Source organism: Bacteroides sp. AF34-31BH (genome assembly GCF_003602795.1).
GTDB lineage: Bacteria > Bacteroidota > Bacteroidia > Bacteroidales > Bacteroidaceae > Bacteroides > Bacteroides uniformis.
In genome coordinates, this window is the sequence record NZ_QTLV01000009.1 from 115,616 (window position 1) to 173,286 (window position 57,671).

The 57,671-nt window shown below is 46.9% G+C and carries 42 protein-coding genes (2 of these 42 running past the window's edge); 25 read left to right on the forward strand and 17 right to left on the reverse strand.

All coding sequences use genetic code 11. The features are described from left to right. Both DWZ67_RS14050 and gap read right to left on the reverse strand, forming a co-directional pair. Positions 1–607 carry the 5' end (the start) of a M3 family metallopeptidase gene (locus tag DWZ67_RS14050; protein WP_057282052.1) on the reverse strand. It extends 1,451 nt beyond the left edge of the window, so 607 of the gene's 2,058 nt are visible here — the first part of the coding sequence; its start codon is at positions 605–607; its stop codon lies beyond the left edge, outside the window. A gap of 140 nt (positions 608–747) precedes the next feature. Beyond that, the gene (gap, locus tag DWZ67_RS14055) at positions 748–1,758 is read right to left on the reverse strand and encodes a type I glyceraldehyde-3-phosphate dehydrogenase (protein WP_005835458.1); all 1,011 of its coding nucleotides are present in this window, start codon (positions 1,756–1,758) and stop codon (positions 748–750) included. A 141-nt stretch (positions 1,759–1,899) separates the two neighbouring features. On the opposite strand from gap, the gene mscL reads away from it, so the two are divergent. From mscL to DWZ67_RS14080, 4 genes are all read left to right on the forward strand, one after another. Then, positions 1,900–2,334, forward strand: a complete 435-nt coding sequence (gene mscL / locus DWZ67_RS14060; RefSeq protein WP_016272618.1) for a large-conductance mechanosensitive channel protein MscL — start codon at positions 1,900–1,902, stop codon at positions 2,332–2,334. Between the two features lie 461 nt (positions 2,335–2,795). Beyond that, positions 2,796–4,349 carry a glutamine-hydrolyzing GMP synthase gene (gene guaA, locus DWZ67_RS14070; RefSeq protein ID WP_120139108.1) on the forward strand — a complete coding sequence of 518 codons (1,554 nt, stop codon included), beginning with the start codon at positions 2,796–2,798 and terminating at the stop codon, positions 4,347–4,349. 40 nt (positions 4,350–4,389) lie between these two features. Further along, positions 4,390–5,697 carry a glutamine-hydrolyzing GMP synthase gene (gene guaA, locus DWZ67_RS14075; RefSeq protein ID WP_120139110.1) on the forward strand — a complete coding sequence of 436 codons (1,308 nt, stop codon included), beginning with the start codon at positions 4,390–4,392 and terminating at the stop codon, positions 5,695–5,697. Positions 5,698–5,778: 81 nt separating this feature from the next. Beyond that, on the forward strand, positions 5,779–6,465 hold the full coding sequence (locus DWZ67_RS14080) for an SGNH/GDSL hydrolase family protein (protein ID WP_005823589.1): 687 nt from the start codon (positions 5,779–5,781) through the stop codon (positions 6,463–6,465). Positions 6,466–6,485: 20 nt separating this feature from the next. Here the strand turns inward: DWZ67_RS14080 and DWZ67_RS14085 are convergent, their stop codons facing one another. After that, entirely contained in the window at positions 6,486–7,148 is a 663-nt protein-coding gene (locus tag DWZ67_RS14085) for a Crp/Fnr family transcriptional regulator (protein WP_005823588.1), read from the reverse strand. A 101-nt stretch (positions 7,149–7,249) separates the two neighbouring features. Further along, on the reverse strand, positions 7,250–7,939 hold the full coding sequence (locus tag DWZ67_RS14090; RefSeq protein ID WP_044467538.1) for a rhomboid family intramembrane serine protease: 690 nt from the start codon (positions 7,937–7,939) through the stop codon (positions 7,250–7,252). A gap of 170 nt (positions 7,940–8,109) precedes the next feature. On the opposite strand from DWZ67_RS14090, the gene DWZ67_RS14095 reads away from it, so the two are divergent. From DWZ67_RS14095 to DWZ67_RS14105, 3 genes are read left to right on the forward strand one after another with little or no spacing between them, the layout of a single operon-like run. Then, positions 8,110–10,050, forward strand: a complete 1,941-nt coding sequence (locus DWZ67_RS14095) for a glycogen debranching enzyme N-terminal domain-containing protein (RefSeq protein ID WP_016272624.1) — start codon at positions 8,110–8,112, stop codon at positions 10,048–10,050. Between the two features lie 14 nt (positions 10,051–10,064). After that, positions 10,065–11,333: a glycosyltransferase family 4 protein gene (locus DWZ67_RS14100; protein WP_008666090.1), complete on the forward strand. Its 1,269-nt coding sequence runs from the start codon at positions 10,065–10,067 to the stop codon at positions 11,331–11,333. Positions 11,334–11,350: 17 nt separating this feature from the next. Then, on the forward strand, positions 11,351–12,766 hold the full coding sequence (locus DWZ67_RS14105; RefSeq protein WP_057088348.1) for a glycoside hydrolase family 57 protein: 1,416 nt from the start codon (positions 11,351–11,353) through the stop codon (positions 12,764–12,766). 80 nt (positions 12,767–12,846) lie between these two features. Here the strand turns inward: DWZ67_RS14105 and DWZ67_RS14110 are convergent, their stop codons facing one another. Next, positions 12,847–14,430 carry a DUF4270 domain-containing protein gene (locus DWZ67_RS14110; protein WP_120139112.1) on the reverse strand — a complete coding sequence of 528 codons (1,584 nt, stop codon included), beginning with the start codon at positions 14,428–14,430 and terminating at the stop codon, positions 12,847–12,849. A gap of 23 nt (positions 14,431–14,453) precedes the next feature. Next, positions 14,454–15,278: a glycogen/starch synthase gene (locus DWZ67_RS14115; protein ID WP_005823572.1), complete on the reverse strand. Its 825-nt coding sequence runs from the start codon at positions 15,276–15,278 to the stop codon at positions 14,454–14,456. A 246-nt stretch (positions 15,279–15,524) separates the two neighbouring features. Between DWZ67_RS14115 and panC the strand changes: the two genes are divergently transcribed. Together panC and panD are read left to right on the forward strand one after the other, a co-directional pair. After that, a complete protein-coding gene (gene panC / locus DWZ67_RS14120) occupies positions 15,525–16,382 on the forward strand; it encodes a pantoate--beta-alanine ligase (protein WP_120139114.1) in 858 nt (285 codons plus the stop codon). A 32-nt stretch (positions 16,383–16,414) separates the two neighbouring features. Then, entirely contained in the window at positions 16,415–16,768 is a 354-nt protein-coding gene (gene panD, locus DWZ67_RS14125; RefSeq protein WP_005823568.1) for an aspartate 1-decarboxylase, read from the forward strand. Between the two features lie 63 nt (positions 16,769–16,831). Here panD and DWZ67_RS14130 read toward each other — a convergent pair whose 3' ends face one another. Beyond that, on the reverse strand, positions 16,832–18,478 hold the full coding sequence (locus DWZ67_RS14130; protein ID WP_120139116.1) for a S41 family peptidase: 1,647 nt from the start codon (positions 18,476–18,478) through the stop codon (positions 16,832–16,834). 107 nt (positions 18,479–18,585) lie between these two features. Beyond that, the gene (locus DWZ67_RS14135; protein WP_120139118.1) at positions 18,586–20,892 is read right to left on the reverse strand and encodes a bifunctional dihydroorotate dehydrogenase B NAD binding subunit/NADPH-dependent glutamate synthase; all 2,307 of its coding nucleotides are present in this window, start codon (positions 20,890–20,892) and stop codon (positions 18,586–18,588) included. 196 nt (positions 20,893–21,088) lie between these two features. Between DWZ67_RS14135 and DWZ67_RS14140 the strand changes: the two genes are divergently transcribed. From DWZ67_RS14140 to DWZ67_RS14150, 3 genes are read left to right on the forward strand one after another with little or no spacing between them, the layout of a single operon-like run. Next, positions 21,089–23,224, forward strand: coding sequence for a TonB-dependent receptor domain-containing protein (locus DWZ67_RS14140; protein ID WP_243635170.1), 2,136 nt, complete (start codon positions 21,089–21,091; stop codon positions 23,222–23,224). Between the two features lie 5 nt (positions 23,225–23,229). Then, positions 23,230–24,243 (forward strand): sensor histidine kinase, encoded by a 1,014-nt coding sequence (locus DWZ67_RS14145; RefSeq protein WP_009037054.1) that lies wholly within the window; start codon positions 23,230–23,232, stop codon positions 24,241–24,243. Position 24,244: 1 nt separating this feature from the next. Next, a complete protein-coding gene (locus DWZ67_RS14150) occupies positions 24,245–24,946 on the forward strand; it encodes a LytR/AlgR family response regulator transcription factor (protein WP_005828898.1) in 702 nt (233 codons plus the stop codon). A gap of 147 nt (positions 24,947–25,093) precedes the next feature. On the opposite strand, the gene serS is transcribed toward DWZ67_RS14150, so the two are convergent. From serS to DWZ67_RS14175, 4 genes are all read right to left on the reverse strand, one after another. Next, positions 25,094–26,368 (reverse strand): serine--tRNA ligase, encoded by a 1,275-nt coding sequence (serS, locus tag DWZ67_RS14155; protein ID WP_005828896.1) that lies wholly within the window; start codon positions 26,366–26,368, stop codon positions 25,094–25,096. 141 nt (positions 26,369–26,509) lie between these two features. After that, on the reverse strand, positions 26,510–26,779 hold the full coding sequence (gene rpmA / locus DWZ67_RS14160; protein WP_005828893.1) for a 50S ribosomal protein L27: 270 nt from the start codon (positions 26,777–26,779) through the stop codon (positions 26,510–26,512). Between the two features lie 22 nt (positions 26,780–26,801). Next, the gene (rplU, locus tag DWZ67_RS14165; RefSeq protein ID WP_005828892.1) at positions 26,802–27,119 is read right to left on the reverse strand and encodes a 50S ribosomal protein L21; all 318 of its coding nucleotides are present in this window, start codon (positions 27,117–27,119) and stop codon (positions 26,802–26,804) included. A 226-nt stretch (positions 27,120–27,345) separates the two neighbouring features. Beyond that, positions 27,346–29,358, reverse strand: a complete 2,013-nt coding sequence (locus DWZ67_RS14175) for an HAD-IA family hydrolase (RefSeq protein WP_005828889.1) — start codon at positions 29,356–29,358, stop codon at positions 27,346–27,348. A gap of 173 nt (positions 29,359–29,531) precedes the next feature. On the opposite strand from DWZ67_RS14175, the gene DWZ67_RS14180 reads away from it, so the two are divergent. The 13 genes from DWZ67_RS14180 to DWZ67_RS14240 all read left to right on the forward strand — a co-directional run bounded on the left by DWZ67_RS14180 (position 29,532) and on the right by DWZ67_RS14240 (position 52,526). Continuing rightward, positions 29,532–31,763: a GH92 family glycosyl hydrolase gene (locus tag DWZ67_RS14180; protein ID WP_016272631.1), complete on the forward strand. Its 2,232-nt coding sequence runs from the start codon at positions 29,532–29,534 to the stop codon at positions 31,761–31,763. An 11-nt stretch (positions 31,764–31,774) separates the two neighbouring features. Then, complete coding sequence (locus tag DWZ67_RS14185; RefSeq protein WP_005828885.1) at positions 31,775–32,368, forward strand: RNA polymerase sigma-70 factor; 594 nt, start codon at positions 31,775–31,777, stop codon at positions 32,366–32,368. A gap of 11 nt (positions 32,369–32,379) precedes the next feature. Continuing rightward, positions 32,380–33,369 (forward strand): FecR family protein, encoded by a 990-nt coding sequence (locus tag DWZ67_RS14190; protein ID WP_005835480.1) that lies wholly within the window; start codon positions 32,380–32,382, stop codon positions 33,367–33,369. A 65-nt stretch (positions 33,370–33,434) separates the two neighbouring features. Further along, a complete protein-coding gene (locus DWZ67_RS14195; RefSeq protein ID WP_005828880.1) occupies positions 33,435–35,711 on the forward strand; it encodes a GH92 family glycosyl hydrolase in 2,277 nt (758 codons plus the stop codon). Positions 35,712–36,014: 303 nt separating this feature from the next. Further along, positions 36,015–39,401 carry a TonB-dependent receptor gene (locus DWZ67_RS14200; protein ID WP_120139122.1) on the forward strand — a complete coding sequence of 1,129 codons (3,387 nt, stop codon included), beginning with the start codon at positions 36,015–36,017 and terminating at the stop codon, positions 39,399–39,401. Positions 39,402–39,412: 11 nt separating this feature from the next. Further along, the gene (locus DWZ67_RS14205) at positions 39,413–41,002 is read left to right on the forward strand and encodes a RagB/SusD family nutrient uptake outer membrane protein (RefSeq protein WP_120139124.1); all 1,590 of its coding nucleotides are present in this window, start codon (positions 39,413–39,415) and stop codon (positions 41,000–41,002) included. Positions 41,003–41,024: 22 nt separating this feature from the next. After that, on the forward strand, positions 41,025–42,038 hold the full coding sequence (locus tag DWZ67_RS14210) for a glycoside hydrolase family 18 (protein ID WP_120139126.1): 1,014 nt from the start codon (positions 41,025–41,027) through the stop codon (positions 42,036–42,038). Positions 42,039–42,047: 9 nt separating this feature from the next. Beyond that, positions 42,048–43,202 (forward strand): DUF1735 and LamG domain-containing protein, encoded by a 1,155-nt coding sequence (locus DWZ67_RS14215; protein WP_120139128.1) that lies wholly within the window; start codon positions 42,048–42,050, stop codon positions 43,200–43,202. Positions 43,203–43,240: 38 nt separating this feature from the next. After that, complete coding sequence (locus DWZ67_RS14220) at positions 43,241–45,223, forward strand: BT_3987 domain-containing protein (RefSeq protein WP_005828869.1); 1,983 nt, start codon at positions 43,241–43,243, stop codon at positions 45,221–45,223. Positions 45,224–45,389: 166 nt separating this feature from the next. Beyond that, a complete protein-coding gene (locus tag DWZ67_RS14225) occupies positions 45,390–47,660 on the forward strand; it encodes a GH92 family glycosyl hydrolase (protein WP_117703438.1) in 2,271 nt (756 codons plus the stop codon). Positions 47,661–47,681: 21 nt separating this feature from the next. Further along, positions 47,682–48,992, forward strand: coding sequence for an MFS transporter (locus tag DWZ67_RS14230; protein ID WP_120139130.1), 1,311 nt, complete (start codon positions 47,682–47,684; stop codon positions 48,990–48,992). Positions 48,993–49,015: 23 nt separating this feature from the next. Next, positions 49,016–49,987, forward strand: a complete 972-nt coding sequence (locus DWZ67_RS14235) for a glycoside hydrolase family 130 protein (protein ID WP_005828866.1) — start codon at positions 49,016–49,018, stop codon at positions 49,985–49,987. A gap of 295 nt (positions 49,988–50,282) precedes the next feature. After that, positions 50,283–52,526 carry a GH92 family glycosyl hydrolase gene (locus DWZ67_RS14240; RefSeq protein ID WP_087332990.1) on the forward strand — a complete coding sequence of 748 codons (2,244 nt, stop codon included), beginning with the start codon at positions 50,283–50,285 and terminating at the stop codon, positions 52,524–52,526. Positions 52,527–52,604: 78 nt separating this feature from the next. Here the strand turns inward: DWZ67_RS14240 and DWZ67_RS14245 are convergent, their stop codons facing one another. The 5 genes from DWZ67_RS14245 to DWZ67_RS14265 all read right to left on the reverse strand — a co-directional run. Beyond that, positions 52,605–54,131, reverse strand: a complete 1,527-nt coding sequence (locus DWZ67_RS14245; RefSeq protein ID WP_120139132.1) for a PAS domain-containing protein — start codon at positions 54,129–54,131, stop codon at positions 52,605–52,607. A gap of 439 nt (positions 54,132–54,570) precedes the next feature. Then, positions 54,571–55,455, reverse strand: a complete 885-nt coding sequence (locus DWZ67_RS14250) for a TraB/GumN family protein (protein ID WP_005835496.1) — start codon at positions 55,453–55,455, stop codon at positions 54,571–54,573. Between the two features lie 78 nt (positions 55,456–55,533). Continuing rightward, positions 55,534–56,046 carry a C40 family peptidase gene (locus DWZ67_RS14255; RefSeq protein ID WP_005828855.1) on the reverse strand — a complete coding sequence of 171 codons (513 nt, stop codon included), beginning with the start codon at positions 56,044–56,046 and terminating at the stop codon, positions 55,534–55,536. Next, entirely contained in the window at positions 56,043–56,846 is an 804-nt protein-coding gene (locus DWZ67_RS14260) for an ABC transporter ATP-binding protein (protein WP_005828854.1), read from the reverse strand. The genes DWZ67_RS14255 and DWZ67_RS14260 overlap by 4 nt, the downstream gene beginning before the upstream one ends. Positions 56,847–56,871: 25 nt before the next feature. Further along, positions 56,872–57,671, reverse strand: the 3' portion of a protein-coding gene (locus tag DWZ67_RS14265) for a DUF5687 family protein (protein ID WP_005828852.1). 688 nt of this gene lie beyond the right edge of the window; 800 of the gene's 1,488 nt are visible here — the last part of the coding sequence; its start codon lies beyond the right edge, outside the window; its stop codon occupies positions 56,872–56,874.

The window sequence follows — 57,671 nt, forward strand, 5'->3', positions numbered from 1 at the left end:
CGCTCTCGGGTAGCCCGGCCAGTTGTGACTTGTCGGTGATGACAAGCTTGTAGTCGTTCGTTTCTTTCAGGTTGTTTTCACTGAACTGCAGCGTCAGCAGGCTGAGCTCTTTGCATAAAGCCCGGTATTTCTCCTTGGCTTCTCCCTGGAGGTTGGCGCCGTTGCGTACAAAACCATTGTAAATATCTTCCAGCAGCTTGTGCTGTTCCGGGTTCAGCGTCTCTTTGTCTTGCTGCTCGTAAACCGCTTTGATGCGTGCAAACAGCTCTTCGTTCAGGCTGATGTTGTTTTCATGCTCGCTCATCATCGGCATGATTTCCTTGGCCAGTTCCTGCAGGTCATCGTTCGTTTCTGCGCTGAGCAGATTGCCGAATACGGTACCGACACGGTGGAGCATTTCGCCGGACTTCTCATAGGCCAGCACAGTGTTGGCAAATGTCGGGACTTCCGGATTGCGGATGATGGCATCTATTTCCGCATTCTGGCGGCGGATGCCTTCGCGGACGGCGGGTACATAGTCTCCGGTCTTGATTTTGTCGAACGGGACAGTGCCGTGCAGCGTGGAGTATGTTTCAAAAAAAGGATTTTGAGACGATATAGTGTTCATAAAGCAAAGCAATATTAGAGTTAGTATAATCTTCATCATTTTTAAAGGTGCTGATAAAAAACGAACTAGCTGCAAAATTGCAAAAAAAATAGGCGACTTCCGCAGAAGTCACCTATTTTTTATTATTTTCTAACTGTATATTAGCAGTTAACTGATGCCATGTGAGCAATCAGGTCAAGAACCTTGTTAGAATAACCGATTTCGTTATCATACCAAGATACAACCTTAACGAAAGTATCAGTCAAAGCGATACCAGCCTTAGCGTCGAAGATAGAAGTGCGAGTGTCACCCAAGAAGTCAGAAGAAACAACTGCATCTTCTGTGTAACCCAGAACACCCTTCAATTCGCCTTCAGAAGCTTCCTTCATGGCAGCGCAGATTTCAGCGTAAGTAGCGGGTTTAGCCAAGTTAACTGTCAAGTCAACTACAGATACGTCCAAAGTCGGAACACGCATAGACATACCAGTCAGTTTGCCGTTCAATGCCGGGATAACTTTACCTACAGCCTTAGCAGCACCGGTAGAAGACGGGATAATGTTGCCAGAAGCAGCACGACCACCTCTCCAGTCTTTCATAGAAGGACCGTCAACTGTCTTCTGAGTAGCAGTTGTAGAGTGAACAGTAGTCATCAAACCGTCAGTGATACCCCATTTGTCGTTCAATACCTTAGCGATAGGAGCCAAGCAGTTGGTAGTACAAGAAGCGTTAGATACGAATTGAGTACCCTTAACGTAAGTCTTTTCGTTAACACCGCAAACGAACATCGGAGTGTCGTCCTTAGAAGGAGCAGACATTACAACATATTTTGCGCCAGCTTCGATGTGAGCTTGAGCTTTGTCCTTGCTCAGGAACAAGCCAGTAGACTCAACAACGTATTCAGCTTCTACTTCGTTCCATTTCAAGTCAGCCGGGTTTCTTTCTGCAGTGATGCGGATAGCCTGACCGTTAACGATCAATTTGCTGTTTTCAACATCAGCTTCGATAGTACCGTCGAACTGGCCGTGCATAGTGTCATACTTCAGCATGTAAGCCAAGTAATCTACCGGGCAAAGGTCGTTGATACCTACGATCTGAATATCGTTTCTCTTCATTGCAGCGCGGAATACGAAACGTCCGATACGTCCGAATCCATTAATACCTACTTTAATCATTTTGTTTAAACTTTTAAGGGTTTTATAATGTTTAAAAATAAACTTTCGCCTATAAATTGCATTTCTTTATCGAATTGCGGTGCAAAAGTAAGAAAATGTTTTTATATTCGTAGCCAAAATCATAATTAAATAATTGAAAAGATGGGAAAAAGTTCATTTTTACAGGAATTTAAGGCTTTTGCCATGAAAGGCAACGTGATAGACATGGCTGTCGGTGTGATTATCGGCGGTGCGTTTGGAAAAATTGTCTCTTCCATCGTGGCAGATGTGATTATGCCTCCTATCGGGCTACTGGTGGGCGGTGTCAACTTTACAGACTTGAAGTGGGTGCTGAAACCTGCCGAAATGGTGGACGGAAAAGAAATTGCTGCCGTGACCCTGAATTACGGTAATTTCTTGCAGGTCACCTTCGACTTCCTGATTATAGCATTCTCTATCTTCATGTTCATAAAGTTGTTGACCAAGCTGACTGAAAAGAAGAAAGAAGAGGCGCCTGCCGCTCCTCCGGCTCCCCCTACCCCGAGCAAGGAAGAGGTGCTGCTGACCGAAATCCGTGATTTGCTGAAAGAAAAGTAATATCGAAGCGGAACTTCATAGGGGATGTCAAAACCCTCTTGACGCTTTTTTTAGGCGCGGATTACGTGGATTTCACGGATTTATTTTACTGAATCCGCGTTATTCCGCGTAATCCGCGCCTAATATTATAACATGATGAAAGCGTTCATGGCTTTTGATACATCCCCTAATGCATTTAACTCTCCCCGGTACCGCCGGAAACTGTCCCTTTTTATACTAAGCAGTAATCTTACCACAGCTGTGGTAAGAAAATAACATTGCTGTGGTAAGCAAGTTGCATAGCTGTGGTAAGAAAACAGCACGGTTGTGGTAAGAATAGCTTTTAGTATCCTTGTGGATAGTTCTAGCCTGAATTTAAAGCTGTTTTTTGAAAAAAAACGTTTTTCTGTCACATTATCCCTGATAATTCCTTTACTTTTTCTACTTTTGCAAATCATTTATTAAAGTCTATACGGATTTATATGCAAGAGAAGATTATTATTCTTGATTTCGGTTCGCAAACCACGCAGCTCATCGGCCGCCGGCTGCGCGAACTGAATGTCTATTGCGAGATTGTACCTTACAACAAATTTCCACACGGAGATGAGAGTGTAAAAGGAGTTATCCTTTCGGGTAGCCCCTTTTCTGTTTATGATAAGAGTGCATTCAAGGTAGATTTGAGCGGGATTCGTGGAAAATACCCCATTCTGGGTATCTGCTACGGTGCGCAGTTTATCTCCTACAGCAACGGTGGACGGGTGGACCCCGCCGGTACTCGCGAGTACGGACGTGCCCATCTCGGTTCCTTCGATTCGGAGAACGTCCTTTTCAAGGGGGTAAGGGAAAATAGCCAGGTGTGGATGAGCCACGGAGACACGATTACCGCCATTCCCGATAACTTCAAGACTATAGCTTCTACGGACAAGGTGGCGATTGCCGCTTACCAGGTGACGGGTGAGAAGATGTGGGGTGTGCAGTTCCATCCGGAAGTGTTCCACAGCGAGGACGGTACGCAGATGCTGCGCAACTTCGTGGTAGACGTTTGCGGTTGCAGCCAGAGCTGGAGCGCCGCCTCGTTTGTAGATACTACTGTGGCCGAACTGAAGGAGCAGCTTGGCAACGACCGCGTTATCCTGGGACTGAGTGGCGGTGTGGATTCTTCGGTAGCCGCCGTGCTGCTGCATCGTGCCATCGGCAAGAACCTGACCTGTATCTTTGTGGACCACGGGCTGCTTCGTAAGAATGAGTTCAGGAATGTGATGCACGACTACGAGTGTCTGGGGCTGAACGTGATTGGCGTGGATGCCAGTGAGAAGTTCTTCAAGGATTTGGAGGGAGTGACCGAGCCTGAGCAGAAACGTAAAATCATCGGCCGCGATTTTATCGAGGTCTTCGATGCCGAAGCGCACAAGATAACCGATGCCCGCTGGTTGGCGCAAGGCACCATTTATCCCGACCGCATCGAGAGCCTGAACATTACGGGCAAGACCATCAAGAGCCATCACAATGTGGGCGGTCTGCCCGAGGAGATGAACCTCCGTCTGTGCGAGCCGTTGCAGTGGCTGTTCAAGGACGAAGTCCGCCGCGTGGGACGCGAATTGGGAATGCCCGAACATCTGATTACCCGTCATCCTTTCCCCGGTCCGGGACTGGCTGTCCGCATCCTGGGGGATATAACACGGGAGAAAGTACAGACCCTGCAGGAAGCCGACGATATTTTCATCCGGGGCTTGCGCGACTGGAAAGTGCAGGATGCCGACGGCAACGAGACATCGCTCTACCATCAGGTCTGGCAGGCGGGTGTCATTCTTCTGCCCGTACAGAGTGTGGGCGTGATGGGCGACGAGCGTACCTATGAACGTGCCGTTGCCTTGCGTGCCGTTACTTCCACCGATGCCATGACCGCCGACTGGGCGCATCTGCCCTACGAATTTCTAGGCAAGGTGTCGAACGACATTATCAATAAGGTGAAAGGTGTGAACCGCGTAACCTATGACATCTCTTCAAAACCACCCAGCACAATAGAATGGGAATAAGACCGACTGAAATTATTAACTTAAAAAACAATATAGAAGAATGAAGCAGGATATGATTGTGATTCTGGATTTGGGAAGTCACGAAAACACAGTGCTTGCCAGAGCGATTCGTGCGTTGGGAGTATATAGTGAAATCTACCCGCACGACATTACCGCTGCCGAACTGAAGGCTTTGCCGAATGTGAAAGGTATCATCATCAACGGTGGCCCCAACAATGTGGTTGACGGGGGGGCCATCGACGTGTTGCCCGAGATTTATGAAGCAGGATTCCCCGTAATGGCTGCCGGACACGACAAGGCGCTGTGCGAAGTGAAGCTGCCGCAGTTTACGGATGATGTGGAAGCCATCAAGGAGGCTGTGAAATCTTTCGTGTTCGATACTTGCAAGGCTGAGGCGAACTGGAACATGACGAATTTCGTCAACGACCAGGTGGAGTTGATACGTCGTCAGGTGGGCGACCGTAAGGTGCTGCTGGCACTGTCCGGTGGTGTGGATAGCTCCGTAGTGGCCGCTTTGCTGCTGAAAGCCATCGGAGACAAGCTGGTTTGCGTACACGTGAACCACGGACTGATGCGTAAGGGCGAATCGGAAGCCGTGGTGGAAATCTTTGGCAAGGAGCTGAAAGCTAACTTGATATACGTGGATGCTACAGACCGTTTCCTCTCCAAGCTGGAAAACGTGGCTGACCCGGAAGAAAAGCGCAAGATTATCGGCGGAGAGTTTATCCGTGTCTTTGAGGAAGAAGCCCGCAAGCTGGACGGTATCGACTTCCTGGGACAAGGTACCATCTATCCCGATATTGTAGAGAGTGGCACAAAAACAGCCAAGATGGTGAAGTCTCATCACAACGTAGGCGGTCTGCCCGAGGATTTGCAGTTTGAATTGGTGGAGCCGTTGCGCCAGCTGTTCAAGGACGAAGTACGTGCATGCGGTGTAGAGCTTGGATTGCCGTACGAGATGGTTTACCGTCAGCCGTTCCCCGGTCCCGGATTGGGAGTACGTTGTCTGGGAGCCATTACCCGCGACCGCTTGGAGGCTGTACGCGAGTCGGATGCCATTCTGCGTGAGGAATTCCAACTGGCAGGCCTGGATAAGAAGGTATGGCAGTATTTCACTGTGGTGCCCGATTTCAAATCTGTGGGTGTACGCGACAATGCACGTTCGTTCGACTGGCCCGTCATTATCCGTGCCGTCAACACAGTGGATGCCATGACCGCTACCATTGAGCCGGTGGACTGGCCCATCCTAATGAAGATTACCGACCGTATTCTCAAGGAAGTGAAAACCGTCAATCGCGTTTGTTATGATATGTCTCCGAAACCCAATGCGACTATCGAGTGGGAGTGAGATTGACCGATGATAATGATAGCCTCACCTTAAAAACGGTGGGGCTGTTTTTTTTATAACAAAACAACAAAGAATAGAACAATGAAACTTTTATGTATGATTGCTGTCTTTTTGTGCATCCCCTGGGTAGCCTCTGACGCACAGAAGCAGGACTGGGGAAATTTGAAACGCTATGCAGAGGCAAACAAGGAACTGGTACGGAAGGGAAAACAGAAGGACCGGGTGGTTTTTATGGGCAACTCCATCACGGAAGGATGGGTGGCAAACGATGCCGCTTTCTTTGAAGACAACGGTTATGTGGGCCGTGGTATAGGCGGGCAGACTTCTTCCCATTTCCTGCTCCGTTTTCGCGAAGATGTCATCAAGCTTGCTCCGGCGCTGGTCGTGATAAATGCAGGTACCAATGACATTGCGGAAAATGCAGGCGCTTATAATGAAGAATACACTTTTGGAAATATAGTGTCTATGGTAGAGCTGGCACGGGCCAATAAGATAAAGGTGATTTTGACGTCTGTGTTGCCTGCCGCTGCCTTTGGCTGGAATCCTTCGGTGAAGGATGCTCCGCAAAAGATAATGCAGCTGAATGCCAGAATCCGGAAGTATGCCCAGGAAAACAAGATTCCTTATGTCGACTATTACAGTGAGATGGTGGAAGGCGACAATAAGGCTCTGAACTCCTCGTATACCCGGGATGGGGTACACCCCACTCTAGAAGGGTATAAAGTGATGGAAGCCTTGATAAAGAAAGCGATAGACAAGGTGTTGTAGGAAATCCCGGTTCAGGTGGCCTATAAGAGCTTTTCTGCGTCGGGAATCATCATCTCGCCTCTGTGCAGTTCGAGCAGGCCTTTCTCCTGCATGCTGTTCAACGCTCTTGATACTCCCATACGGGTATCATTGACCACCTGAGCCAATTCTTCCATTTTTATTTTCAGTATTTTCCTGCCTGACGGACGTTCGATATGTGTCAGGATAAAGTTGCCGATACGTTTCTCAAGGTTGTCGGTGCTTTCTGCCCAAAGACGGCTGTTTAGGCTTTGGGCGCGGTTGCTGATGATATTCATGTAATTCAGGCGGAATATGTCATATTTGAACAATTCGCTCATGACGAAAGCCTTGCTGATGCTCACTGTGTGGGTCTCGGTTTGGGCGGTATAGGCCGAGACGTAGGAGGTGCTCATCCCGAACAGAGATTGTGGCTCGATGACATAAGGTGCCTGAAAATATTCCGTGGAGCTGTATGATGTATTCGCAGATGAAGTACATGAGGAAATTTCACCTTTCAATACGAATATCAGTTGACTGCATGTGTCACCGGCTTTCACGATAACTTCGCCGGCTTTATGCTTTGTAAAGCTCAGCTTGACTTTCCCCAGGATATTGGTAAAGTCTTCTTGTGCGAGTCCTTGAAAGAGTGGCAGTTGCAGTAATGTATCAAACATTGTATTCATAATGCTTTTTCTTCTTGTTTTGAAACAAAAGTAGATATTATCAAGGTGTACTGTAAACTCTTTGCCCCTCTTTTTGTTTTTTTTATTGTTTCTTAAACGTGCTATTCAATCCTTGTAGACGAATCCTCATCTTTCTCCTCTTCCTTCTTATCGTCCTCATCCTCATTGTTTTCCTCATCTTCGTCTTCCTCCTCGTCTTCCTCTCCGGCAAACGGATCGGGCCGTTGGGGACCGTATCCCATAAAGCCTATGGCGCATAGCGTGCCTGCTATGGCTCCGCTAAGGTGTCCTTCCCAGGAAGTGGTGGCTTTGGCAAATTGTGGGAACATATTCCATACCAGGCCGCCATATAGGAACGTTATCAACAGTGAAATGGCGATAAGCGGTACATGTTTGCGCAGAATGCCGCTGAAGAACAGAAAAAAAGCCAGTCCGTATATGATGCCGCTGGCTCCGATATGCCATCCCGGTTTCCCTATAAGAAAGGTAAGCGCACCGCATCCTATCCAAATGGCAAAGAAGATGTAGGGGGCTATATGCCGGTAGAAATAGAACAGACACCACATCAGGAAAAAGAGTGGAATCGTATTGGCGAACAGATGCTTGAAACTGCTGTGTACCAGTGGATGTGCGAAAATTCCGAACACGCCCCGCTGTTCCAGCGGATATACTCCCAGTCGTGTGAAGTTCCAATCCATGCCTGTCTCCAAAAACTTTAAAATGTATAAAATGAATAGCAGGAATAGGGGTATAACCGCCGCCAATGCCATTCTGCGTATATCATGCTTCATATTTCGTACAGTGATTGCTATTTTTGTACAATACTACGGAATATTTGACGAAAACCGAAAAAAAACTGACTTTTTATTTTGCCTATAAGCTTTAATTCGTATTTTTGGGCATCGCTACATGGCTTGTAGCGCATATACCGAAATAATTAACCTTTAAATAATGCACAACTATGAGTTATTTACGATTTGACAAGACCCTGATGATTAATCTGCAAGAATCTTTGCCAAGGGAGATATTGCGGACGAATAGGTCAGGAGCCTATCATTGTACAACAATTGTAGATTGTAACACACGCAAATATCACGGTCTGTTGGTGATACCGGTCCCCAACCTCGATGATGAAAACCATGTGCTGCTGTCTTCTTTGGATGAAACTGTAATTCAGCACGGTGCGGAGTTCAACCTGGGGTTGCATAAGTATCAAGGAAACCACTTCAGTCCTAACGGGCACAAGTATATCCGAGAGTTCGACTGTGAAAATATCCCCACAACTACCTATCGTGTAGGAGGCGTCATCCTTCGTAAGGAAAAGATTTTCGTACACCATGAAAATCGGATTCTGATTCGTTATACCTTGGTCGATGCCCATTCGGCAACCACACTTCGTTTCCGCCCTTTCCTGGCATTCCGCAGTGTGCGCGAGTACACGCACGAAAATGCGCAGGCAAGCCGCGACTACCAGTTGGTAGAGAATGGCATTAAAACCTGCATGTATCCCGGTTATCCGGAGTTGTTCATGCAGCTCAACAAAAAGAATGAGTTCCACTTCCAGCCTGACTGGTATCGTGGTATCGAGTATCCCAAAGAACAGGAACGCGGATATGACTTCAACGAAGACCTTTATGTGCCGGGATATTTTGAAGTGGATATAAAGAAAGGGGAAAGCGTTGTCTTCTCCGCCGGTATCTCCGAGATTTCTCCCCGCAAGCTGAAGCAGACTTTTGAGTCCGAGGTGGCCGACCGCACTCCGCGTGACAGTTTCTACCACTGTCTGAAAAACTCGGCGCACCAGTTCCACAACAAGCAGGGCGAGGAGCATTATGTGCTTGCAGGCTATCCCTGGTTCAAGTGTCGTGCCCGTGACTTGTTCATCTCCCTGCCGGGTCTTACTTTGGCCTTAGGCGAGCAAGATGAATTTGAAGACGTGATGAAAACAGCCGAAAAGGCTATCCGTGAGTTTATCAATGGAGAGCCTTCCTCTTATAAGATATACGAGATGGAGCATCCGGATGTGCTGCTGTGGGCTGTCTGGGCTTTACAGCAGTATGCCAAGGAGACTTCGCGTGAAAATTGCCGGCAGATGTACGGTAATCTCCTTGAGGAGATTGTTGGCTATATCCGTGAACGCAGGCATGACAATCTCTTCCTGCACGAAAACGGACTGTTGTATACCAATGGCACCGAGAAAGCGGTTACCTGGATGAACTCTACCGCCAATGGCCGCCCGGTTATTCCGCGTACGGGCTACATTGTGGAAGTGAATGCACTATGGTACAATGCCCTGCGTTTTGTAGCCGATATGGTTCGGGAGGGAGGCAATGAAATTCTTGCCGATACACTGGACGCTCAGGCAGAAATCACCGGAAAGTCTTTTGTAGACGTCTTCCGCAATGAGTATGGCTATCTGTTCGACTATGTGGATGGTTATATGATGGACTGGAGCGTACGTCCCAACATGATATTTACCGTTGCCTTTGACTATTCTCCGTTGGATAGGGCCCAAAAGAAACAGGTACTCGATATTGTGACGAAAGAACTGTTGACTCCGAAGGGCTTGCGTACACTGAGCCCCAAGAGTGGCGGATACAATCCGAATTATGTCGGCCCTCAGATACAGAGAGACTATGCCTACCATCAGGGAACAGCGTGGCCATGGCTGCTGGGCTTCTACATGGAAGCATATCTGCGTATCTATAAAGTGAGTGGCGTGTCGTTTGTAGAGAGATACCTCATCGGTATGGAAGATGAAATGACTTCCCACTGTATTGGCGCATTGCCCGAACTCTTCGATGGTAATCCTCCGTTTGTTGGAAGAGGGGCGGTGTCATTTGCCATGAATACGGCGGAAATCCTGCGTATCTTGAAGTTATTGTCTAAGTATAATTTATAAAAGGAGGAACGAAGATGAAAGTTTTAATGTTTGGATGGGAATTTCCTCCCAAAATATATGGTGGTCTTGCGGTTGCTTCTTATGGAATAACTAAGGGATTGAGTTTGCAGGGTGATGTGGAAACTACTTTCTGCATGCCCAAGCCGACGGGCGAAGAAGAGGACTTCTTGAAGATAGTGGGCATGAACCAGGTGCCTATCGTGTGGCGTGATGTCGATTACAATTATTTGAAGTCGAGGCTGACGCGCAACATGACGCCGGAAGATTATTATTCTTTCCGCGACCATATTTATTCGGATTTCTCTTATATGCACGTCAATGACATAGGCTGCATGGACTTTGCCGGCGGTTATCCCGGCAACCTGCACGAAGAGATAAACAACTTCTCGGTGATTGCCGGAGTAGTGGCTCGCCAGCAGGAATTTGATATTATTCATGCCCACGACTGGCTGACGTATCCTGCCGGAGTGCATGCCAAGATGGTGAGCGGAAAGCCGCTCTGTATCCATGTCCATGCTACGGACTTTGACCGTTCGCGCGGAAAAGTCAATCCTACCGTCTATTCTATGGAGAAGAACGGTATGGATTATGCCGACTGCATCATGTGCGTGTCCGAACTGACCCGCCGCACGGTTATTGAGCAGTACCATCAGAACCCCAAGAAGGTGTTTGCCATGCACAATGCCGTCTATCCTCTCTCGCAGGAATACCAGGACATTCCGCGTCCCGACCATTCCAAAGAAAAGATTGTGACATTCCTGGGCCGTATCACCATGCAGAAGGGGCCGGAATACTTTGTGGAAGCAGCTTCGCTGGTATTGCAGCGTGCCCGCAACATCCGCTTTGTGATGGCCGGTTCGGGAGATATGATGGATGCCATGATTAATCTGGCGGCCGAGCGGGGCATTGCCGACCGGTTCCACTTCCCGGGCTTCATGAAGGGAAAGCAGGTATATGAGGTTTACAAGAACAGTGATGTATTCGTTATGCCTTCCGTTTCCGAGCCTTTCGGTATCGCTCCGCTGGAAGCCATGCAGTGTGGAACTCCTTCCATCATTTCCAAGCAGTCGGGATGCGGTGAAATTCTTGATAAGGTCATTAAGACCGATTATTGGGACATTCATGCAATGGCCGATGCCATTTATTCTCTCTGCACCAATCCCGCTCTCTTCCAATATCTGCAGGAGGAAGGCAAGAAGGAAGTGGATGGAATCACGTGGGAAAAAGTAGGTTTGAGAATCCGCGCCCTCTACGAGGATGTGTTAAGAAACTATGGTAAATAACAAAAACAATAATAGAAATGAGAACTATCTGTCTTTATTTTGAAATACATCAAATCATTCATCTGAAACGTTACCGTTTCTTTGATATAGGTACCGATCATTATTACTACGATGATTATGCCAATGAAACCAGTATCAATGATGTAGCCGAACGCTCTTATATCCCGGCATTGAACACCCTGATTGAAATGGTGAAGAATTCCGGAGGTGCGTTTAAAGTGGCTTTCTCCATTTCGGGGGTTGCGCTGGAACAGTTGGAAATATATGCGCCGGCTGTCATCGACTTGTTGCACCAGCTGAATGATACCGGTTGCTGTGAGTTCCTTGCCGAGCCTTATTCCCATGGCCTTTCTTCTCTGGCCAACGAGGATTGCTTCAAGGAAGAGGTGATGCGTCAGAGCGCTAAGATGAAGCAAATGTTCGGTAAGGCACCGAAGGTGTTCCGTAATTCCAGTCTGATTTATAATGACGAGATTGGTGCGATGGTGGCAGCTTTGGGATTCAAGGGTATGCTGACGGAAGGAGCCAAGCATGTTCTGGGTTGGAAGAGTCCGCACTATGTATACCATTGCTCTATGAATCCTAACTTGAAGTTGCTGTTGCGTGACTTTAAGCTGTCTGACGACATCAGCCTGCGCTTCTCCAACTCCGAGTGGAACGAGTATCCTTTGTTTGCCGACAAGTACATCAACTGGATTGATGCTTTACCGCAGGAAGAGCAGGTCATCAACATCTTTATGGAGCTCTCTGCTCTGGGCATGGCACAGCCGTTGTCTTCCAATATTCTGGAATTCCTGAAGGCTCTTCCATACTGTGCCAAGGAAAAGGGGATTACTTTCTCCACACCGACGGAAATCGTTACCAAACTGAAATCTGTTTCCCAGTTGGACGTTCCATATCCGATGTCTTGGGTGGACGAAGAAAGAGATACCAGCTGTTGGCTGGGTAACGTGATGCAGCGTGAAGCATTCAACAAGTTGTATAGTGTTGCCGAACGTGTCCATCTCTGTGATGACCGCCGTATCAAGCAAGACTGGGATTATCTGCAGGCAAGTAACAACTTCCGTTTCATGACTACCAAGCAAAGCGGTGTCGGCTTGAACCGTGGTATTTATGAATCTCCTTTTGATGCTTTTACCAATTATATGAATATTCTTGGTGACTTTATCAAACGTGTTGATTCTCTCTATCCGGTGGATATAGATAACGAAGAACTGAATGCATTGCTGACCACTATCCAGAACCAAGGTGCCGAGATAGAGGAACTGCATAAGGAATTGGAGAAAGCACAGGCCAAGTTGGAGAAGATAAAGGCTGCAGAAAAGAAAGAGAGCAAGGCTACAGCTAAATCTGCCGCAGAAAAACCGGCAAAGGCCAAGGCTCCTGCCAAAAAGCCTGTCGCAAAGAAAACAACTAAAAAGGCTGCTGAATAATATCGGCAGCTTGTCCCATCAATCAAAAAAGCCTTCCGCTCTACAATGAGCGGAAGGCTTTTTTATGGAATATCTGTCAGTTACTTGTTGAAACTGGTGTATGTAACTTCTATTTTCAGCGGAGATTCCACTTCGCCTTTTGCATTCTCTTTCGGGCCGCCTTTTAGTTTGGCATATCCCGGCTTGAGGTCGTTTTGGATACCGGTTATGGTTTTGTTGCCGCTGCTGCTTGTACTGCTGTCATAGGTAATGGAAACCGGAATCAGCAATACCTTATCCCAGTCTTCATTTTCTTTGTTCCAAGTTTTTTCCCACTCTGTCTCATTCCAAGAACTGCCGGCCTTTTCTTTGGCGGCTTTCTTGGCAGCTTGTTTTTCGTTGATGCAAGTGGTAACCAACCGGGCTATGTTGCTGAATACATATTGATTGGTAGCAAATGCATTGTGGGTGGTTGTAAATGAGGTAATATTATCCCTGACTTTGTTCTCTTCAAAGAAGCTCTTCAACTCCTGCTTACGTATCAACAGCACGTCATTGGGAGCACTCATGCTATATTCGTAGTCACTGTTTATATTGTAATTCGTGAAAGTCAGTTTCACGGCATTCAGGGTGTCATTGGTCAGTTTGTTGTATATTGAATCGTATGGCATGATAGCTTCGGTGAAGATACCGGCAGGAGATTTAATGTAAGTGTGCTGAGATTCGGCAGCCTTTTCCTTTATCAAATCTGAATTCAGGAACTGGTTTGCCTGGATAACCTCTTTGGTAGAGGCAAATACAGTCTGCATGCTATAGAACAAAGAGTCTGTACCATCTTTTTTCTTCAGTGCTACACCGGTAGTATCATTTACGTGGTGGAAACGGAATTGCATATTCAAAGCCACATAATCCACATAGAGGATGGTTCCATCTCCGTAATCGCTCTTTACATATACTCCTTTGAAAATCTTGTCTATGAAAGTTGCGGCGTCTTTAAAGTATTCGGGATGCTCGCGATAAACCTTCAATATTCTGTCTTCGCCGAAAGTTTTCTTGTCCAATGGGAACGTCACATTGGGATAGAAAGTATAATAACCATTATTGTCCTTTTCAAATCTCACAGAATCCGGAACAGACGTATCGAAAGCTGAATAAGCCTTACGTCCGAGCAGGGACTTGGGGTCGTACTTGTTGTAGTATTCTTCTGGATTGATATTGGTATAGCGATTTTTGTCCAGCTTCTTGTCCAGTTCATAGATACTCATCCGGCATGCATTCAGGGAGTCGCCGAACCAACTGGAATAATAGACTGCCAGTTGCACTGAAACTACCGAGTCGGCAGTCATTGTACCAGTTGCCTTGATTGGATTTCCTTCACTGTCCCGTTCGGTCACTTTATACACTTCCGGAAGGGAGAAGTTTTCCGTACAGTTCAGCTCCGTAAGGAAACTTGTTTCGTAATAACCGAATTCCGGGTCGGAAAACTTGCCTATATAGCCGGTACTCGTTTTGGCAAATACGGAATCAACGGCAAATGAACGTGTTGTTACATTAAAAGTAGTAGTATGCGCTGACATGCCGTCAGAATCGGGCATCATACCCAGACCTAATGTTCCGGTGTTGTCATCGCATCCAAAGAAAGTCAGGACTGCCAAAAGCAATGTTCCCAGATATCTTACTTTCATAGTTTTAACTGTCTAAATCAATTTTATTTTTGTTCTGTTTCCCATACCTTGTCGTAGAAGTCGTTGCAGGCTTCAGCAAAGTTTTCGGGAGATTGATATTCCAATACCGGTTTTCCGGATTCGCGGGCATAGTTCAGTACTTCCTCATTGACGTGTTCGCTTTGCTGGATAATGCCGTCGGAGAAGTCAGCAGCCAGTTTGCAAAGTGCTGTGTAGTCAATGGGTTCCTTCAATCCTGCAATATCTTTCTTGGCGATGCCTTTCAACAATAGCTTGTTAGAGAAGTCTGCGTGGAAAGGTTGTTTGAAGTCATCTTCATAAAGGGAAAATATGACCTTGGCATCTCTGAAGGAAGGTTCGTCTTTATAGGCTTTTTTGATGTACAGAGGCGCTAAAGCGGTCATCCAGCCGTGGCAGTGGATGATGTCGGGACACCAACGCAGTTTCTTCACCGTTTCCAGTACGCCACGGGCATAGAAGATGGCACGGGCATCATTGTCTTCATACTCTTCACCATTTTCGTCTGTTACCTGCAAGCGGTTCTGGAAGTAGTCATCGTTGTCGATGAAGTATACTTGCATACGTGCAGACTGGATAGAGGCAACCTTGATGATGAGCGGGTGATCGGTATCGTCAATGATGAGGTTCATGCCGGAGAGTCGTATCACCTCATGCAGCTGGTTTCTGCGTTCGTTGATATTTCCCCATTTGGGCATAAACGTTCTGATTTCTCTGCCTTTTTCTTGAATAGCCTGAGGTAGGTTTCTGCCTACGAGGGACATTTCGGATTCTGAAACGTAAGGGGTAATTTCTTGGGTTATAAATAAAACCTTGTTCGCCTTTGTCATAATAACAATGTTCTCAATTATTCTGCAAAGATATAAAAAAAATCGGGCAATAAAGCAAACAGAGCCCGTCTATAATTCCTTATGAATTGTTAACTGCTTGTTATTCAGTGAAACAGCTGCTTCTGGAATTGCCGGAAAGTGTACTGAGTTTTGCATTAATTTGCGATATTTCTTCTTTATATGCTAAATAATGGTTTATTTTGCACCGCTTTTGCGAACAACCAAGTTATTATATAACCAATTAAAATGGAAATAGTACATACTATCAAGGACTTGCAGGCCGGACTTTCGGCTTTGAGAGCCCAAGGAAAGAAGGTAGGTTTGGTACCTACGATGGGTGCCTTGCATGCCGGTCATGCCTCATTGGTGAAACGTTGTGTGGCAGAAAATGACGCTGCCGTAGTAAGCGTTTTTGTAAATCCGCCCCAGTTTAATGACAAGAATGATTTAGTGAAATATCCCCGTACACCGGAGGCTGATTGCCGTTTGCTGGAGGAGTGTGGAGCGGCATTTGTCTTTGCTCCTTCGGTGGAGGAGATGTATCCGGAACCGGATACCCGCCGTTTCAGCTATGCGCCGCTGGACACAGTGATGGAAGGGGCATTCCGTCCGGGACATTTTAATGGTGTTTGCCAGATTGTGAGCAAACTGTTTGATGCTGTGCAGCCGGATCGTGCCTACTTCGGCGAGAAAGATTTCCAGCAGCTGGCAATTATTCGCGAGATGGTCCGCCAGATGAAGTATCCTTTGGAAATTGTAGGCTGTCCCATTGTCCGTGAGGAAGACGGGTTGGCTCTGAGCAGCCGCAATGCCCGTTTATCTGCCGAAGAACGCAAAAATGCACTGAGAATTTCGCAGACTTTATTTGAAAGTCGTACCTTTGGAGCCTCACATACGGTAGCTGAGACACAGAAGTTTGTGGAAGACACCATCGCAGCCGCCTCCGGATTGCGTTTGGAATACTTTGAGCTGGTGGATGGCAATACCTTACAGAAGATTACCGATTGGGAGGAAACTTCTTATGCTGTGGGTTGCATCACAGTATTCTGTGGGGAAGTCCGTCTGATTGACAATATCAAGTACAAAGAGCCTGCTGCCTTGTAATTTATAATTAGTAATTCGTAATTTATAAAGATATGATGATTGAAGTGTTGAAGTCGAAAATCCATTGTGCCCGCGTCACGGAAGCGAACCTGAACTATATGGGAAGCATTACGATTGATGAAGATTTGATGGATGCCGCCAACATGATTGCCGGCGAGAAGGTGTATATAGCCGACAATAATAACGGTGAACGTTTTGAAACCTACATTATTAAAGGCGAGCGTGGCTCTGGCAAAATTTGCCTGAACGGTGCGGCAGCCCGCAAGGTGCAACCTGATGACATCGTTATTATCATGTCCTACGCGCTGATGGACTTTGAAGAAGCCAAGTCGTTCAAGCCGACGGTGATTTTCCCCGACCCGGCAACGAACAAGGTGGTGAAGTAGTCTCTTTATTGAAATATGGAAATAAAGCCCTGTTTGCAATTTATTTGTAAACGGGGCTTTGTTTTACTTCTGATTCTTCTCCGCAGGGTTCGTATGAGAATGAGGAGCCGATTTAATCTTGTCGAGTAAATACAGAATCTCAGTTTGGACATCGAAATTATATCTTTGGTAATCCTGATAGGTGGGCATCAAGTCCGGATAAAGTGTGTGGGCACACCGGTCTTTGCCCGGAAAGCATATTTGTATGGAGTTGGAGATAGAGCCTTGCATACCGGTATAGGGTAGCCGGAATAAGGTTTGTTCCATGTAGGTATTGGGGGCTTGTCCGCTGGGTATTCCTACAAGGGTAGCACCCATTTTCCACAGATAGAAAGTGTAGTGGAAAGCTGCACTGAAGGTACGTTCGTTGGTAATGACGTAAATGTGTTCCGGAGTATAGAGCGCCTTTCCTTGTTGCTTTCTCAGTTCTTCCGGCACACTGGACATACAGTTCTCGATGAAGTCGGTCCGTCGCTGTTCTATGTCTGTGGTGTCTGCTTCGTCCGTACTAAAAGTGTAGTCACCGTAGGCATAGTCTGTTCCGTATGCTTGGTTGAAATCCTGTAAGTTTGTCTGTAGTTTTTGCATGTAGAGGGGAGAGATGATACGATAGAATTCTATATCCATATCCGTTTGCAGGAAGTGGTCGCCGAACAGTTGGTAAAGTGTGGGTAGGACAATTGGAGTCCAGCCGCCGCTATTGTTGCGCAAATCTATGATGAGGGTGGAGGAGGCTTCCTTCTTCATCTCTTTCAGCATATGGGCGAAAACTTCGGAAAGGGACGGGAGTTGCCGAATGGCTTGCAGGGTATCGGCGGGCATATCTTGTTTCAGGATATCCCGATAATAGAATCCTATTTGCCGGTATAAATCTTTCAGCCCTTGTTTTTGCATATACTCAAAATTATCCCGTGCCATGATACTGTTGATATTGATGAGCATTATTTGCTTGTCGTTGTCTATGAACTGATAGGCCAGTTGTTTGTCTGTATAAGCTTTCCAACTGTTATTGTGTTGCATGGGTGTGTTTTGCACTTCCTGCCTTGACAATAAGGGAAGGGTTAATCCTCTTGATTTGCCGTCGGGAGTAAGAAGTGAGAGGTGAAGGTTGTCTTTCATTTCAGGGAAAAGCTGTCTCAAGAAATGTTCCGTAGGCATGGACCTGCATAGATTGGCATAACGGTCATATAGGTTTTCACTGGCTTGGATAGCGGCAGTGCGGGCCAGTACCTCTTCTAAAGAATCTCCGTTGATGGTTGTGATACGGCTACCTAACAAGTCTTTGTACGTTTCAGGGATTCCTTGAAGTATAATGCCGTCGGGGATGGTGCGTACTTCCAGTGCCAGGTAACGCTGATTTGCTTGTTGATTGGCTGTGGGAGGTAAAAGGTAGGTATGTCCGTCTTGCAGATTGGATAGGAAAATGCTTACCTTGTCAAAAAAGGTCTGTTTCGTACCGGGAGTCCGGCGTAACTCGTTCTCCAGATGGAAAGCTTGTTCGTAGAAGAATACTTTTCCTCCGAAGCCGCTGTAAGGGTCGGGATGGGTTGCTGCCAGTTCTTTTACCAGATACCGAAAGTCTGAGGCAAGGGAATCCCCGTTTAGGGGCTCTTGGGCGCTTGCCAATAGGTAAGCCAGACAGGGAAGGAGGGATAGATAAATACGTTTCATATTCTTGAAATATTTAAATTGTATGCTAGAAGGGGAAAGTAGAGGGAGAGGTTGTAGTAGAATAAAAAAGGTGGAGTTCGTATGTCTCCACCTTTCATGACAGATTCTTATTTTTTTAGCTGCTCGTTCATCGCTGCTGCTGCCTTTCGTCCGTCTCCCATGGCAAGGATTACGGTGGCACCTCCGCGGACAATGTCGCCTCCGGCAAAGATGGTCGGGATGGACGACTGCATGTTATCATTGACGGCAATCGTTCCCTTCCGGCCCAATTCCAGTCCCTTGATGGAGCTTGGGACAATCGGGTTGGGAGATACACCTACGCTGACGATGGCAAGGTCGATGTCGATGGTTTCTGTGGCTCCGGGGATGGGTACGGGACTGCGGCGTCCGCTGGCATCCGGTTCACCCAGTTCCATTTTCTGAAGCACCACTTGTTTTACTTTTCCTTGTTCGTCGGCAATGTATTCGATTGGGTTGTGGAGGGTCAAGAACTCTACACCTTCTTCCTTGGCATGTTTCACCTCCTCGATACGTGCCGGCATTTCTTCTTCCGAACGACGGTAGATAATCATGGCACGCTCTGCACCGAGACGGCGTGCGGTACGTACGGAGTCCATAGCTGTATTGCCGCCACCTATCACGGCTACGCATTTGCCGAAAGGAACCGGAGTATCGGAGTCTTCACTGGCGGCATCCATCAGATTGACACGGGTCAGGTATTCATTGGACGAGAGGATATTGATGGAGTTCTCGCCGGGGATATTCATAAAGTTGGGCAGTCCTGCTCCGGAAGCTACGAATATGCCCTTGAATCCTTCCTCTTCCAGTTGTTCCACGCTGAGCGTCTTACCGATAATGCAGTCCTTGACGAATTCCACTCCCATTTTGGCAAGGTTGTCAATCTCCACATCCACCACTTTGTTGGGCAGGCGGAACTCCGGAATGCCGTATTTCAATACACCGCCAATCTCATGCAGTGCTTCGAAAACGGTAACGTCATAGCCATACTTTGCCATATCTCCGGCAAACGACAGACCGGCGGGACCCGAACCGATGACGGCAACTTTGATGCCGTTCTTTTCCTTGATTTCCGGTACGGAGATTTGCCCGCTCTCCCGTTCGTAATCGGCGGCAAAGCGTTCCAGATAACCGATAGCTACCGGCTTCTCGTTCATCTTCAGGTGTATACATTTGGATTCACACTGCTTTTCCTGCGGACAGACGCGACCGCAGACGGCAGGCAGTGCACTGGTTTCTTTCAGTGTCTTGGCCGCTTCGAGGAATTCTCCGCGCTCAATGTTCTTGATGAAGCGGGGAATATCGATACCTACGGGACAGCCTTCCGTGCAGCCCGGATTAGCACAGTCCAGGCAACGCTTGGCTTCGGTCAGTGCCTGCTCTTCCGTCAAGCCTTGATTGACTTCCTCCTTGCGGCTGTGCGAACGATATTCCGCATCGAGTTCGTTCATCTCTACACGTGGAATGGCGGTACGCTCTTTGGCTTTCATGGACTTGCGTAGTTCTTGGCGCCAGGCGGCATTGCGGCTTTTCTCGTCCGCTTCCTGCACGTTCTCATGGGTGGCTTGGCAGGTCTGAGGTTCTTCCAGTTTGTGCATCTCTTCGCGTTCGATGCTCTTGAAGGCGCCCATACGCTTCAGCATCTCGTCGAAGTCCACTTGATGTCCGTCGAACTCAGGGCCGTCCACACATACAAATTTGGTCTTTCCTCCGATGGTGATTCGGCAGGCGCCACACATGCCGGTACCGTCAACCATAATCGTATTCAGGGATACATCCGTGGGGATTTCGTATTTCTTTGTCAGCAAACAAACAAATTTCATCATGATGGCGGGGCCGATGGCGAAACACTTGTTCACCTTCTCGCGCTTGATGACTTCTTCTACGCCTTCCGTCACCAGACCTTTTCGTCCGTAGGAACCGTCGTCGGTCATGATAATGACTTCGTCGGAGCTTTCGCGCATCTCCTTTTCAAGGATGATCAGTTCTTTGGTACGTCCTGCCAGTACGGTGATGACGCGGTTGCCGGCAGCTTTCAGCGCTTGCACGATAGGGAGCATGGGAGCTACGCCTACACCACCTCCGGCACAGACCACAGTACCGAAGTTGTCAATGTGCGTAGCTTGTCCCAACGGGCCGACAACATCCGTAATATAATCGCCTTCGTTCAGTTCGCAAAGACGGGTAGAGGAGAGCCCGACTTCCTGAACCACCAGTGTGATGGTTCCCTTTACCGGGTCGGCTTCCGCAATGGTAAGCGGCATACGTTCGCCTTTTTCGCCCACACGTACAATGACAAAGTGCCCTGCCTTACGTGATTTGGCAATCAATGGTGCTTCAATGACTAACTTAAAGACCTTTTCAGAAAAGTGTTCTTTGCTAATGATTTTATTCATTATCTAATAATTTTGTTGGTGTAATTACGCAATTACTGTCAGATTGATAGATTTTGCAAAGATAGGGGTTATTTGGTAATATCAAAAGAAGAATAGGGTAAAACTGCATGTTGTCACTGGATAACATTCCTTTGTCACTATAATTTGTTCACTTTCTACAGCCTGCCTACTTTTGAAATAAAAAATGAGGAAGAGTATGTATCGAAATGTTTTTTTAGGGGCAATTTTATTGAGTATGCCTTTGGTGGTTTGGTCGCAGCAGGATACGATTGCCGACCAGCGTTTGGAAGAAATTATGGTAACTGCTAAACTCCCGTTGGTAGAAATATCTGCCGGTAAAACAAGTTACCGGATGGATGCGTCAGTCACTCAAAGTACGGGAAGTCTTTATGATGTTCTTGCTTCCCTGCCGGGAGTCGTGATAGATTCCAATGGTAATATCTTGCTGAACGGACAAAGCGGTGCGACGATTCTGATGGATGGCAAGCCTACTTATCTTTCGGGAGATGAATTGATGAGTCTGTTGAAATCTACTCCTGCAACTAATGCTGATAAGATAGACTTGATAACCCAGCCTTCCGCACGCCACGATGCGGCGGGAAGCTCCGGGTTGATTGATATACGTACAAGAAAAATAAGGCTGCGCGGTGTGAATCTGGCTTTGAACGGCAATGGCAGTCTTGGACGGACGGGTAGCGGTTATGGAGGTGCCTCCATGAATATCCGGGAGAATAAGTTCAATCTTTATTTGAACTATTCGTATTATCAGGGGAAGGATGTCATAGACTTGTTTATCGACCGTGCGTTCGAACGGGATGGAGGAAGGATGATGCAGGACTCTTACCGGAAGCGTAGGAATTATTCGCACTATTTTCGTACCGGATGTGATTATTATCTCAATGAGCGGACAGTTTGGGGAGTCTCGTTGGGTGGAAACTTTTCCCGACAAAAGGAAAATGCAGGCATGTTTACGGAAATCCAAGAAATCGGAGTTGCGGGAAATACTTATAGCTATGCGGAGCAAAACCGGAACAATCTTTCTGTCGGGACCAGTATGGTGCATAAGCTTAAAAGAGAAGGGGGAGAACTCAGCGCTTCTTTTGATTATTTCCATTACTACCGTGTTGGAAACCAGTTGATGGATAGTTTTAAGCCCGATACATTGAAAGGGGATATGAAGGGAAATACCGACTTATATGTCGGACAGATAGATGCGGTTTATCCATTGAGTGAGGTTTGGAAGTTACAGGCCGGAGTCAAAACCTCATTTGTTACGATAGACAATACGGCAGGTTATATGCGTCCGTCGGTTTCCGGCTGGCTGCCGGACGGGGCACTTGGTTCCCGATTCGTATATGATGAGAATATCAATGCCTCTTATCTACAAGTCGGCTATGAGAAAGACCGCTTGAAAATCTCAGCGGGTCTAAGGTTGGAACATACCCATGTACACGGGGATTTTGGAGGAAATACACAACAGAAAGACTCTTCGTTTACAACGAATTACTTCCATTTGTTTCCTACTATTGCTTTGCAATACGGTTTGACTTCGGAACATCTGTTTCAGCTTTCGTATGGCAGGCGTATTACCCGCCCCAATTATGGTGATTTGAATCCTTTTACCTATATATTTGATGACTATACCCATGAAGGGGGAAATACGAAGCTGCATCCTTCTTTCTCTGATAATATAGAGTTGGGGTATGTGTATCGTGACTGGTTTCAGACAGTGCTCTTTTTCTCGCATACAGATGATGCTATCATGAAGAGCTATCGCGAACAGGAGGGGCGGCGTATCTATGTAATGCCCCAGAATCTGTCTTCCTATGTACAGACGGGTATGCGTGTACATGCCGCCAACCTCTCACCTGTTTCTTTTTGGAAGGTGAATCTGACCGCTATCGGTATTTATAATAATTATGGTTGGACGGAGCAAGGGCAGAAAATGAAAAACCGTATGTTTACCCCGATATTCGGCTGCATGAACCAGTTTGCTTTCACTTCCGTATGGTCGGCCGAACTTTCGGCAAATTATAATGGACGAATGGCCTACGGACAAGCCACAGTACATCCGGCGCTGGAAGTGAATGTCGGCATCCAAAAGAAGATGTTCCGTAACAGATGCACCGTTACCTTGTTTGCCAAGGATGTATTCAACACCAATTATCAAAAAGTAGATATTCAATCTCCCGGTGTGCAGGCGTTTGTTGACGAACGGCACAACAAACGTGTGCTGGGTATTGCTTTCTCTTGGCGTTTTCAAAAAGGCAGCGATACAAAAGAAAGCAGAAGGAAAAAAGAAATAGATGAAACAAAAAGAGTAAATTTGTAACTACTATGGGCAGACTGTGGAACAAATGGCTGATGCCGGCATTATTTGCCGTGATTCTTTTTCTATGTATTCGTGTGGCGAATGATATTCCGAAACATGAATACTATTGGGAAAGTAATGAGTGGAATTTCATGTTGAAGGATATGCTTGTGGTACTCTTCATGTCTTACCCTATCTTTTTTCTATTGAAGTATTGGCTTTGTTTGTGCCGGAAGCGGAAGTTGGTGTGGTGGCAGGAATACGGGGTGGTTGTCCTGACAGCTCCCGTCTGGTGTCTTCTGACGATGTGGGTTATCCGCTTTTTGATGGGGGTAAGTCTTGATTTATACGATGTGCCTATTCCCGCCATAGTCAGTATGTTGCTTGGCGGCTTCTTCTATATATTCTTGCGTAATCAGATGATACAGAAGGAAAACGAAGCTCAACGCCTGCAATTGGAGAAGATAAAAAATGACCAGCTCCAGACAGAGCTGAAATTCCTTAAAGCACAATATCATCCACACTTTCTTTTTAATGTACTCAATACGGTTTATTTTCAGATAGATGAGAATAATGAGGCTCCACGGCATACTCTTGAGCAATTGTCCGATTTGCTTCGTTACCAATTATACAATGACGGGGAGAAAGTGCAAGTTCGTGTGGAAGTGGAATATCTGAAACAATACATCAGCCTATGTAAACTTCGTGCTACGAAGCGGCTGCAGTTGCAGGTGCATTTCGATGAAATGGAGGCGCAGGTTGAGATTTATCCATTGTTGTTTGTACCGTTGGTGGAGAATGCTTTCAAATATGTGGGAGGGAACTATTTTATAGCTATGGATATGTGTCTGAAAGAAGGCAAGTTGTGTTTTAGTATTGAAAATTCTATACCGGAACCATTAGTGCACCAGAAAGGAAAACATGGAATCGGCATAGAAAATCTGAGGCGCAGGCTGGAGCTGCTATATCCGGAGCGTCATACGCTGGACATAAATAGAGGAGATACTTTGTTTAGAGTAAAACTTGTGATAGAATTATAGGATGAAACAGGTAAAATGTGTAATAACCGATGACGAGCCTACTGCATGTGAAGGATTGCAACGCTATGTGGAAAAGGTGGATTTCCTTTCTTTAATGGGTGTATGTGAAGATACTATGCAGTTGAACACTCTTTTGCAGACTGAGCAGCCGGACTTGTTGTTTCTGGATATTGAAATGCCTTATCTTTCGGGGCTTGAACTCTTGGCATCTCTTGCCCATCCGCCTCATGTGATTATCACTTCCGCTTATGAGCAGTATGCATTGAAAGGTTATGAACTTGATGTTACGGACTATCTGTTGAAACCGATTTCGTTTGACCGGTTCCTGAAAGCGGTGAATAAAGTACATGGTCTTTTGCAGCAGGAGAAATGGCCGGATGAAGCTAATAATTTTATATTTGTCCGTTCAGACCGTCAGATGCATAAGGTGTTGTTTAAGGATATTCTGGTGGTGGAGGGGCTGGAAAATTACGTCTGTATTTATACGGAAAGCACAAAGCTGCTTGTACGTTCTACCATGAAGCGTATGATAGAGGCTCTTCCTGGTGGAGTATTTCAGCAAGTCCATAAATCATATCTGATAAATTTGGAAAAGATTGAGATGATAGATGGCAATCGGATTATAGTTGGGAGGCATACTGTTCCGGTGGCACGTAATTTCCGCGAGGAGGTGTTTGCACGTATTTTGAAGAATACTTTGTAGTTGCGCAGGAGAAGCTTGTCATGATAAAACTCCGGGCACGAATTACATGGATTTCACGTTTTTTGCTAACCGCAACTGTGAAATTCATGTAATTCGTGCCCGAAAGAAAGTGTCAAAGGCGTATTGCTGCACGTGACTATTATGGCCTTAGTCTATTATTTCAAATCCCGTATACGGAACCAATGCCTTTGGTATGCGGATTCCTTCTGGAGTCTGGTTGTTTTCCAGCAAGGCGGCAACAATGCGTGGCAGAGCGAGTGCGGAACCGTTCAGCGTATGGCAAAGCTCTGTTTTCTTTTCTGCCGTACGGTAGCGGCATTTCAGACGGTTGGCTTGATAAGTGTCAAAATTAGAGACGGAACTTACTTCCAGCCAGCGTTTCTGTGCTTCGGAATACACCTCAAAGTCAAAACAGAGGGCAGCCGTGAAGCTCATATCGCCACCGCAAAGGCGCAGGATGCGGTAGGGGAGTTCCAGCTTTTGAAGCAAACCTTCCACGTGGTCCAACATCTCCTGGTGGGATTGTTTGCTGTGTTCCGGTTTGTCGATGCGTACCAGTTCCACTTTGGAGAATTCGTGCAGGCGGTTCAAGCCACGTACGTCTTTCCCGTATGAACCGGCTTCACGGCGGAAACATTGTGTGTATGCACAGTTCTTGATGGGCAACTGCTTTTCGTCCAGAATCACATCACGGTAGATGTTGGTTACGGGGACTTCGGCGGTAGGAATCAAGTAGAGGTCGTCCACTTCGCAATGATACATTTGCCCTTCCTTGTCAGGCAGCTGTCCCGTGCCGTAGCCGGAAGCGGCGTTCACCACTGTGGGCGGCATTATTTCCGTATAGCCGGATTTGCGTGCTTCGTCCAGGAAGAAGTTGATGAGTGCGCGTTGCAGTTGTGCGCCTTTGCCTTTGTATACGGGGAAGCCGGCACCGGTAATCTTGACACCCAGGTCAAAGTCTATCAAGTCATATTTCTTGGCCAGTTCCCAGTGGGGCAGGGCGTCTTTGGGCAGCTCGGTTTCCATACCACCTATTTTCTCTACTACATTGTCGTCGGCACCTACGCCTTCAGGCACGCTGTCGTAGGGAACGTTGGGGATGGTATAAAGCAAAGTCTGCAAATCGTTGGCAGCCTGGTCCATATTGGCTTGCAAGTCCTTGTTGACTTCTTTCAGCTCGGCCACGCGGCTTTTGGCGGCTTCTGCTTCTTCTTTCTTGCCCTCCTTCATCAGTTGTCCGATGGATTTGGAGAGTGAGTTGGCTTCTGCCAGGTTTTTATCTAGGATGGTTTGATTGGCTTTTCTTTTGTCATTGAAGTCCAGCACTTGTGCAATGGTTTCTTTTGCATTCTTGAAGTGCTTCTTTTCCAGTCCGCGGAGAACCGCGTCGGTGTTTTCTGTAATTTGTTTGATGGTAAGCATATCTTATACTTGTTTTTATGTTATTCGGTTTTGTGAGTGCAAAGATATGGAAAAAACAAATAAAGTGTTGCTTTTGACATAAAAGAAAGGGATGCAACCTATTCGGATTGCATCCCTTTTCCTTATTTCTTGTTCGGAAACTTATGCTTCTGCATTTTCTGCAGGGATAACAGAAACTGAACGTCTGTCTTCCTTGCCCACTTTGAACTGTACAGTTCCGTCTACTAAAGCGAAAAGAGTGTGGTCTTTTCCCATACCGATGTTATTACCCGGGTGGAATTCAGTACCTCTTTGACGAACGATGATGTTACCTGCTTTGCAAGCTTCGCCACCAAATATCTTAACGCCTAATCTCTTGCTCTGTGATTCGCGGCCGTTCTTAGAACTACCGACACCTTTTTTATGTGCCATTTCTTCTTACTGTTTTAATTGATTAAGCTACTACTTCTGTAATTGTTAACTCTGTGAATTGTTGACGGTGACCGTTCAACTTACGATAACCTTTTCTTCTTTTCTTGTGGAAAACAAGAACTTTATCGCCTTTTACCATGTTTGATACGACCTGGCAAACAACCTTTGCACCCTCTACTGTGGGAGCACCTACGGTGATGTTGCCGTCTTTGTCTACCAAAAGAACCTTGTCAAACTCTACTGTTGCACCGTTTTCTGCATTCTGGATGTGGTGTACAAACAGCTTTTTGCCAGCTTCTGCTTTGAATTGCTGACCGTTGATTTCTACAATTGCGTACATTTCTTATATATAATGTATAAGTTAGCTCCGTCGGGTGGTCTCTAATCACTTAGAAAGCACTTGGTCGAACCCGGTGCGGAATAATCGGGCACAAAAGTACTCTTTTTATTCTAAATGGACAAATGTTCTTTTGCTTTTTTGTTCTTTTAATGCAGATTGTACTTTTAGATTATTGGAGAAAAACTGTTTCATCAAGGAGAAACAGTCCGTGTAGGGATGGTTTCTGTTACAAAATGAATTTCAGAACATAGATACCGGCCAGCATCAGCGCCATTACAAGACACGCGAATATGACGAGTAGCACAAGACTGTAAGTCAGCATGAGGATAGTGCGCCAAAAGCTTCTCCACCAGGTGCAGCGGTACAATTGTTTGTAATCCCAACAGAATAGGACGAAAATAAGCCATAAAGGCAGCTCATACAAATCGTCTACCTTTGCGTACCCGTTGAAAGGCAGCACGATGATGCTCAGCAGGAGTATCTGGCAAGCTATGTAGGCTTGTATGAACACATGCTCCGTGGTATTGTAGTTTAACTTATATTTCCGGCGTCGGAAGGCAAGTTGGGTGGCAAGTGCAAACAAAGGCAGTGTGGCAATGATGCGGAATGCCTTGTTTCCGTGTCCCCAGCTCTTCATCAGATTCCATACTTTCATTAGGAAAGGAGAGTTCTGGAAGACTTTTTCCAGTCTGTCTCCCACTTCCGAGGTGTCGTTTACAAATTCATCGATGAGGTCGCCATCATCGCTGTTCTGTTCGGATACCTGTGTGGCAGAAGTGGAGTCGTTCTTCTCTTCCAGTTTGTTCAAGCTTTTCTCCAGGCTTTTTATAGTGATGGCGAGGGCTCGCTTTTCCTCTTTGCTATAGGTTTTCTCCATCTTTTTGGTAAGCTTCTCTTTAGCGGCAATGATTTCTTCTTTGTCTGTCTGCTCTGTCTTTTCCGTCTTTTCTTTTTTGCTTAGGGCTTCCGGGTCTACCAGTTGCACAGCCATGATATAAAGGGCTGCAAGAATGAAGAGTGTCTGGAACGGGCGAAAATACTCTACACGCTTACCACCGATGAAGTCTCTAATCATGTACCCCGGACGGTAGAGGAGTTCCAGAAGGGTACGTCCAAAGCCATTATCTATATTGAAGAAGCCTCCGGCAATGTTTTTAAGCGCGTTACTCAACCGATAGCGTGGAGTGTTACGGCTTTGTCCGCAACGGTTACAGTAGTTGCCGGTATAGGTGGTGCCGCAATTCAGGCAGGTGCAGGTTTCGTTGCCAGCGGGAGGAGTTTTTCTCCCTTGTATCAGCTTGATGTGAAATGCGCGTAAGCGTACTGCGCAGGGGTGCCACCATGAGTCGATGAAAGTTTTTGCTTTGTTGGGTAGTATCCTTCTTTTTTGGAGGATACCCCACAATGTCAGTATGAAAACAACCGGGAAGAAGTTGCTGTCGTCGGTCATGTCCAGCTCTTCAATAGCCAGCCAGAAGAGTGTCACTAGAAGGAGGATTTGCCAGACGCTTATCCTTTTCTGTTTCCGGGGAGAAGTGGCATGCGCGTTTTCCGGCCGGATGGGATTTTCAATCTTGAATATGGAAGGATACTCCTCCTGAACTGCCAGCAGTTCTTCCAAGGTGTTCATTATTTTCCGGTGTGGGTACTTCTCCAATTCTTTGGCAGTGGTTACTCCGTGGGTGACTCCAGCAAAGTCTACTCCGGCCGCTTGGGCTGTTTCCGCATCTACCGTGCTGTCGCCTATATAGAGGGTCTCGGCTTTGCTGACATGTAGCCGCTTAATGGCAAGGAGTAGCCCTTCGGGAGATGGCTTGGCGGCTTTCACGTCTTCACCACCCACGATGATGTCCATAAAATCTTCAGGAAAATGCTGGTCGAGGAGTTCCTTGATGCGGAATCGGTATTTGGTCGAGATGATTCCGATGCGGGCGCCGGAGTCCTTCAGTGCAGTCAGTACGGACTTGGTTTCCAGGAAAAGCACCGTGTTGACAGTCATATGCGTATCGGCCTCTTTTCGGTATTCTGCCTTGAATCCTGCCAGTTGTCCGGCATCTGTCACGCCGGTGAGGATGGAAAAAGAGTCTTCCAGAGTCTTGCCGATAGTACGTTTGATGTCGTCATCCGTCACCTCTGTATATCCGTGACGGGTCAGTACGTTGCGGAAACAAGTGACGATTCCGCGGGAAGAATCAGCAAGCGTATAATCAAAGTCGAAAAGATAGGTCGTGTAATTCATTGTGACTTTTTGTGACAAAGATAGTGTAAAGTATATTTTTACAAAATAAAAAAGAGGATTAATCGGAATTTTGTATTACTTTTGTTTGCATGAATTCTGTAGAAAAGTGACAAGATGTGTAAGTGTTTTATCCGGTTAGGTTGTTATACTATACACGTTAACCCTATAATGTTATGAATTTGATAAAATCTTGTTGTTTGTTTGTGGTCTTTTCATCCTTTCTGGCATGCACCTCGCAGGTGTCGGATGTGAAGAGTGTGTCTTATACAGAGTTTGTGAATCCCTTTATCGGTACAGATTTTACTGGAAACACCTATCCGGGTGCTCAGGCGCCGTTTGGCATGGTGCAGCTCAGTCCTGACAACGGACTGCCGGGCTGGGACCGTATTTCCGGATATTTTTATCCGGACAGTACCATTGCAGGCTTTAGCCATACCCATCTCTCCGGAACCGGCGCTGGTGACTTGTATGACATCTCTTTTATGCCGGTGACATTGCCTTATAAGGAGGCGGAAGCTCCGCTCGGCATTCACTCTTTGTTCTCTCATTCGGAAGAGTCGGCAAGCGCTGGATATTATCAGGTGCGTCTGAAAGATTATAATATAAATGTAGAGTTGACGGCCACCGAGCGTTGTGGCATTCAGCGGTATACTTTCCCAAAAGCCGATGCTGCCGTTTTCCTGAATTTGCGGAAAGCCATGAATTGGGATTTTACCAATGATTCTCACATAGAAGCCGTCGATTCGGTAACGGTGCAAGGTTACCGTTACTCTGACGGTTGGGCACGCGACCAGCGCCTCTACTTCCGTACACGTTTCTCCAAACCGTTTGCTGCGATGCAGCTCGATACAGCTGCCATAGAGAAAGAAGGCAAGCGGATAGGGACATCTGTCATTGCACGATTCGACTTTCAGACTAAGGAAGGAGAACAGATTCTTGTCAGTACTGCCATCTCCGGTGTAAGTATGGAAGGGGCGGCACGTAATCTAGCAGCAGAAGTACCTGATGATGATTTCGACAAATACCTGGCTGCTGTGCAGGATGATTGGAACGAACAATTGTCCCGGATAGAAATAAAATGCGATGACCGCGATGAGAAAGTCAAGTTCTATACAGCTTTATATCATTCGATGATTGCTCCTACCATTTACAGTGATGTGGACGGCGCCTATTACGGTCCCGACAAGCAAGTGCACCGGGTAGAGGGCTGGACAAATTACAGTACTTTCTCCTTGTGGGACACTTACCGTGCGGCTCATCCTCTCTATACTTTTATTGAGCCGGAACGGGTGAATGATATGGTGAAGTCCTTCCTCGCCTTCTTCGAACAGAACGGCCGCCTTCCCGTATGGAATTTTCAGGGGGGCGAGACAGATATGATGATAGGTTACCACTCTGTGCCGGTTATTGTAGATGCCTATCTGAAAGGTATTGGGGACTTCGATGCGAAAAAGGCCTTGGAGGCTTGTGTAGCTACTGCCAATATCGATTCCTATCGTGGCATTGGGTTATATAAGAAATATGGCTATGTTCCTTATAATGTGACAGATCAGTATAATTCGGAAAACTGGTCACTTTCTAAAACACTGGAATATGCATATGATGACTATTGTATAGCCCGTATGGCAGAGAAGCTGGGCGATAAGGAGGTTGCGGACGAGTTTTATAAGCGTTCCCGTAATTACCGGAATGTCTACAATCCGGTAAGTTCTTTCATGCAGCCCCGTGATGACAAGGGAGAGTTTATCCGGAACTTCTCGCCGGACGACTATACTCCGCACATCTGCGAGAGCAACGGCTGGCAATACTTCTGGTCTGTGCAGCAGGATATTGACGGTTTGATAGTTTTGACCGGAGGTAAGGAACGGTTTGCCCAGAAGCTGGACAGTATGTTTACTTACAATCCTTCTGCAGATGATGAGTTGCCTATTTTCAGCACCGGGATGATTGGCCAGTATGCGCATGGAAATGAGCCTAGCCATCACGTCATCTATCTGTTCAATGCTGTGGATCAACCTTGGAAAACCCAGAAATATGCAGCCCGGGTGATGCGTGAACTCTACCTGAACACTCCTGCCGGTTTGTGCGGCAACGAGGATTGCGGACAGATGTCCGCCTGGTATGTGTTCAGTGCGATGGGCTTTTATCCGGTAGACCCGGTTGGTGGAAAATATGAAATCGGTACCCCCCTATATCCGGAAATGAAGATGCACCTGCCCGGTGGAAAGACCTTTACGGTACTGGCGCCGGCGGTGAGCAAGGAAAATTGCTACATTCAATCTGTCAAACTCAACGGTAAGAACTATGACAAAAGTTATATTACGCATGAACAGATAATGGATGGAAGTGTTTTCGAATTTGAAATGGGGGATAAGCCAGGTCAGGCATGGTACAGTCCCCGATAACCGGCTAACATATGAATGAACATTTCGACTTGACATATAAATCCCTTTTCCGCAGGTATTATACCAACCTGCTGTTCTATGCCACACGCATTGTGGGGGAAGAAGATGCGGAAGATGTGGTACAGGATGTTTTCGTGGAGCTGTGGAAGCGGAAAGATACCATGAAGGTGGGAGAGCAGATTCAGGCTTTTCTGTATAGGGCGGTGTATACCCGTGCCTTGAACGTTCTGAAGCATCGGGACATTGTGAGTGGCTATGAGGCTGTCATGCTCGAAATCCATAAAAAGAGGGTTGAGTTCTATCAACCTGACAGCAATGATGTGGTGAAACGGATAGAGGATGCCGAACTCAGGAGGAAGCTGTCCGATGCCATCAATGAATTGCCGGACAAGTGCCGGATGGTATTCAAACTCAGCTATCTGCATGATATGAAGAATAAGGAGATAGCTGATACAATGGGAGTGTCATTGCGTACGGTGGAGGCCCACATGTACAAAGCTTTGAAGTTGCTGCGTGATAAACTGGGGTATCTGAACCTGATGTTGGCTCTGTTTTTCATCGGGAAAGTAAGTGTTTTTGCGAGCAGCGTTGTTTTATTATCATAATGAAGGAAAGAATGAATAAGTTGAATGAGGAGATATTGGCCAAGTTCCTTATGGGTGAATGTACGGAAGATGAACTTCGTGAGGTGAACGCCTGGCTGGAAGAGTCGGGTGAGAATGCACGCGAATTGTTCAGGCTGGAGGAGATTTACCACTTGGGGAGACTGGGGGATACTTCGAATACACAAGACATAGAAAAGGCCGAAAAGCGATTGTTTAAAAGGCTGGAACAAGAGAAGACGAAACAATACAAGGTACGGAGGATGGTTGGGTGGATACGGTATGCGGCCGTATTTGTGGGCTTCTTCCTTTTGGGTACTTTCGGCTATCTTTTTTATCAGACTTATAGCCAGCCGGAAACATTACTGGCTGTCACCACTCATGATAAGATTAAGGAACTGAAACTGCCGGATGGAACCAAAGTCTGGCTGAATAAAAACACTACCCTGAAATATCCACATGAGTTTGCAGGGAAGGGAAGAAAGGTTTATCTGGAAGGAGAAGGATATTTTGAGGTGATGAGGAATCCGGAAAAACCGTTTGTCGTACAGAGTGAGGTCATGCAGGTCAGAGTATTGGGAACTGTTTTCAACCTCAAGTCTGACAAGGCTAAGATGTCTGCAGTAGCTACCCTTTTGAAAGGCGAAGTAGAGGTGAAAGGTAATCATGGCGAGGGTATGATTATCCTTGCCCCCGGACAGAAAGCCGAGCTGAACGGAATGACTAGGCGTCTGGTGGTGAAGCAGGTGGATACGGGAATCGAAAACTGGCACAATAATGAGTTTGTCTTTGAGAAGGCTGACCTATACACCATTGCGCGTACATTGGAGAATTCGTATGGGGTGAGGGTAATTCTGGCACCGAACATAGATGTAAGCAAGACTTACTCGGGTACACTGAAGAAAAAAGAGAGTGTAGGGGCTGTGCTGAATCTGATAAAGAATGCCATTCCATTGGAGTATAAAATTGTGGGGAACAGTGTTTTCCTCTCCTCAATGAAGTAGGAAGGCCGCACAAATTCGAGATATGACGAGAAGAATTTATTTAATACTAACAACTTTCTAATATTATGCGAAAATTAATCCTATTGTTTTTTTTTGTGAGCAGTGCTTTATGGCTGCATGCCAAAGACTTTACCCGGTATGTCAGTCCTCTTGTCGGCACGCAGTCTACTTTCGAGCTTTCCACCGGTAATACCTATCCTGCGATCGCACGTCCCTGGGGTATGAACTTCTGGACTCCTCAGACAGGTAAGATGGGTGACGGCTGGCAATACGTCTATACCGCGAACAAGATCCGTGGTTTCAAGCAGACACACCAGCCCAGTCCCTGGATTAACGACTACGGGCAGTTCTCCATTATGCCGGTGGTTGGCAAACCCGAGTTTGATGAAGAGAAGCGTGCAAGCTGGTTCTCCCACAAGGGCGAAGTAGCACTTCCTCATTATTATAAGGTATATCTTGCCGAACACGATGTGGTTACCGAGTTCACCCCTACCGACCGTGCCGTATTGTTCCGTTTCACTTTCCCTGAAAATGATCATTCATACATTGTTGTCGATGCCTTTGACAAGGGCTCTTATGTGAAGATACTTCCGGAACAGAATCGTATTATCGGTTATACTACCCGTAACAGCGGCGGTGTTCCCGAGAACTTCAAGAACTATTTCGTGATAGAGTTCGACAAGCCTTTTACTTATAAGGCGTCTGTAGCCGATGGCGTCTTGACCGAGAATAAGGTTGAGCAGGAAGCCGGACATGCCGGTGCTGTTATCGGTTTCAAAACCCGTAAGGGTGAAGTGGTACATGCCCGTGTAGCCTCTTCTTTCATCGGTTTTGAGCAGGCTGACCGTAACTTGAAGGAGCTTGGCAATGACAATTTGGAAACACTGGTTCAGAAAGGTCAGGATGCCTGGAACAAGGTGCTGGGCCGTATTGATGTGGAAGGCGGAACCCTTGACCAGTACCGTACTTTCTACTCATGTTTGTATCGTTCCTTGTTGTTCCCGCGTGCATTCTATGAACTGGATGAGGCGGGAAATCCGATTCATTACAGTCCCTACAATGGGCAAGTGTTGCCCGGCTATATGTATACGGATACCGGTTTCTGGGACACTTTCCGCTGTCTTTTCCCATTCCTCAACCTGATGTATCCGTCGGTGAACAGGCAGATTCAGGAAGGTCTTGTCAACACCTATAAGGAAAGCGGTTTCTTCCCCGAATGGGCAAGTCCGGGTCACCGTGGCTGTATGATTGGCAACAACTCTGCTTCCGTACTGGCAGATGCCTATCTGAAAGGTGTGAAGGTGGAGGATGTGCAGACGTTGTACGAAGGTCTCATCAACGGTACAAAGAATGTCCATCCCGAGGTCTCTTCTACGGGTCGCCTCGGCTATGAGTATTACAACAAGCTTGGTTATGTTCCCTACGATGTGAAAATCAACGAGAACACTGCCCGTACTTTGGAGTATGCTTATAATGACTGGTGCATCTACCGCATGGCAAAAGAACTGAACCGTCCGAAGAAGGAGCAGAAACTCTTTGCGGAACGTGCCATGAACTATAGGAATGTATTTGATAAGGAAAGCAAGCTGATGCGTGGTCGTAATCAAGACGGCCAGTTCCAGTCTCCTTTCTCTCCTTTGAAGTGGGGTGACGCCTTTACTGAAGGTAACAGCTGGCACTATTCCTGGTCTGTATTCCACGACCCTCAAGGTCTGATAGACCTGATGGGTGGAAAAGAGTCTTTCGTAGAGATGCTTGACTCTGTATTTATTGTCCCGCCCTTGTTCGATGACAGCTACTACGGCCAGGTAATCCATGAAATCCGTGAGATGACAGTGATGAATATGGGTAACTATGCCCATGGCAACCAGCCCATCCAGCACATGATTTACCTTTATAACTACGCCGGGGAACCTTGGAAGGCCCAATATTGGCTTCGTCAGGTAATGAACCGCATGTATACTGCCGGTCCCGACGGTTATTGCGGTGACGAGGACAACGGTCAGACTTCCGCGTGGTATGTCTTCTCTGCACTTGGTTTCTATCCGGTTTGCCCTGGTACGGACGAGTATGTATTGGGCGCCCCTCTGTTCCGTAAGGCTACCCTCCATTTCGAGAACGGTAAGTCCCTGACAATTGACGCTCCGGATAACTCACCGGAGAACATGTATATCGAGTCTCTCAAGGTGAACGGCGTGGATTATTCCAGGAATTATCTGACGCATGGCGATTTGCTGAATGGCGGTACCTTGAGGTTTGATATGGGCAGCCAGCCTAATATGAAGAGAGGTACGCAGCCGGAAGATTATCCTTATTCTTTCTCGAATGAACTGAAGAAGTAAAGAATAGTAATAATATAGTAAGAAAAGGGTTGCCTCGAAAATAAGTTGATATATCATTTTGTTATTTACTATCTGTATTATAGGTGTTTTTCTTGAATCAGGTGGAAATAATTATTTACTTCGTTAGTAATATTGAGCAAAATGATATATCAACTTGTTTTCGGGGTAACTCTTTTTTTTAGGATTAATGATAAAAAAGATACTTTTTCAGTAAGTGTATTTTCATTGTCTGTTGTTTTATATAGGAATGCGAGAGAATGAATCTCTCGAAGTAATTTATTGTATAACCTATAAATTGTGTTTATGAAAGACAATTATGCTTTTCGGAGTTCGACGTTCATGCGGGCTTTATTAGTTTTGTTGTTCATGGCAGTTTCTATCCAGTGGGGCTTTGCCCAGTTAAACCTGAATGTGTCTCGTGGCACATTGGGGACAGTCATTGAACAAATCAAGTCTCAATCCAAGTATCAATTTTTTTATGACGACAAGCTGGCTGCGCTGTCAGTAGAAAACGTTAAAGTGAACAATGTATCCATTGAAGATGCTTTGAATGTTATTCTCAAGGGGAAGAACATTTCGTATAAAGTGGAGGACAACATCGTTTATCTTTCAGAAAAGACCGCTACTTCACAAGAAGGTAAGCAACAGGGGAAAGAGAGGACTATTACCGGAGTCGTATCAGATGATATGGGGCCTCTGATTGGTGTGAACGTATTGGTAAAAGGTACCAGCAATGGTTGTATTACAGACCTGGACGGTAACTTTACGTTGACCACTACAGAAGCGAATCCGGTACTTGTATTCTCTTATATCGGTTATAAGTCGCAGGAAATTTCGGCGACCGGTTCAGCTTCCATTAATGTACTGATGCAGAATGACACGCAGATGATTGAAGAAGTGGTGGTCACTGCCCTCGGTATCAAGCGATCGGAAAAGGCATTGTCCTACAATGTACAGCAGGTGAATACGGATGCCATTACTTCCAATAAAGACGCCAACTTTGTAAATTCATTGAGTGGCAAGGTAGCGGGTGTGAATATCAATGCTTCTTCATCCGGTGTGGGTGGCGTATCAAAGGTAGTGATGCGTGGTACGAAATCCATCATGCAGTCTTCCAATGCACTTTATGTTATTGACGGTGTGCCTATTTTCTCCGGACGTGGTACTGCCGGAGGTAAGGAGTTCGACTCTCAGGGTTCTTCAGAACCGATTGCCGACATCAACCCGGAAGACATCGAGTCAATGTCAGTCTTGACTGGTGCCGCCGCTGCTGCCTTGTATGGTTCGGAAGCTGCCAACGGTGCCATTGTCATTACTACAAAGAAAGGTAAAGAAGGTAAGGTGAGCCTTACTGTCAGCAGTAATACTGAATTCACCAATCCGTTTGTGATGCCGAGCTTCCAAAACCGTTACGGTACGGGAACCGGTGGTGTGATGAGCACTTCAGGAGCCATGAGCTGGGGAGCGCCTTTGTCTGCAGCCAATAACTACAATTACAGCCCGAGAGATGATTATTTCCAGACGGGTATTGTAGGAACAGAGAGCATTTCTTTGTCAACCGGTACAGAGAAAAACCAGACGTATGCATCGGCTGCTGCTGTAAACTCCAAGGGTATTGTTCCCAACAACAAATACAACCGTTACAACTTTACGGTACGTAACACCACTACTTTCCTGGACGACAAGATGACTCTGGATTTCGGTGCAAGCTATATTCTGCAGAATGACCAGAACATGACGAACCAGGGTACTTACAACAACCCGTTGGTGGGTGCTTATTTGTTCCCGCGCAGCAACGACTGGTCTGATATCAGCATGTATGAGCGCTATGACGCTGCCCGTAAAATTTATACGCAATACTGGCCGGTAGGTGACGAAGGTATGGTAATGCAGAATCCTTATTGGATTAACTACCGCAATCTGCGCCAGAACAAGAAGGACCGCTATATGCTGAATGCCGGTTTGAGCTATAAGATTCTGGACTGGCTGACTGTTTCAGGACGTGTACGTTTGGATAACTCCAACAATGATTATACAGAAAAGTTCTATGCTTCTACCAATACACAGCTCACCGAGAGCTCTTCACGAGGTCTTTATGGTATTACCAAGACGCAGGACAAACAGTTGTATGCAGACTTCCTGGTGAGTATCAACAAATATTTCGGTGAAGATTGGTCACTCCAGGCCAACGTCGGTGGTTCATTCTCCGATATACGTTCGGATGCAATGAAAACACGTGGTCCGATTGCTGATGGTGGCGATGCCTTCAGCGGCGAACCGGTAGGTTTGACCAACTACTTTGCCATCCAGAACCTGAGTGCCAGCAAGACACAGCGTTTGCAGGAAGGATGGCGTGAACAGACCCAGTCTCTCTTCGCTTCGGCTGAGCTTGGTTACAAGAACACTTACTTCTTGACGCTGACCGGACGTAACGACTGGCCTTCACAGCTGGCAGGTCCCAACTCCAACAGCAAATCATTCTTCTATCCTTCAGTCGGTGGTTCTGTTGTACTGTCTGAGCTAATGCCTAACTTGAACAAAGATTATCTTTCTTTTATAAAGGTTCGTGGTTCATGGGCATCTGTTGGTAGTGCTTTCTCCAGATATTTGGCTAATCCCCACTATGAATGGAATTCAAGTTCCGGCCAGTGGAGTATCACGACCCAATATCCGTTGTACAATTTGAAACCTGAACGTACCAATTCTTGGGAAATCGGTTTGAACATGCGTTTCCTCAAGAACTTTGAATTGGACGTGACATATTACAATGCCAAGACTATGAACCAGACATTCAACCCGCAGTTGCCTGTCAGCGGTTGGTCGGCTATGTATATCCAGACTGGTGCCGTACGTAACTCCGGTATTGAGTTGTCGCTGAATTACAAGAATACCTGGAAAGATTTTACATGGGATACCGGTATAACCTTCTCCAGTAACAAGAATAAAATCCTGACTTTGGCAGACAATGCCATCAATCCCGTTACCGGTGAGCTGTTCTCTTTGAGCACGTTGAATATGGGTGGCTTAGGTGATGCCCGCTTCTTGCTGAAAGAAGGTGGGAGCATGGGTGACCTTTACTCACTGCGAGATATGAAACGTGATGCCAACGGACAGATTTTTGTGGACCAAAATGGAACGGTTGCTACGGAAGCCATAACGGACCCGGATAAATATATCAAGTTGGGAAGCGTACTTCCTAAAGGTAATTTGGCTTGGCGTAATAACTTCATTTGGAAGAATTTCACAGCGGGCTTCTTGATTTCAGCCCGTTTGGGTGGTGTGGTTTACTCACGTACACAAGCTATGTTGGACTACTACGGTGTGTCCAAGGCGTCTGCCGATGCACGCGATTTAGGCTATGTGCTGGTGAATGGTAGAGATAAGGTAAACCCCGAAACATGGTACGGTGTAGTAGGTAGCGGCACGTCTGTTCCTCAATACTATACTTATTCTGCTACCAATGTCCGTCTGCAGGAAGTATCTTTGGGTTACACCATCCCCAGAAAGTTGTTGAATGATGTGTGCGATATCAAGGTTTCGTTGGTAGGCCGCAACTTGTGGATGATTTACAGCAAGGCTCCTTTCGATCCCGAAAGTGTAGCTTCTACCGATAACTTTTATCAGGGAATAGACTATTTCATGATGCCGGCTTTGCGTAACATCGGCTTTAGCTTGAGCTTTAAATTTTAATACCAAACGATATGAAAAAGAAAAATATTATAAATAAATTGATTGTTGCTCCGTTGGTTATGGGCTTTATGTCCTGTACCGGCAATTATATGGATATCAACTCCAATCCTTATCAACCGGGTGATTTGACTCCGGATGATTATGCACTGGGTTCTGCCATGAGTAACTTGGCAAGTACGGTTATCTCATCAGATGTCAATACGGCACAGTTTACTGATTGTTTGTTGGGTGGACCGTTGGGAGGTTATTTTGCCGATTCAAATGCCGGCTGGTCCAATACAATATCCAATTTTAATGCTACAAATGACTGGACGCGTGTGTTCTTGATAAGTGACCGTATCATTTCAACACTTTACGGTAACTTGAGCACAGTGAAACAAGTATCGGAGAATACCAATAATCCGGTTCCTTATGCCATTGCTCAAATCATAAAGGTTGCTGCCATGAGTCGCGTGACTGATGCGTATGGTCCTATTCCTTATTCTAAAATCGGTCAGGATGGCAAGATTACCATTCCTTATGATACGCAGGAAGAAGTATATAATGCATTCTTCAAGGAATTGGACGAGTCCATCACTGTATTGACTGAGAACAGAAATGCGGCATTGGTTGCTTCTGCAGACTTTGTATATAGCGGTAATGTGCAGAAATGGGTGAAATTTGCTAACTCCTTGAAGCTGCGTCTGGCTATCCGCATTGCCAATGTAAGCCCTGCTAAGGCTAAAGAAATGGCTGAAAGTGCGGTGAATCACGAATTGGGTCTGATTGAAACAAATGCAGACAATGCCACATGGAAATATTTCGGTACAATCAGCAATCCGTTGTTTGTGGCAGTACGTTACAATGAAGAAGCTTCAGGTGGTGATACCCATCCTGCTGCCGACATCATCTGCTACATGAACGGTTACAATGACAATCGCCGTGCCAGCTATTTTGAGGAGTCAAAATGGCCGGGAGAGGCTTATGTGGGATTGCGTCGCGGTATCAACCTCAGTAAGATGAAAGAGTATTTCATCAATTATTCGCGTGTGAAGATTTCCTCTTCTGATCCCGTGCTTTGGATGAATGCGGCAGAAGTTGCCTTCTTGCGTGCTGAAGCCACTGCAATCTATGGTTTCAACATGAAAGGAACCGCTGCTGATTTTTATGAACAAGGTGTCCGCCTCTCTTTCGAACAGTGGGGAGCTACAGGTGTAGACAGTTATCTGGCTGATGACAGTAGTGTGCCTGCTCTTTACAAAGATCCCGCCGGTCTTAATACCTATGAAAAGAATCTTTCCGCCATTACCGTCAAGTGGAATGAAGGGGCATCCAGAGAAGAAAAGCAGGAACGCATCATTACCCAGAAATGGATTGCCAATTGGCCGTTGGGTAACGAGGCTTGGGCTGACTATCGTCGTACGGGCTATCCCAAACTGTTGCCTGCAACCAGTGAAGGCAACTTAAGCGGTGGAGTTGTTGACAGCGAGAAAGGTGCACGCCGTATGCCTTATCCTTCTGAAGAATATACAAGTAATACTGAAAACGTGCAAGAGGCAGTAAGCAGCTATCTGGGTGGACCGGACAACATGGCTACTGACGTATGGTGGGCACGCAAATAATAACAATAAATGCTGAATAATTATGAAATTATATAAGAAATCATTCAAAGGAATTGCGCTGGCAGCTTTTTCCGTATTGGCATTGTCTGCCTGCTCTGACTGGACGGATTCAGAGAGTATTAAACTGAAAGAACCCGGAATCGACGAACAGTCTCCCGAACTATATGCCAAGTATCTGAAGAACTTGCGGGAATACAAGAATTCTGACCATAAGATTGTATACGGCTGGTTTGATAATAGTGAGAAAGTTCCTTTCAGCCGTGGACAGCACATGTCGGATGTTCCCGACAGTCTGGACGTAATTATTGCGACTACTCCCGATTTGGCGGAATTTGAGCTGGAAGATATTGCAAGCGTACACGAGAAAGGAACGAAAGTATTCTATTCCATCAGCTATGACAATATCTTGAAGGAACATACCGACAAGGTGAAGGAAGGAACGGAAACTTCTGCATTTTCGGCTTATCTTTCGGCTGAGTTGAACAGACTGATAGCTCTTGAAGCACCTTTCGACGGTATTGTAGCCGAGTATCGTGGCAGCAATCCTATCTACATGTCCGAAGCTGACAAAGCTGAAGCAAAGGCAAATCAGGATACCTTCTTCAGTGTGATGTCCAACTGGAAGAGTGCCAATTCAGGTAAGCAACTGGTGTTCCAGGGGTATCCTGCCAACCTGATAGGCCAGTCTGTGCTCTCTTCTTGTGACCATATCATCTTGATTACAAATGATGTCACGGATGTTGCCCAACTGGGGATAGAAGCGCTTCAGGCCTTGATGGCAGACGGTGTTCCGGCTGACCGCTTCATTGTATCGGCATCTACCGTCTCTCTGGATACAACAGATAAGACTACCGGATATTACAATGCTTTGAGAGCTCTGTCGGAAGCTGCTTATTGGGTGACAGAACCGTCTGCAGAGTTTACAAAAGCTGGTCTGGCTATTGAGAACATGCAGAATGATTATTACAATGCTACCAATACCTATCAATACGTGAGAGAAGCTATCAATATTATGAATCCTGCTCCTAAAAAATAAAAGAATATCATGAAACTGAAAAGTATATATTTAGTATCGATGGCATTATTGGCAGGTGTATTTGCTGCTTGTAATGATAATGACGTTGAGAATTTCGATAATCAGGTGTATATCAACGGCTCGGCGATGACCAGTACTGTGTTGTTGAAAAACACTGTTTCCGATACGGAAGGTTCATTCCGGATTTCAATGGCCCGTCCTGAATCGCAGGATATAACTATTGCCTTGAAGGCGGACCCTTCACTGGTAGCTACTTATAACGCTACCTATTATGACACAGCCGAGGCTCTGCCGGAAAACTATTATACGGTAGAAACTCCGCAGGCTACCATTTTGGCCGGTGCTGTCATTTCAGACGACATCACTGTCAGCTTCAAGAACTTGACGGAGCTGGACCGTGAGAAGGTATATGTATTGCCGGTTACGGTAGACCAGGCAAGCATCGGAGTCTTGAAGAGCTCCGGTACCATGTACTACGTGCTGAAGGGTGCCGCATTGATTAATACGGTTCCTGATATTACCAAGAATCTGGTTTACGTAACTTGGACCAATCCAGATGTAGCCAATAATATGAATAAGCTGACGGCAGAAGCGTTGATTCGTGTAAGCAAGTTTGACAAGATGCTGACTTCCATTATGGGTATCGAAGGTAAGTTCCTGCTCCGCATCGGTGATGCCGGAATTCCTCAAAACCAGTTGCAGGTGGCTACAAGTAGCGGCAATGTGACCGATGGGAGTCTGGTTATTCCGACAAACGAATGGACACATATCGCTGTGACCTACGATGCGGATGCAAAAACAGTTATAATCTACATCAATGGTAAGAATATGCTGGAGACTACTTTGGACTGCGGAGTCGTGAACTGGGGCCAGACCATGACCGATGAAGGTAACGGATTCTGGATTGGCCATTCATACAATCGTGACCGTTGGTTGGAAGGTAATATCTCAGAGGTGCGTATCTGGAACAAGGTGTTGACATCAGCAGAAATCAATGCAAAGGACCACTTCTACCAGGTAGAGCCGGATGCTGACGGACTGGTTTCTTACTGGAAGTTCGATGAGGGCGCCGGTACTGCCATTCACGATTATAGCGGAAATGAGAACAATGCTACTGCAGTGGAATCATTGACTTGGACTGCTGTGGAACTGCCCGCTAAATAATTTAGTTATACCTTAATTCAAATAAAAAGATATTGATTATGAAATATATGAATCATGTAAAATCAGGCTTGCTGGCAATGGCTTTTGCATGTGCAGGAATATGCTTCACCGGTTGTGAAGATGATGTTGTCATCAACACCGGCAACAGTGACAAGCTGGATACTGTGGATGGCGTGTATGGCTATGTAAAGTCTGCCGCCGGTGCACGTGAACTTACTCCGATTTCTGTTTTTGGCGACAAGGTTGCTACCGGACATCTCTATTTTGAACTGAGCAAAGCTGCAGAGCAGGATGTTACGGTGACCTTCAAAGTGGACGAAGACGTTTTGGAGGCTTACAATAAGAAGAATGGAACAAGCTATAAAATGTATCCCGCCGATAAGCTGAGCCTGGCGAACGGTGGAACTGCCACTATCAAGGCGGGCGAACAGAAGTCGGCTTCTGTGGAACTGAATATCAATGCCGGAGGCACAATCGGACAGACTTATGCTGTTGCCGTTTCTGCATCTGCCAATAACGGTGTGGAAGTTTCTACAAACAATCAGGAATATATTTACTTGGTAAAGCCTTTGGCTGCTATTCCTGAGAGTATCAGTAAGGGTGATATACTTACACATTGCTTTGTGGAAGTAAATGACGAGAACATCTTGAATATGGGTGAATATACTATGAAGAGCGACGGAAAGCCTTTCTTTGATGTTGTCAGCATTTTTGCAGCTAACATCAATGTGGATAGCAAGACTGGTCGCGTTCATGTTTTCTGCAATGACCAGGTTTCTTTCTTGCTGAGAAATGCGGATAAGTTCATCCGTCCTTTGCAGGCTAAAGGCATTAAGGTGGTGATGACTATTCTTGGTAACCATGACGAGGCAGGTATGGGCAACCTTTCGGAAGCTGCTGCCAAAGACTTTGCCAAGGAACTGAAAGCCTACTTGGATATTTATGGTTTGGATGGCATTGACTTTGATGATGAGTACACCAGTTATAATAACTCCAATCCCAGTCCCGGCTTCGAAAAACGTTCACGTGCCAACTTCGCGCGCTTGGTTTACGAATGCCGCCAAGTGTTTGGCAAAAAGTTGATTGGTGTGTATGAATATGGTTCTCTCGACTCTCCCGACGGCGAGGTAGAAGGTGTGAAAGTAGGTGATATTGTGGATTATATGACCTACGGTTATTACCAGAATCAGAATCCTAATGGAGCCTTTGGCCGTGAAGAGTCTCATTTTGAGAACCTGCCCAAATCCAAGTATGCTCCGTTACCCTGGAAGATTAATGATGAGCTGAACGGAGGCTGGAGCGGATTTGACAAAAGCAAATTCCAAAAAGTGAAGGATGAAGGTTATGGTATTCAGATGTTCTACAACCCCAAACCACTGATGTATCAGTATTACGTGTTGCTTTCGGAAATAAGTGAGGTGCTCTTTGATGATGGAGTGGAATGGAGTGGCAAGTACTGGAGCCGTACCGGTGAAGCTTATCAGGGCAAAATGTTGGGTTATGAAGATTTGGTCGGCGAGTGGAAGGTAACTTCCAGCAATTCCCTCTTTACCTATGTGGATGAAGAAGGTAATCCTCGCTGGTGGGATTGGAAAGGCAGCCAGGAGTTTGAGAAGAATGTGATCATTGAAAAGGATGAAGAAGGTACCGGATATGTGGTTTACAACTGGGGTACTTTCCCCGAAATCACCGGTAAGTATCCGATGCATTGCGATTACTATAACGGTGCACTGCTCATCTATCCGCAAACCATTCATGAGGGCGATGCTGAAGACCCTGCTACCTACAAAATGCATTTCGGTACTTACAGTAAGAATTTCCAGTGGAAGGCATATCCTAACTATGATGATTACTATATGGATGGTGCTATTGCTCCTAACGGTGATATGCATATCTATGGCTTGGGCAACAGATGGGCTATCAATCCCTATAAGTATGTAGGCGGTGAGATTGAGACCGACATCTTCCCCGATGTTCCTTACTTCGTGAGTGAGAACTATACGATGAAGAAGGTACGCTGATGCCGTGTTTTCCGTAAACTGAGGTTTCGGAAAACGGATGCTTGAACCTTTTCATACATGAAACAAAGGAGGGCTTTGCTCAAAGTAATAGGGCGGCCCTCCTCAAGCATTCTCATATAACAAGATTCTATTATGAAGCTATACACCTACTTATACAATAAACAATATGAAGAAAAACATGAAATCTAGTTCCATACTGTTGGGCGGACTTTTTCTGCTGGGGGCGGTTTGCAGCTGTACCCAGACGGCACCGGACTATGCGTCTTACGTCAATCCGTTCATCGGTACGGGTGGACATGGGCATACCTATCCCGGAGCGGTAGTTCCCAACGGGATGATTCAGCCCAGCCCCGACACGCGTATCTACGAGTGGGATGCCTGCTCCGGATATTACTATGCAGATACTACTATCAACGGATTTTCACATACCCACGTCAGCGGTACGGGTTGTGCCGATTACGGGGATGTGCTGCTGATGCCCACTGTAGGTCGGCAGGATTACCACTCCGTGGGCTCGAAGAGCCAGCAGATGGCGTACGCCTCTGCCTTTTCCCACGAGAATGAAACAGCCGAACCGGGATATTATTCCGTATTTTTGGACCGCTACGGGGTGAAAGCCGAACTGACCTCTACCAAACGTGCGGCGATTCATCGCTATACCTTCCCGAAAGCGGAAGATGCAGGCTTTATCCTCGACCTGGATTACAGTATCCAGCGCCAGAAGAATGAACAGATGGAGCTGGAAGTAATCAGCGATACTGAAATCCGTGGACGCAAGAAGACTGTATATTGGGCTTTCGACCAGTATATCAACTTCTATGCCAAGTTCTCCAAACCATTCACCTATACGCTGGTCACGGACTCCATGGCATTGGACGAAGGCGGTCCGCTTCTGCCTACAGCTAAAGCTTTACTGCAATTCCAGACGGAGCCCAATGAAGAGGTATTGGTAAAGGTAGGTGTGTCTGCCGTGGATATGGACGGTGCCCGCAAGAATGTGGAAGCCGAAATCTCCGGATGGGATTTTGACGGTGTGCGCCGTGCTGCCCGCCAGCAGTGGAACACTTATCTTTCCAAGATTGACATCGATACGAAGGACAACGACCAGCGTACCATGTTCTACACGGCACTTTACCACACGGGTATGCAGCCCAACTTGTTTACCGATGCTGACGGACGTTACTTTGGTATGGACTTGAAGCCCCATCAAGGCAGGGTGGACGAGCCTATCTACACCATTTTCTCTTTATGGGACACTTTCCGTGCCTATCATCCGCTGATGACGATTATTGATCCTGAACTGAACGAGGCTTTCATCCGTTCGCTCATCCAGAAGTCCCGCGAGGGCGGCGTCCTGCCTATGTGGGAACTGGCCGGAAACTATACGGGTACCATGATTGGTTATCATGCAGCCTCCCTCATAGCGGATTCTTATGTAAAGGGATACCGTAACTTCGACGTGCAGGAGGCTTACAAGGCTTGCCTCCGTACGGCAGAATACGATACGACGGGTATTATCACCCATCCTTTGGTTGTGCCGCATCTGATGCCGCAGGCCAAGTACTGGAAGAACAAGATTGGCTACGTGCCTTGCGATAAAGACAATGAATCTGTGGCTAAAGCTTTGGAATATGCTTACGATGACTGGTGTATCTCCGTACTGGCAGGTGCCTTGGACGACGAAGCCAACCGCGATAAGTATGCGGCCTTTGCCGAGGGATATAAAGTTTATTTCGATCCGAGTACCCGCTTCATGCGCGGACTGGACAGTGAGGGCAACTGGCGTACGCCTTTCAACCCCCGCGCTTCCAATCACCGTAATGATGACTATTGCGAAGGTACGGCATGGCAGTGGACTTGGTTCGTTCCCCACGATGTGGACGGATTGGTAGAACTGATGGGAGGACGCGACGCCTTCATCGGCAAGTTGGATTCTCTGTTCACGGCCGATTCCAAGCTGGAAGGTGAATCGACCTCGGTGGATATTTCCGGTCTGATAGGCCAGTATGCCCACGGCAATGAGCCAAGCCATCACATTGCCCATCTCTACAACTACGTAGGCCAGCCCTGGCGTACGCAGGAGATTGTGGATGAGGTGCTGCATACGCTTTACTTCAACAACCCCGACGGACTTTCGGGCAATGAAGACTGCGGACAGATGTCTGCATGGTACATTCTGAATGCGATGGGCTTCTATCAGGTATGCCCCGGCAAGCCGGTATATTCCATCGGACGCCCGCTGTTCAACGAGGCGACCGTTCATCTGAAAGACGGCAAGTCGTTCAAGGTGATAGCCCACAACAACAGCCGCGACAACAAGTATGTGCGGAGCATTGTGCTGAACGGCAATAAGTTGGAGACTCCATTCTTCACGCATCAGGATATAGTGGACGGTGGTACGCTGGAGCTGACTATGGGCAGTGAACCGTTGAAGTGACACAGATAATATACAGAAGGGATGAGCCGAAAAAATCATAATCCTATATCGTGGGTCCCCACCGTATATTTTGCCATGGGATTGCCGTTTGTGGTGCTGAACATGGTTTCTGTGTTGATGTTCAAGGGGCTGGGTATCGGTGACGCGCAGATTGCTCTGTGGACGTCGCTCATCATGATGCCCTGGACGCTGAAGTTCCTTTGGAGTCCGTTCCTTGAAATGTTCAAGACGAAGAAGTTTTTCGTGGTACTGACGCAGATGGTTACCGGAGCAGGTTTTGCTCTGGTGGCTTTGACGTTGCAGTTACCGTTCTTTTTTGCGATATGCATTGCGCTGCTGGCAGTGATTGCTTTCAGCGGAGCCACGCACGATGTGGCTACGGATGGTGTCTACATGTCGGAACTGAACAAGCAGGACCAGGCCAAGTATATCGGTTGGCAGGGAGCCTTCTACAATATAGCGAAGATTGTGGCGTCCGGCGGGTTGGTCTGGCTGGCAGGTGCCTTGCTGGTAGGTTTCGGTGGGGTGGAGGGTGCCACAGAGGCAGTCCGCCACGAGGCTACCCGGCATGCATGGATGACGGTGATGCTGATATTGGCGGCGGTGATGCTGCTGCTTGGCTTCTACCACATGCGCATGCTGCCATCGGGCGGTGCTGCCGCATCCGGCGCCAAGTCGGCAAGAGAGACGTGGGAGCAGTTGGTGGCGGTAATCAAGGATTTCTTCTTGAAGAAGCACATCTGGTACTATATAGCGTTCATTATCCTTTATCGCCTTGCCGAGGGTTTTGTCATGAAGATTGTCCCTCTTTTCTTGAAGGCGGAGCGTTCGGCAGGTGGCTTGGGACTGAATGAGCAGCAGATAGGTTTGTACTACGGCACTTATGGGGCGGCAGCCTTTGTGCTGGGGTCACTGTTGGCAGGCTATTACATTTCGCACCGGGGATTGCGGCGGACGCTGTTCTCTCTGTGCTGCATCTTCAATCTGCCTTTTGTAGCGTATACCCTGCTTGCCATGTACCAGCCGGAAAGCGGGTTGCTGATAGGTAGTGCCATCGTGCTCGAGTACTTCGGTTATGGTTTTGGTTTTGTGGGACTGACTTTGTTCATGATGCAGCAGGTGGCGCCGGGAAAGCACCAGATGGCACATTATGCCTTTGCTTCGGGCATCATGAATCTGGGTGTGATGTTGCCGGGCACAATCAGCGGTTTTGTCAGCGACTGGTTGGGGTACGAGGCGTTCTTTACCTTCACGCTGTTTGCCACCATTCCGGCGTTCCTCATTACGTACTTCATACCGTTTACGTATGCCGATGAGAAGAAACAACAATAACCAATTAATAATATAGAGCAATTATGAGCAACAAAATCACAATGCCTTGGGAAGAACGGCCGGCAGGCTGTAAGGATGTAATGTGGCGTTATTCGGAGAATCCCGTAATAGACCGCTACCATATTCCGTCGTCGAACAGCATTTTCAACAGTGCGGTGGTTCCGTTTAAGGATGGTTATGCCGGTGTGTTCCGTTGTGACAACCGGGCGGTGCAGATGAATATCTTTGCCGGTTTCAGCAAGGACGGCATCCACTGGGAAATAGAGCATGAGCCAATCAAGTTCAAGGCCGGGAATACGGACATGATAGAGTCCGAATATAAATACGATCCGCGCGTGACATGGATTGAGGACCGCTACTGGATTACGTGGTGCAACGGCTACTACGGCCCCACCATCGGCATCGGCTATACTTTCGATTTCAAGGAGTTCTTCCAGTGCGAGAATGCTTTCTTGCCTTTCAACCGCAACGGTGTGTTGTTGCCTCAGAAGTTCGATGGCAAATATGCGCTCTTGAGCCGTCCCAGCGATAGCGGACATACTCCTTTTGGCGACATCTACATTAGCTTCAGCCCTGACATGAAATTCTGGGGCGAACACCGCCATGTGATGGCTCCTACGCCTTTCCCCGAAAGTGCCTGGCAGTGTACCAAGATAGGGGCAGGTTCGGTACCGTTCCTCACGGACGAGGGTTGGCTGATGTTCTATCATGGCGTGATAACCACTTGTAACGGTTTCCGTTACTCCATGGGAGCAGCTATTCTGGATAAGGACAATCCTGCCAAGTTGCTCTACCGCACCCGTGAGTATCTGCTTGCGCCTGCTGCTCCTTATGAGTTGCAAGGTGATGTTCCCAACGTGGTGTTCCCTTGCGCAGCGTTGCAAGATGGAGAACGTGTAGCTGTATACTACGGTGCAGCCGATACGGTAGTGGGGCTTGCCTTTGGGTATATCCGTGAGATTCTGGAGTTCACGAAGCGCACAAGTATTTTGTAAGTACCAAGCAGTTGGCAGGCGCTCGGTATTGCTGAAAAGCGCCTGCCGTAACTGCTTTATACTTAGTGTAATGTCACTGCAAAGATACTGCATGCTTTTTGCAGTGCTACTGCAAAGCCGTTGCAGCGCCACTGCAAAGCTGATGCAGCGTCACTGCAAAACTGTTGCAGTGCTACTGCAAAGTAGTTTGCAGTGTCACTGCAGACCGTTTGCAATAACTTTGCAGAGTGCATGCAATGACACCGGCATGGGTAGCGTGCTCACTAACTAATAAAGAACAAATCCTTACTATATTATGAAACGACTGATTACTTTCTGTATCATCTCCTTTGGAATGCTCACGGCATCTATGGCTGCGGAGAAGCATCCTGCGGACTATGTGAATCCTTTTGTCGGTACCACCAACTTCGGTACCACGAATCCGGGAGCCGTCTGTCCCAATGGAATGATGTCCGTAGTGCCCTTCAACGTGATGGGTTCGGAGGACAACAAATACGATAAAGATGCCCGCTGGTGGTCTACTCCCTATGAGTATCACAATTGTTTCTTTACCGGATACTCGCATGTCAATTTGAGCGGTGTGGGCTGTCCGGAATTGGGTTCTCTGCTGCTGATGCCCACTACGGGAGAGCTGTCCGTAGATTATAAGGAATATGGAAGCCGCTATAAGGACGAGCAGGCATCCCCCGGATATTACAGCAACTTCCTGACCCGCTACAATGTGAAGACGGAAGTGACGGCAACTCCTCGCACGGGTGTGGCGCGTTTCACCTTTCCTGCCGGGCAGAGCCATGTGCTGCTGAACCTGGGCGAAGGCCTGACCAATGAATCGGGAGCTTTTCTGCGCCAGACGGGTAAATGCGAGTTTGAAGGTATGAAGCTGCTGGGTACTTTCTGCTACAACCCACAAGCCGTTTTTCCCATCTACTTTGTGATGCGTGTCAACAAGCAGCCCGCCGCTTCGGGCTACTGGAAGAAGCAGCGCCCCATGACCGGTGTAGAGGCCGAATGGGACCCCGATAACGGACGCTACAAACTTTACACCCGCTACCAGAAGGAACTGGCGGGAGATGATATCGGCGCCTATCTTACATTCGATACCGAAGAAGGCGAGCAGGTGGAAGTACAGATGGGAGTCTCTTTTGTGAGCATGGAGAATGCCCGCCTCAATCTGGATACCGAGCAGCAGGGAAAGAACTTCGGTCAAGTGCTGGAAGAAGCCCGTCGCCGCTGGAACGATGACCTCTCGCGCATCCTTGTGGAAGGAGGTACGGAAGAGCAGAAAACCGTTTTTTATACGGCACTCTATCATACGCTGATACATCCCAATATCCTGCAAGATGTGAACGGGGAATATCCCGCTATGGAGAGTGATAAGATTTTGACTACCCAAGGCGACCGTTATACCGTCTTTTCTTTGTGGGACACTTACCGCAATGTGCACCAGCTTCTTACGCTGGTATATCCCGAACGGCAATTGCAGATGGTGCGCTCCATGCTCGACATGTACCGCGAACACGGCTGGCTTCCCAAATGGGAACTCTACGGACGTGAGACGCTGACCATGGAAGGTGACCCTTCCATTCCCGTCATCGTCGACACCTGGCTGAAAGGTCTGCGCGACTTTGATATAGAACTGGCCTACGAAGCCATGCGCAAGGGAGCCACCCTGCCGGGAGCGGAGAATCTGCTCCGTCCGGACAATGACGACTACGTGTCATTGGGATATGTGCCCCTGCGGGAGCAGTATGACAATTCCGTTTCACATGCCCTGGAATACTATATTGCCGACAATGCCTTGTCACGCATAGCCGCTGCGCTTGGCAAGAAGGAGGATGCCCGTCTGTTCCACGAACGTTCGCTGGGCTACAAGCATTATTACTGTAAGGAGTACGGTACTTTCCGTCCTATCCTGCCTAACGGTGAGTTCTATGCTCCTTTCGACCCGAGGCAGGGAGAGAACTTTGAGCCGAACCCCGGATTTCACGAAGGTTGTGCCTGGAACTATACTTTCTATGTTCCCCACGATGTGAAAGGGCTTGCCCGGCTCATGGGTGGAAAGAAGCCGTTCGTAGACAAGCTTCAGCGCGTGTTCGACGAAGGACTGTACGACCCTGCCAACGAACCGGACATTGCATACGCCCATCTTTTCTCTTATTTCAAGGGTGAGGAGTGGCGCACGCAGAAAGAACTGCACCGCCTTTTGCAGAAGTATTTCAAGAATGCCCCCGACGGAATTCCCGGCAATGATGATACCGGAACGATGTCCGCTTGGGCTATCTTCAATATGATGGGCTTTTATCCGGATTGTCCCGGAGAACCGGCTTATACGCTGTCTACTCCGGTATTTGATAAGGTGACCATAAAGCTCGACCCTAAGTATTGGGGACGCGACCAACTGGTGATAGAGACGGAACGCCCGTCGGCAGAGTCGCTTTATATCCGTGAAATGGAACTGGGAGGAAAAAAACTGTCCCGATATCGTATCACTCATGAAGAACTGGTGCAGAGTGGAAAACTGCGATTTAGGCTTCGATAGGTATTGTGAGTCAGGATAGCATCGGTGATGGTTTAGGTTGCCCGTCGTTGACAGAGTTCATGTCAGTGGCGGGCTTTTCTATGCAGGTTGGCTTCCGGCAGGCTGATAGGGTATTTCGAACCAGAATTCGGAACCTTTCCCCGGAATAGAGCTGACGCCCACTTTTCCGTTCATTTTCTCGGCAATCATGGTGCAGATGGAGAGTCCGAGACCCGTGCCTTGTTTAAAGCTGTTTAGCTTGACAAAGCGTTCGAATACATCCTTTTGCTTTTCGGGAGGAATGCCGCAACCGGTATCACGGACAAAGAAGCGAATCCTGTCTTCTTGCGGCAGGTGATAACCAATGTCGATGAAACCTTCTTCCGTATGCTTGAGGGCGTTTGACAGATAGTTGTTCAGTACTTGTCTTACCCGTTTGGGGACTGTGTGAATAATACAGTAATCCGCACCGGGCAGGAGACGTATACTGACTTCGGACGGAAGTTTCAGTTTTGCCATCGTCTGCATTTCATCAAGCGTCTTGTTTACATCCATATCTCCTTCTGTGAATTCGAGAATGCCAGCTTCGATGCGTGACAGGTCGAGAATATCATTAATCAGTTGCAGCAGCAGTTGGGTGTTTTCTTCGATGATATGTATGTATTCCTTTGTATCTTCGTCTTGTATATAATCGGAAAGTATGGAGGAGAATCCGACGATGGCGTTTAGCGGAGTACGTATCTCGTGGCTCATGTTGGCGAGAAAAGCCGATTTCAGGCGGTTGGCTTCTTCTGCTTTCTCTTTGGCTGCCAGCAGTTCGGTGATGTCCAGTGCAGAACTGACAATCCACCTCTCTTTCCCTTTGTTGTAGGACACCAGCGTTTTGTGAAACGACAGAATATACTCTCTGCCTTTGGGATTGACAAAGTGTTTGATGTAGGACTGGGGAGTTTCCGACTCTTCAACTTCTTTGTCTGTCTCCTGAATGAAATTATCTTGCATTAGGGGTTTGAACTCCTCTTCATAGTGTCCCACAATATCCTCAGCGGGGACTTCCATCATCTCTGCCGCTTTTTTGTTCCATATCAGGTAGCGTCCTTCATCGTTTTTGTCTTTTACTGTAGTGGCGATGGGGAGGTTCTCCAGAATACTTTCAAGGAAGAAACGGTATTTTTCGTTTTCCCGGCGTTGGACTTCGTCTTCCGTAATGTCGCGTATGAAGGCTATGACATAATTTCTGTTGAGGTAGACCATGCGCACTGCGATATATAGTTTCTCACCACTTTCTATTCTTATCTTTAGGGTCAGGCTGTCCGAAGTGCGGGTATTCAGTACGCGTAACAGCGACGTCATGTATTTCCGGCATTCATCGGCGTCTGTCACCAAATCTTTGATGTTGAGAGTTCCCAGGTTTTGGAACGGAAGTCTGTTCGCCTTTTCGGTAGGTGTATTGAGCAGTTTTACGACAAAACCTTGTCTGTTCAGCAGATATACCGGAATGTCTATTGCCCGGATAATCTGCCTGTTCAGACTTTTGTATTTATAATTTATCCAGTATAGAAAGCTTGCAGATGTAGCGGCAATCAACAGAAATAACTGTATTTCTCCAAATAATGTAAGATGCATACGCGGTATCTTTCATTTCGTCTGTCCCCGTTGACGAAGGTTATTATATAAAAAGCGCGAGGACTGTTATTGCCTATCTGCATTCGAGGCTCTGGAAAATGCCCACGTCATAAATAGACAACAGTCCCCACGCCTAAGTATATAATAACATAGACGTGAAGAAACTGTTGCTATCATCCCATGACGTTTATTGAATTTTCCAGATTCCGAATAGGCAGGGATAATAACTTTCGCTTCTTGCGTTCTTATCGAATCAAGTCAAAAATGGCCGTTATCACTATAACTGCCAAGACTTTGGTGCAAAAGTAGTATATTTTTTTTGGATGTACGATATGATGAGGAGAATAAAGTGTATATGCAAACAAAGCGTGATGGTATTTGACCGTCACGCTTTGTATAGCTTGCCATTAAAAGTTGTTAGAGAGAATTGTTAGAGGATTTATTTCATGGCTTCTATCGTATATCCTTGTTGTTTCAGAAGGTTCAACACTCCATTGTCTCCGGGCAGGTGTCCGGCGCCGACTACGAAAAGGGTAGGGGCTTCTGTCATGATAGCAGGCATCTTTTCAACCCATGCCTTGTTGCGGTTGTCCAGCATGGCTTCCATCTCTCCAGGCAGCGGGTCGCATGAATTGCCGTCGCGCTCTTCCATCAGTTGCAGCATGGCATCCAGGTCCTGCTTTTCATAAGCGGCAATCAGGCGCTTGCTTTGCTCGATACCTTTCTCGATGTCACTGATAGCGCAGTAGAGGAGGTTTGCCTGGCGTTGCAGCGTCTGGCTGTTGAACAGAATGTCTATTTGTGACTGGGCTGTTTCCAGACCGCCAACTTTCTTGCCTTGCTGTCCGGCCTGCTGCTGGAAGTAAGTGTCGAGCTGTTCTTGCGGGTTGAAGCCCGGAGTATGTTTCATGTAGAGCAGGACGACAAGCTGCTGGTTGATGGCAGCCGGTTTCAGTTGAGCAAGCATGGCGATGTCTACCATCATATTCTCTTTTACAACTTTACCCACTTCTTCGTATTGCTCGGGAGTAAAGAGGTTTTGCAGCGTGGTGTCTTTGGGCATCATCATCTGCTGTTGCATGCTTTGCATGAAGGCGGGAGTCGCCATTTCGCTCATCACGACCTCACCGTAGACTTGGGTGGTTTCGTTCATGGCCTGCGGCATGGCGGCGATGCTGTCCTTGATGCTGAGTGGAGAGAGATGGTAAGTACCGAAAATATAGGATGGTTTCTCTAATCCTTTACCGGATACTTTCCATAAAAGTTGTGCATTGGCACTCAGCGCAATGCTGATGAATAAGAGGATGCCTAAAAGTTTCTTCATTGCTTTCTTCTTTTAATTGTTTCTGGACTATCAGTCGGGAAAGAGTAAAGAAAATCACAAGAAGGGGAAAAATTAGTATCATTTTATTCTTCCTCCGCAGAGCCAGTGTTGGGTGTAATATTTTTCCCGGAGGTTGCTGACTATGACTCCCTGGCTGGTACTGGCATGGATAAACTTGCCGTCCTTGAGGTAAATACCCACATGGGCTACTTTTTTGCGGGAAGCACGGCTGGTGAAGAACACCAAATCTCCCTCACGCAAGTTGCGGCGGGAGATTTTGCTGCTCTCTTTCAGTTGCCCGTCTGTGCTTCTCGACAGACGGGTGTGGTAAACTTTCTTATACAGTTGCGATACCAGTCCGGAGCAGTCCGTTCCACGCTTGCTGTCACCGCCTGCACGATAGGGGGTGCCTATCCATTCGGAGGCATGGATGTACAGCTTGTGGTTGTCCTGCAGTTCAATATCCACTCCCAAACGGACGGATGCCTGTGCCAGGGCTTTGTAGTCCAGGCGTGGCGCGGAAGTATGGCAGGAACTTAAGCCTATCAATATGATGGTAAGAGCTACTATATAAGAAAGATATTTTTTCATGCTTCCGAATTTTTTTCTTCTACCGTTTTATCTTCTTTTTCCGTTATTTCTTCTACGGCTGCTTCTACTACTGTTTCTTCTACCACGGCTTCTTCCTCCACACCGACGTTGAAGTAAGCTTCCAATTCCTGCTCGGCAGAGTTGTTCTCATTTCGTATATCGCGGATAATAACACCGTTTTCTAACAATGCAATACGTGGACAAACGTCCACTGTGTGATTCAGGTTATGGCTGGAAATGATGACGGTGGCTCCGTGCTCTTCATTGTATCTTTTCAGCAAGTGTTTGATTACAGACTGTGAACTGGGGTCAAGGAAGTTGAACGGTTCATCCAGAATCAACAGTTGCGGGTGATGTAGCATAGCGGAGATGATGCCGATTTTCTGCTTGTTTCCGGCAGAATAGTTGCGGATGAATTTTTTCTGCCCCATCACTTCGCCGTTCATGAAGCGTTCGAAGGGAAGCAGGCGTTCGTCTACCTCCTCTTTCTTCAGACCGTACATCTTGCCGATGAAATAGAAGTATTCTTCGGGAGTGAGGTAGTCTATCAGGAAACCGTCGTCTATAAAGGCTCCTGTGAAGTTCTTCCAGTCCTCACTTTTGCTGACGTCAATGTCATTGATGGTTACATTGCCCCGGTCTGCCTGTAGCAAGTCAAGAATAAGGCGGAAGAGGGTGGTCTTGCCTGCACCGTTGTTGCCTACCAGTCCCAGCATATCGCCTTGCCCGATGGTGTAGTTCTCTATATCTACGGCTTTTTTTGTGCCGAAATTCTTCTGTAAATTATTGATGCGTATCATGTTAGTGATTGATGTTTAATGATTTCTATTTCTGTCTACTGTCCCTGAAGCCTTCCATATTCTTGTAGCGGCGTTTCATGAGCCGGTGATATACATTCATCAGCCAGAATTTGGAAGTGGCGATGAATGTCACGCCGATGCCGATAAGTATCCAGGGGGTGACCTCTTTGCCAAAGATGGCATTCAGTGCAAAAAGCAGCAGTAAAGGTATGCCGAAAGCACCTCCTGAAATCAGATTCTGCAGACCGGTGCCTATATTCTGCCGGCTGGTCATCTTTGAATTCAGGTCGGTAGTCTTGTTGTTGTAGACTGCCAGTTGGAACAGACAGCAGTATACGGCTCCCGGAATGAATATCAGCCATGCGATGCAACCGAGTACGGATACCTTCCCGGTAACCATACCGGGAATCATCAGAATCGTAGGAATGAGCAATGCAATGCTGTACAGTATGTATTTGGCACGCAGCAGCGAGTAGATAGATTCCTTGCGGCTCATCAGTCCGTCAATGTAATTGCCTTCGTAACCCATCAGTGTGCTGAGGAACATGATGCCGAAGATAATGTAATTATAAAGGACGAAGAAATCTCTCAGACCTCCGTCATACACATCGGAAAAGCTAATGATACTACTGAACATTATCACTACACCGGTGATGGAATAGAGCGAACGCTTACAAATCTTGTTGCGTAGCAATAACTTGAGTTCCAGTCTCATGTATTCGCCTATTTCGCCGTAGCGGTCGAGGAATTTGTATTCGGATACATGTTTTATCCGTGTATCTTCCACTTTGTTCAGTTCATTGTAGATGAGTTTCTGCATCAGGG

Excerpts from the sequence above, each read along its gene's own strand:
- DWZ67_RS14190 (WP_005835480.1), top strand. The coding sequence starts at position 32,380 with ATGAATAAGTTGAATGAGGAGATATTGGCCAAGTTCCTTATGGGTGAA.
- DWZ67_RS14175 (WP_005828889.1), bottom strand. The coding sequence starts at position 29,358 with ATGAATTACACGACCTATCTTTTCGACTTTGATTATACGCTTGCTGAT.
- DWZ67_RS14230 (WP_120139130.1), top strand. The coding sequence starts at position 47,682 with ATGAGCCGAAAAAATCATAATCCTATATCGTGGGTCCCCACCGTATAT.
- DWZ67_RS14255 (WP_005828855.1), bottom strand. The coding sequence starts at position 56,046 with ATGAAAAAATATCTTTCTTATATAGTAGCTCTTACCATCATATTGATA.
- DWZ67_RS14220 (WP_005828869.1), top strand. The coding sequence starts at position 43,241 with ATGAAATATATGAATCATGTAAAATCAGGCTTGCTGGCAATGGCTTTT.
- DWZ67_RS14250 (WP_005835496.1), bottom strand. The coding sequence starts at position 55,455 with ATGAAGAAACTTTTAGGCATCCTCTTATTCATCAGCATTGCGCTGAGT.
- DWZ67_RS14110 (WP_120139112.1), bottom strand. The coding sequence starts at position 14,430 with ATGAAAGTAAGATATCTGGGAACATTGCTTTTGGCAGTCCTGACTTTC.
- rplU (WP_005828892.1), bottom strand. The coding sequence starts at position 27,119 with ATGTACGCAATTGTAGAAATCAACGGTCAGCAATTCAAAGCAGAAGCT.
- DWZ67_RS14215 (WP_120139128.1), top strand. The coding sequence starts at position 42,048 with ATGAAACTGAAAAGTATATATTTAGTATCGATGGCATTATTGGCAGGT.
- DWZ67_RS14245 (WP_120139132.1), bottom strand. The coding sequence starts at position 54,131 with ATGCATCTTACATTATTTGGAGAAATACAGTTATTTCTGTTGATTGCC.
- guaA (WP_120139108.1), top strand. The coding sequence starts at position 2,796 with ATGCAAGAGAAGATTATTATTCTTGATTTCGGTTCGCAAACCACGCAG.
- DWZ67_RS14195 (WP_005828880.1), top strand. The coding sequence starts at position 33,435 with ATGCGAAAATTAATCCTATTGTTTTTTTTTGTGAGCAGTGCTTTATGG.
- DWZ67_RS14200 (WP_120139122.1), top strand. The coding sequence starts at position 36,015 with ATGAAAGACAATTATGCTTTTCGGAGTTCGACGTTCATGCGGGCTTTA.
- DWZ67_RS14205 (WP_120139124.1), top strand. The coding sequence starts at position 39,413 with ATGAAAAAGAAAAATATTATAAATAAATTGATTGTTGCTCCGTTGGTT.
- DWZ67_RS14235 (WP_005828866.1), top strand. The coding sequence starts at position 49,016 with ATGAGCAACAAAATCACAATGCCTTGGGAAGAACGGCCGGCAGGCTGT.
- DWZ67_RS14210 (WP_120139126.1), top strand. The coding sequence starts at position 41,025 with ATGAAATTATATAAGAAATCATTCAAAGGAATTGCGCTGGCAGCTTTT.
- mscL (WP_016272618.1), top strand. The coding sequence starts at position 1,900 with ATGGGAAAAAGTTCATTTTTACAGGAATTTAAGGCTTTTGCCATGAAA.
- DWZ67_RS14115 (WP_005823572.1), bottom strand. The coding sequence starts at position 15,278 with ATGACAAAGGCGAACAAGGTTTTATTTATAACCCAAGAAATTACCCCT.
- serS (WP_005828896.1), bottom strand. The coding sequence starts at position 26,368 with ATGCTTACCATCAAACAAATTACAGAAAACACCGACGCGGTTCTCCGC.
- DWZ67_RS14105 (WP_057088348.1), top strand. The coding sequence starts at position 11,351 with ATGAGAACTATCTGTCTTTATTTTGAAATACATCAAATCATTCATCTG.
- DWZ67_RS14135 (WP_120139118.1), bottom strand. The coding sequence starts at position 20,892 with ATGAATAAAATCATTAGCAAAGAACACTTTTCTGAAAAGGTCTTTAAG.
- DWZ67_RS14130 (WP_120139116.1), bottom strand. The coding sequence starts at position 18,478 with ATGAAACGTATTTATCTATCCCTCCTTCCCTGTCTGGCTTACCTATTG.
- DWZ67_RS14240 (WP_087332990.1), top strand. The coding sequence starts at position 50,283 with ATGAAACGACTGATTACTTTCTGTATCATCTCCTTTGGAATGCTCACG.
- DWZ67_RS14150 (WP_005828898.1), top strand. The coding sequence starts at position 24,245 with ATGAAACAGGTAAAATGTGTAATAACCGATGACGAGCCTACTGCATGT.
- DWZ67_RS14100 (WP_008666090.1), top strand. The coding sequence starts at position 10,065 with ATGAAAGTTTTAATGTTTGGATGGGAATTTCCTCCCAAAATATATGGT.
- gap (WP_005835458.1), bottom strand. The coding sequence starts at position 1,758 with ATGATTAAAGTAGGTATTAATGGATTCGGACGTATCGGACGTTTCGTA.
- DWZ67_RS14085 (WP_005823588.1), bottom strand. The coding sequence starts at position 7,148 with ATGAATACAATGTTTGATACATTACTGCAACTGCCACTCTTTCAAGGA.
- DWZ67_RS14145 (WP_009037054.1), top strand. The coding sequence starts at position 23,230 with ATGGGCAGACTGTGGAACAAATGGCTGATGCCGGCATTATTTGCCGTG.
- DWZ67_RS14095 (WP_016272624.1), top strand. The coding sequence starts at position 8,110 with ATGAGTTATTTACGATTTGACAAGACCCTGATGATTAATCTGCAAGAA.
- DWZ67_RS14260 (WP_005828854.1), bottom strand. The coding sequence starts at position 56,846 with ATGATACGCATCAATAATTTACAGAAGAATTTCGGCACAAAAAAAGCC.
- panC (WP_120139114.1), top strand. The coding sequence starts at position 15,525 with ATGGAAATAGTACATACTATCAAGGACTTGCAGGCCGGACTTTCGGCT.
- DWZ67_RS14140 (WP_243635170.1), top strand. The coding sequence starts at position 21,089 with ATGTATCGAAATGTTTTTTTAGGGGCAATTTTATTGAGTATGCCTTTG.
- DWZ67_RS14080 (WP_005823589.1), top strand. The coding sequence starts at position 5,779 with ATGAAACTTTTATGTATGATTGCTGTCTTTTTGTGCATCCCCTGGGTA.
- guaA (WP_120139110.1), top strand. The coding sequence starts at position 4,390 with ATGAAGCAGGATATGATTGTGATTCTGGATTTGGGAAGTCACGAAAAC.
- DWZ67_RS14225 (WP_117703438.1), top strand. The coding sequence starts at position 45,390 with ATGAAGAAAAACATGAAATCTAGTTCCATACTGTTGGGCGGACTTTTT.
- rpmA (WP_005828893.1), bottom strand. The coding sequence starts at position 26,779 with ATGGCACATAAAAAAGGTGTCGGTAGTTCTAAGAACGGCCGCGAATCA.
- panD (WP_005823568.1), top strand. The coding sequence starts at position 16,415 with ATGATGATTGAAGTGTTGAAGTCGAAAATCCATTGTGCCCGCGTCACG.
- DWZ67_RS14185 (WP_005828885.1), top strand. The coding sequence starts at position 31,775 with ATGAATGAACATTTCGACTTGACATATAAATCCCTTTTCCGCAGGTAT.
- DWZ67_RS14090 (WP_044467538.1), bottom strand. The coding sequence starts at position 7,939 with ATGAAGCATGATATACGCAGAATGGCATTGGCGGCGGTTATACCCCTA.
- DWZ67_RS14180 (WP_016272631.1), top strand. The coding sequence starts at position 29,532 with ATGAATTTGATAAAATCTTGTTGTTTGTTTGTGGTCTTTTCATCCTTT.